Annotated in this window: 51 protein-coding genes and 2 pseudogenes (1 of these 53 running past the window's edge); 29 read left to right on the top strand and 24 right to left on the bottom strand. The window is 71.8% G+C overall.

Going from position 1 to position 57671, the window contains the following annotated elements; translation table 11 throughout:
- Window positions 1–868 (bottom strand): IS30 family transposase (locus AB0M56_RS12395; protein ID WP_364174241.1); only part of this gene is annotated, 868 nt, incomplete at its 3' end.
- A gap of 822 nt (window positions 869–1690) precedes the next feature.
- On the opposite strand from AB0M56_RS12395, the gene AB0M56_RS12400 reads away from it, so the two are divergent.
- Genes AB0M56_RS12400 through AB0M56_RS12410 form a run of 3 tightly spaced genes read left to right on the top strand, consistent with a single transcriptional unit; the run spans window position 1691 to window position 3739 of the window.
- On the top strand, window positions 1691–2626 hold the full coding sequence (locus AB0M56_RS12400; RefSeq protein WP_364174244.1) for a TIGR04222 domain-containing membrane protein: 936 nt from the start codon (window positions 1691–1693) through the stop codon (window positions 2624–2626).
- On the top strand, window positions 2619–3422 hold the full coding sequence (locus tag AB0M56_RS12405; RefSeq protein ID WP_364174247.1) for a DUF692 domain-containing protein: 804 nt from the start codon (window positions 2619–2621) through the stop codon (window positions 3420–3422). The genes AB0M56_RS12400 and AB0M56_RS12405 overlap by 8 nt, the downstream gene beginning before the upstream one ends.
- Window positions 3419–3739, top strand: coding sequence for a hypothetical protein (locus AB0M56_RS12410; RefSeq protein WP_364174250.1), 321 nt, complete (start codon window positions 3419–3421; stop codon window positions 3737–3739). Before AB0M56_RS12405 ends, AB0M56_RS12410 begins: the two co-directional genes overlap by 4 nt.
- Here the strand turns inward: AB0M56_RS12410 and AB0M56_RS12415 are convergent.
- Genes AB0M56_RS12415 through hemE form a run of 4 tightly spaced genes read right to left on the bottom strand, consistent with a single transcriptional unit; the run spans window position 3729 to window position 8358 of the window.
- On the bottom strand, window positions 3729–5105 hold the full coding sequence (locus AB0M56_RS12415) for a CoA transferase (protein ID WP_364174253.1): 1377 nt from the start codon (window positions 5103–5105) through the stop codon (window positions 3729–3731). The genes AB0M56_RS12410 and AB0M56_RS12415 overlap by 11 nt on opposite strands.
- 5 nt (window positions 5106–5110) lie before the next feature.
- Window positions 5111–5803, bottom strand: a complete 693-nt coding sequence (hemQ, locus tag AB0M56_RS12420) for a hydrogen peroxide-dependent heme synthase (RefSeq protein ID WP_220238375.1) — start codon at window positions 5801–5803, stop codon at window positions 5111–5113.
- 51 nt (window positions 5804–5854) lie between these two features.
- Entirely contained in the window at window positions 5855–7264 is a 1410-nt protein-coding gene (hemG, locus tag AB0M56_RS12425; RefSeq protein WP_364174256.1) for a protoporphyrinogen oxidase, read from the bottom strand.
- The gene (gene hemE / locus AB0M56_RS12430) at window positions 7261–8358 is read right to left on the bottom strand and encodes a uroporphyrinogen decarboxylase (protein ID WP_364174259.1); all 1098 of its coding nucleotides are present in this window, start codon (window positions 8356–8358) and stop codon (window positions 7261–7263) included. The genes hemG and hemE overlap by 4 nt, the downstream gene beginning before the upstream one ends.
- 553 nt (window positions 8359–8911) lie before the next feature.
- Here hemE and AB0M56_RS12435 point away from each other — a divergent pair.
- The 4 genes from AB0M56_RS12435 (at window position 8912) to AB0M56_RS12450 (ending at window position 13462) form a co-directional block, all read left to right on the top strand.
- Complete coding sequence (locus AB0M56_RS12435; RefSeq protein WP_364174262.1) at window positions 8912–9475, top strand: DUF3000 domain-containing protein; 564 nt, start codon at window positions 8912–8914, stop codon at window positions 9473–9475.
- Between the two features lie 677 nt (window positions 9476–10152).
- On the top strand, window positions 10153–10869 hold the full coding sequence (locus AB0M56_RS12440; RefSeq protein WP_033261886.1) for a response regulator transcription factor: 717 nt from the start codon (window positions 10153–10155) through the stop codon (window positions 10867–10869).
- Between the two features lie 71 nt (window positions 10870–10940).
- Window positions 10941–12206, top strand: coding sequence for a ribonuclease D (locus AB0M56_RS12445; protein ID WP_364174265.1), 1266 nt, complete (start codon window positions 10941–10943; stop codon window positions 12204–12206).
- Window positions 12207–12250: 44 nt separating this feature from the next.
- Complete coding sequence (locus tag AB0M56_RS12450) at window positions 12251–13462, top strand: hypothetical protein (protein WP_364174268.1); 1212 nt, start codon at window positions 12251–12253, stop codon at window positions 13460–13462.
- 7 nt (window positions 13463–13469) lie between these two features.
- Here AB0M56_RS12450 and AB0M56_RS12455 read toward each other — a convergent pair whose 3' ends face one another.
- Together AB0M56_RS12455 and AB0M56_RS12460 are read right to left on the bottom strand one after the other, a co-directional pair.
- Entirely contained in the window at window positions 13470–14426 is a 957-nt protein-coding gene (locus AB0M56_RS12455) for a hypothetical protein (protein ID WP_364174271.1), read from the bottom strand.
- A 19-nt stretch (window positions 14427–14445) separates the two neighbouring features.
- A complete protein-coding gene (locus tag AB0M56_RS12460; protein ID WP_364174273.1) occupies window positions 14446–15111 on the bottom strand; it encodes a helix-turn-helix domain-containing protein in 666 nt (221 codons plus the stop codon).
- 159 nt (window positions 15112–15270) lie between these two features.
- Here AB0M56_RS12460 and AB0M56_RS12465 point away from each other — a divergent pair, with 159 nt between their 5' ends.
- The 7 genes from AB0M56_RS12465 (at window position 15271) to AB0M56_RS12495 (ending at window position 26853) form a co-directional block, all read left to right on the top strand.
- The gene (locus tag AB0M56_RS12465) at window positions 15271–16770 is read left to right on the top strand and encodes an amino acid permease (protein ID WP_364174276.1); all 1500 of its coding nucleotides are present in this window, start codon (window positions 15271–15273) and stop codon (window positions 16768–16770) included.
- A gap of 10 nt (window positions 16771–16780) precedes the next feature.
- The gene (locus AB0M56_RS12470; RefSeq protein ID WP_364174279.1) at window positions 16781–17611 is read left to right on the top strand and encodes an urea amidolyase associated protein UAAP1; all 831 of its coding nucleotides are present in this window, start codon (window positions 16781–16783) and stop codon (window positions 17609–17611) included.
- Window positions 17608–18228, top strand: a complete 621-nt coding sequence (locus AB0M56_RS12475) for an urea amidolyase associated protein UAAP2 (RefSeq protein ID WP_364174282.1) — start codon at window positions 17608–17610, stop codon at window positions 18226–18228. The genes AB0M56_RS12470 and AB0M56_RS12475 overlap by 4 nt, the downstream gene beginning before the upstream one ends.
- Complete coding sequence (gene uca / locus AB0M56_RS12480) at window positions 18225–21803, top strand: urea carboxylase (protein WP_364174285.1); 3579 nt, start codon at window positions 18225–18227, stop codon at window positions 21801–21803. Before AB0M56_RS12475 ends, uca begins: the two co-directional genes overlap by 4 nt.
- The gene (locus tag AB0M56_RS12485) at window positions 21800–23389 is read left to right on the top strand and encodes an allophanate hydrolase (protein WP_364174288.1); all 1590 of its coding nucleotides are present in this window, start codon (window positions 21800–21802) and stop codon (window positions 23387–23389) included. Before uca ends, AB0M56_RS12485 begins: the two co-directional genes overlap by 4 nt.
- Before the next feature lie 162 nt (window positions 23390–23551).
- Window positions 23552–24742 carry a thiolase family protein gene (locus AB0M56_RS12490; RefSeq protein ID WP_364174918.1) on the top strand — a complete coding sequence of 397 codons (1191 nt, stop codon included), beginning with the start codon at window positions 23552–23554 and terminating at the stop codon, window positions 24740–24742.
- A complete protein-coding gene (locus tag AB0M56_RS12495) occupies window positions 24742–26853 on the top strand; it encodes a 3-hydroxyacyl-CoA dehydrogenase NAD-binding domain-containing protein (protein ID WP_364174291.1) in 2112 nt (703 codons plus the stop codon). The genes AB0M56_RS12490 and AB0M56_RS12495 overlap by 1 nt, the downstream gene beginning before the upstream one ends.
- Window positions 26854–26901: 48 nt before the next feature.
- On the opposite strand, the gene AB0M56_RS12500 is transcribed toward AB0M56_RS12495, so the two are convergent.
- From AB0M56_RS12500 to AB0M56_RS12530, 7 genes are all read right to left on the bottom strand, one after another.
- Window positions 26902–27396: a hypothetical protein gene (locus tag AB0M56_RS12500; RefSeq protein WP_364174293.1), complete on the bottom strand. Its 495-nt coding sequence runs from the start codon at window positions 27394–27396 to the stop codon at window positions 26902–26904.
- A gap of 30 nt (window positions 27397–27426) precedes the next feature.
- Window positions 27427–27936 carry a hypothetical protein gene (locus AB0M56_RS12505; protein ID WP_364174296.1) on the bottom strand — a complete coding sequence of 170 codons (510 nt, stop codon included), beginning with the start codon at window positions 27934–27936 and terminating at the stop codon, window positions 27427–27429.
- A gap of 81 nt (window positions 27937–28017) precedes the next feature.
- Window positions 28018–28551: a permease-like cell division protein FtsX gene (locus AB0M56_RS12510; RefSeq protein ID WP_364174299.1), complete on the bottom strand. Its 534-nt coding sequence runs from the start codon at window positions 28549–28551 to the stop codon at window positions 28018–28020.
- Window positions 28552–28586: 35 nt separating this feature from the next.
- A complete protein-coding gene (locus tag AB0M56_RS12515) occupies window positions 28587–29099 on the bottom strand; it encodes a hypothetical protein (protein WP_364174302.1) in 513 nt (170 codons plus the stop codon).
- 30 nt (window positions 29100–29129) lie between these two features.
- Window positions 29130–30275: a HAMP domain-containing sensor histidine kinase gene (locus AB0M56_RS12520; protein ID WP_220238357.1), complete on the bottom strand. Its 1146-nt coding sequence runs from the start codon at window positions 30273–30275 to the stop codon at window positions 29130–29132.
- Window positions 30275–30949 carry a response regulator transcription factor gene (locus tag AB0M56_RS12525; protein ID WP_364174304.1) on the bottom strand — a complete coding sequence of 225 codons (675 nt, stop codon included), beginning with the start codon at window positions 30947–30949 and terminating at the stop codon, window positions 30275–30277. The genes AB0M56_RS12520 and AB0M56_RS12525 overlap by 1 nt, the downstream gene beginning before the upstream one ends.
- Window positions 30950–31047: 98 nt before the next feature.
- Entirely contained in the window at window positions 31048–32529 is a 1482-nt protein-coding gene (locus AB0M56_RS12530) for a helix-turn-helix domain-containing protein (protein ID WP_364174306.1), read from the bottom strand.
- 107 nt (window positions 32530–32636) lie between these two features.
- Between AB0M56_RS12530 and AB0M56_RS12535 the strand changes: the two genes are divergently transcribed.
- Genes AB0M56_RS12535 through AB0M56_RS12550 form a run of 4 tightly spaced genes read left to right on the top strand, consistent with a single transcriptional unit; the run spans window position 32637 to window position 36892 of the window.
- Window positions 32637–34088 carry a sodium:solute symporter gene (locus AB0M56_RS12535; protein WP_364174309.1) on the top strand — a complete coding sequence of 484 codons (1452 nt, stop codon included), beginning with the start codon at window positions 32637–32639 and terminating at the stop codon, window positions 34086–34088.
- Window positions 34089–34125: 37 nt separating this feature from the next.
- Window positions 34126–35070: an agmatinase gene (gene speB / locus AB0M56_RS12540; RefSeq protein WP_364174921.1), complete on the top strand. Its 945-nt coding sequence runs from the start codon at window positions 34126–34128 to the stop codon at window positions 35068–35070.
- Window positions 35067–36704 carry a thiamine pyrophosphate-binding protein gene (locus tag AB0M56_RS12545; RefSeq protein ID WP_364174311.1) on the top strand — a complete coding sequence of 546 codons (1638 nt, stop codon included), beginning with the start codon at window positions 35067–35069 and terminating at the stop codon, window positions 36702–36704. Before speB ends, AB0M56_RS12545 begins: the two co-directional genes overlap by 4 nt.
- The gene (locus AB0M56_RS12550; protein WP_364174314.1) at window positions 36701–36892 is read left to right on the top strand and encodes a hypothetical protein; all 192 of its coding nucleotides are present in this window, start codon (window positions 36701–36703) and stop codon (window positions 36890–36892) included. The genes AB0M56_RS12545 and AB0M56_RS12550 overlap by 4 nt, the downstream gene beginning before the upstream one ends.
- Window positions 36893–36999: 107 nt before the next feature.
- Here AB0M56_RS12550 and dxs read toward each other — a convergent pair whose 3' ends face one another.
- The gene (dxs, locus tag AB0M56_RS12555) at window positions 37000–38919 is read right to left on the bottom strand and encodes a 1-deoxy-D-xylulose-5-phosphate synthase (protein WP_364174317.1); all 1920 of its coding nucleotides are present in this window, start codon (window positions 38917–38919) and stop codon (window positions 37000–37002) included.
- A gap of 209 nt (window positions 38920–39128) precedes the next feature.
- On the opposite strand from dxs, the gene AB0M56_RS12560 reads away from it, so the two are divergent.
- The 5 genes and pseudogenes from AB0M56_RS12560 to AB0M56_RS12580 all read left to right on the top strand — a co-directional run.
- The gene (locus AB0M56_RS12560; protein ID WP_364174319.1) at window positions 39129–40598 is read left to right on the top strand and encodes an aldehyde dehydrogenase family protein; all 1470 of its coding nucleotides are present in this window, start codon (window positions 39129–39131) and stop codon (window positions 40596–40598) included.
- Window positions 40599–40666: 68 nt separating this feature from the next.
- On the top strand, window positions 40667–42229 hold the full coding sequence (locus tag AB0M56_RS12565) for an amino acid permease (protein WP_364174322.1): 1563 nt from the start codon (window positions 40667–40669) through the stop codon (window positions 42227–42229).
- A complete protein-coding gene (locus AB0M56_RS12570; RefSeq protein ID WP_364174325.1) occupies window positions 42226–43776 on the top strand; it encodes a GMC oxidoreductase in 1551 nt (516 codons plus the stop codon). The genes AB0M56_RS12565 and AB0M56_RS12570 overlap by 4 nt, the downstream gene beginning before the upstream one ends.
- Before the next feature lie 226 nt (window positions 43777–44002).
- Entirely contained in the window at window positions 44003–44428 is a 426-nt protein-coding gene (locus tag AB0M56_RS12575) for a hypothetical protein (RefSeq protein ID WP_364174328.1), read from the top strand.
- Window positions 44429–44757: 329 nt separating this feature from the next.
- Window positions 44758–45168 (top strand): annotated as a pseudogene (locus AB0M56_RS12580) (ABC transporter substrate-binding protein); the annotation flags it as partial.
- A 53-nt stretch (window positions 45169–45221) separates the two neighbouring features.
- On the opposite strand, the gene AB0M56_RS12585 reads toward AB0M56_RS12580, so the two are convergent.
- The 3 genes from AB0M56_RS12585 to AB0M56_RS12595 form a co-directional block, all read right to left on the bottom strand.
- Complete coding sequence (locus AB0M56_RS12585; protein WP_364174924.1) at window positions 45222–45800, bottom strand: TIGR03086 family metal-binding protein; 579 nt, start codon at window positions 45798–45800, stop codon at window positions 45222–45224.
- Between the two features lie 194 nt (window positions 45801–45994).
- Window positions 45995–47185 (bottom strand): class I SAM-dependent RNA methyltransferase, encoded by a 1191-nt coding sequence (locus AB0M56_RS12590; protein WP_364174331.1) that lies wholly within the window; start codon window positions 47183–47185, stop codon window positions 45995–45997.
- Window positions 47182–49233, bottom strand: a complete 2052-nt coding sequence (locus tag AB0M56_RS12595; protein WP_354873428.1) for an APC family permease — start codon at window positions 49231–49233, stop codon at window positions 47182–47184. The genes AB0M56_RS12590 and AB0M56_RS12595 overlap by 4 nt, the downstream gene beginning before the upstream one ends.
- Before the next feature lie 141 nt (window positions 49234–49374).
- On the opposite strand from AB0M56_RS12595, the pseudogene AB0M56_RS12600 reads away from it, so the two are divergent.
- Both AB0M56_RS12600 and AB0M56_RS12605 read left to right on the top strand, forming a co-directional pair.
- Window positions 49375–50049: pseudogene (locus AB0M56_RS12600) on the top strand (TrkA family potassium uptake protein); the annotation flags it as partial.
- Window positions 50049–50705: a TrkA family potassium uptake protein gene (locus tag AB0M56_RS12605; protein ID WP_364174334.1), complete on the top strand. Its 657-nt coding sequence runs from the start codon at window positions 50049–50051 to the stop codon at window positions 50703–50705. The pseudogene AB0M56_RS12600 and the gene AB0M56_RS12605, both read left to right, overlap by 1 nt.
- 62 nt (window positions 50706–50767) lie before the next feature.
- On the opposite strand, the gene AB0M56_RS12610 is transcribed toward AB0M56_RS12605, so the two are convergent.
- Both AB0M56_RS12610 and AB0M56_RS12615 read right to left on the bottom strand, forming a co-directional pair.
- A complete protein-coding gene (locus AB0M56_RS12610; RefSeq protein WP_364174927.1) occupies window positions 50768–51427 on the bottom strand; it encodes a DUF3159 domain-containing protein in 660 nt (219 codons plus the stop codon).
- A 117-nt stretch (window positions 51428–51544) separates the two neighbouring features.
- Window positions 51545–51925: an OB-fold nucleic acid binding domain-containing protein gene (locus AB0M56_RS12615; RefSeq protein WP_220238342.1), complete on the bottom strand. Its 381-nt coding sequence runs from the start codon at window positions 51923–51925 to the stop codon at window positions 51545–51547.
- A 102-nt stretch (window positions 51926–52027) separates the two neighbouring features.
- Between AB0M56_RS12615 and AB0M56_RS12620 the strand changes: the two genes are divergently transcribed.
- Window positions 52028–52759, top strand: coding sequence for an alpha/beta hydrolase (locus tag AB0M56_RS12620; protein ID WP_364174336.1), 732 nt, complete (start codon window positions 52028–52030; stop codon window positions 52757–52759).
- A 73-nt stretch (window positions 52760–52832) separates the two neighbouring features.
- Here AB0M56_RS12620 and AB0M56_RS12625 read toward each other — a convergent pair whose 3' ends face one another.
- On the bottom strand, window positions 52833–53495 hold the full coding sequence (locus tag AB0M56_RS12625) for a DUF3710 domain-containing protein (protein WP_364174339.1): 663 nt from the start codon (window positions 53493–53495) through the stop codon (window positions 52833–52835).
- A complete protein-coding gene (gene dut, locus AB0M56_RS12630) occupies window positions 53495–54001 on the bottom strand; it encodes a dUTP diphosphatase (protein WP_364174342.1) in 507 nt (168 codons plus the stop codon). Before dut ends, AB0M56_RS12625 begins: the two co-directional genes overlap by 1 nt.
- A gap of 24 nt (window positions 54002–54025) precedes the next feature.
- On the opposite strand from dut, the gene AB0M56_RS12635 reads away from it, so the two are divergent.
- A complete protein-coding gene (locus AB0M56_RS12635; protein ID WP_364174345.1) occupies window positions 54026–54511 on the top strand; it encodes a DUF3093 domain-containing protein in 486 nt (161 codons plus the stop codon).
- 186 nt (window positions 54512–54697) lie between these two features.
- Here AB0M56_RS12635 and AB0M56_RS12640 read toward each other — a convergent pair whose 3' ends face one another.
- On the bottom strand, window positions 54698–55006 hold the full coding sequence (locus AB0M56_RS12640; RefSeq protein ID WP_204090248.1) for a DUF4193 domain-containing protein: 309 nt from the start codon (window positions 55004–55006) through the stop codon (window positions 54698–54700).
- Between the two features lie 592 nt (window positions 55007–55598).
- On the opposite strand from AB0M56_RS12640, the gene cei reads away from it, so the two are divergent.
- Window positions 55599–56282, top strand: coding sequence for an envelope integrity protein Cei (gene cei / locus AB0M56_RS12645; protein ID WP_364174348.1), 684 nt, complete (start codon window positions 55599–55601; stop codon window positions 56280–56282).
- A 34-nt stretch (window positions 56283–56316) separates the two neighbouring features.
- Here cei and AB0M56_RS12650 read toward each other — a convergent pair whose 3' ends face one another.
- Window positions 56317–57138 (bottom strand): inositol monophosphatase family protein, encoded by an 822-nt coding sequence (locus AB0M56_RS12650; protein ID WP_364174351.1) that lies wholly within the window; start codon window positions 57136–57138, stop codon window positions 56317–56319.
- Between the two features lie 64 nt (window positions 57139–57202).
- Here AB0M56_RS12650 and ppgK point away from each other — a divergent pair, with 64 nt between their 5' ends.
- Window positions 57203–57671, top strand: the 5' portion of a protein-coding gene (gene ppgK, locus AB0M56_RS12655; protein WP_364174354.1) for a polyphosphate--glucose phosphotransferase. It continues 293 nt past the right edge of the window; 469 of the gene's 762 nt are visible here — the first part of the coding sequence; it begins with the start codon at window positions 57203–57205; the stop codon falls past the right edge of the window.

Raw genomic sequence — 57671 nt, forward strand, 5'->3', positions numbered from 1 at the left:
AGCGCTGCAACTGCGCGGGCAGAGTCGCGATCTTCGCGATCAGGGCGTCGCGCAGCAGGCTGGGTGCGTAGCCCTCGGGCAGGTGCAGCAGCATCACGTAGCGGGTGGCGCGTTCGACCAGGGTGCCGATCGCGGAGCGGTTGAATGCACCCAGGATCAGGTCCCCTTCCCCATGTCCGGGCACCGCCCGGTCGGCGGCTTCGGGTGGTCGTTCGCTGATCATGAGCATCTCCGTGGCCATCCGCGGGCGCCGCTGATCAGCCCGGACATGCGGCCGACGCTGAATGCGCCCAGTCCGCAACCAGGTCGCGACCTCGCCCCGCAACCCACCACGGGCTTGGACGTAGAGGGCTTGGTAGATCGTTTCGCACGTCACATGCCATCCTGGCCGGTCGGGATGATCACGGCGCAGTCGGCGGGTGATCTGCTGCGGGCTGAACCGCCTCTCGAGCCCATCTTGAACGATCGCCCGCAGCCTTGGATCCGCGGCCAGTTTCGAGACTTTGGGCCGGGCCCGACGATCTGCGGCCATCTCATGGGCGGCGTGCGGGTGATAACCGCCGTCGGGTTGCTGGTTGCGGTGCAGTTCGCGGGTGATCGTGGAGACCGGCCGGCCTAGTTCGGCCGCGATCACCCGCAGCGACACCCCGGGCTGGCGGATCCGATCAGCGATCAGGATCCGCTCGGCCAGGCTCAGAAACCGGGCAGACACCACCGGCACCACAGTCGGCTCGCCAGCCTGGGCGGCTGCCTCGGCCTCGGCCCGCCACCGCTTCGCCGTCCGATAATTGATCCCCACCCGCCGAGCCGCTTCCCGACTCCCCAACCCTGCATCCACCAGCGCAAAGTAAGCGACCCGCTCCACCACCAGACGCCTGCCACACTCAGACGAAGCCCGAACCCTCACCGGCCCGGCTCGATCCCGAAACCCTGAAGCCATGAACAACCCCTGATCACTCAGGTGTTGCAACGACCCCTAGAAACCGCCTCCCCAAGGGGGGCGTCCCCGTTCCATTCTATCTGCCACCCCCGACAAGATCCGACGAAAGACGGCCAGGTTCGGCATCTGTCCACAACCCGACCGAGTGGGGACAATGCCGGCTGCGGCGGCCAGGCAGGCCAACCGGTCGGTTGACCCCGGATGTGCGGGGCCTCGCCGCTCACCACCGTCAGTCGCAGTTGGGGCGCGACCTTTGTCGCTCCAACCTCCCCGCGAACTCGTCCGTTGCGGTGGGCGTGGTCGTGGTTCTCGAGGCCGTGGTGCTCGCCCATTCGTGGCAACAAGCGCGGCAACAGGCGCGGCCCGCCGAAGCCAGTTGCGAAGCGATGCGCGCGGCGTGGGCGGACCGCAGCGTCGTGACGGGAGCCGCCGAGGCCAGCGCGGTCGGTGGACTGGGCGATCACATCGACCACCGGCTGCGGATCGCCTTGCGCCGCGGCCGAAACCCAAGCCCCTTCAGATCGGATGCCGGCCCACCCGTCTCGGCGGTGGCGAGCTACACCTCGGCTCACGCTGCGGCCGTGGGTGAAGCTGTGGTGGAGGCGGTTCGAGCTGCGGCGGCGGCTCAGGATGCGGCGGCGGCTCCACCAGCTGCTGACGGAACCGTGGCGCCGCCGACGGCGTCAGTTGTGCCGACCCACTCGGTGAACCTGGTCGGTACCGGCGACTACGAGAGTGACGAGGCAAGCCGTGGACGAAACCTGGGGGATTTCGGGACCGCAGTTCCTGGCGTGGTACGGAATCGCACTGGCCGTGGTGCTCTTGGTGCAGATGGTGGGGCCGCGCGTCGCACGCCCGCGAGCGGGCCAGCACACCGGTGAGCTGCCGGACGTCTACCACCTCGCGTACCTGGCCGGCGGGCCCGAGCGCGTGGCCGACACGGCGATCGCGGCGCTGGTGGATCGTGGTCTGCTGCGCGTGAACAGCGAAGGGCTCTTGACGGCGGCAGGCAAACACCCGTCGCACAAGATCGAACGCTCGGTGCACGAGGGCGCGAAGGGCGCCACCGGCGGTACCACGCGCAGTCTGCGGGCGAAGGCGGCGCGGTCGAAGGCGATGAGCGACCTCGAAGGCGATATGCAGCGCACCGGCCTGCTCACCTCCGGCAGCGAAGCACCTCCGTTCCACACCACAATCTTGCTGGCCTACCTGATCCTCGTGGCGATCGGCGCCGTGCGGTTCGTGACGGGTGCGGCGAACGACCGGCCCGTTGGCTGGCTGTTCCTGCTGCTCGTGGTGGTCCTCGTGCTGACGGTCGTCGCGAGCGTGGTGCGCAACCGCAACCGCAAGCGCGTGCGGATCACGGCGAAGGGCCAAGGGGCCCTGACGCGCGCCCGGGGGTCGAGCCGCACGCAGGGCGCGGCGCAGCCGGCCTTGCTGCTCGCCGGAGCGGCCGGCGCCGTGGCGCTGGGCGGGCTCGTGATGTACCCGGACGACGAGCTGAGCGCGGCGCTGATCCCGCCGGTCCAGCCGTTCGCCGGGTCCGGCGGTGGTTCGTCGAGCGGTGGTTCGTCCTGCAGCAGCTCGTCGAGCAGCAGTGGGTCTTCGTGCAGCAGTGGGTCTTCGTGCAGCAGCGGCGGCTCCTCCTGCGGTTCTTCGTGCGGCGGCGGGGGTTGTGGTGGTTGACCGGCTGGGTGTCGGCATCGGCTGGCGGGCCGAGCTGGACCTGTCGATCGCGCGGCTGCCGGGCGTCGACTGGGTGGAGGTCGTCGCCGAGAACCTCCACGCGCCACACCTGCCCGAGAGCCTGCTGGCATTGCGGCAGCGCGGCCTACCCGTGCTGCCGCACGCCGTGTCGCTCTCGCTCGGCGGGGCGGAGCCGCTGGACACGAAGCGCGTCGAGCACCTCGCCGAGCTGGCCCGGGCGCTCGACGCGCCGCTCGCGAGCGACCACGTGTGCTTCGTCCGCGCGGGCGGGCTCGACTCCGGGCACCTCATGCCGCTGCCGCGCACGCGCGAAGCGCTCGACGTGCTCGTGGCCAACGTCCGACTCGCCCAGTCCATTGTGGACGTCCCTTTGGCACTGGAGAACATCGCGGCCGTACTGGAGTGGCCCGAGAACACGTTGTCGGAGGAGCAGTTCCTCACCGAGCTGACCGAGCGCACGGGGTGCCTGCTGATCATCGACGTGGCGAACCTGTATGCCAACGCGCGCAACGTCGGAACCGACCCGGTGGCGTTTCTCGACGGGATTCCCTGGGAGCGCCTGGCCTACGTGCACATGGCAGGCGGGGTCGAGCGCGACGGCGTCTACCACGACACGCACGCGCACCCGGTGCTGCCCGAGGTGCTCGACCTGCTCGCCGAGCTGCGCCGCCGCACCGACCCGCCGGGCGTGCTGCTGGAACGCGACGACGACTACCCCACCGACACCGAGCTGGCCGCGGAGCTCGCCGCCCTGCGCACGACGGTGACGGCGTGAGCCGCGAGGAGCTCGCCGCCCGGCAGGCCGCGCTGCTCGACGCGTTGCTCACCGGCGCCCCACCCCCGCCGGGTTTCGCGCCTGACCGGCTGTGCGTCGAAGCCGACGTCCTGCTCACCAAACGCCGCCGGCTCATGGCGTATCTGCACCCCGACCTGGCCGAAAGCCTGGGCGAGCGCTTCGGCCCGCTCTTCGCCGCCTACGCCGCCGCGCACCCGAAAACCGACACGATCCGGGCGCGCGAGTACGCCGACGCGTTCGCCGCCTGGGTCGCCGCCCGAGAACCCGCGAAGCGGCGGCGCTGGTTCAGGAGCTGACCGGGTGCCACACCGCGCTGTCGGCTCCGGGCAGGTGCGACGGGTGATCCCAGTGCGGCTGGGCGCCCGGCAGGTCGCCGGCCATCTTCACGCGGGTGAGCTTGCCGAAGTCGCTGTCGACTTCTTCGACGAGGTCGCCGTAATCCACTGAGTCCACACTGGACACCGAAGGTTCCTTGCGCCCCAAGGAATCCAGCCATCGACCCGTTCCCGCGAGAGACAACCGCACGTTCCAGCTGCCACCCTCGATGACCGTGCGGCGCACCGCCGTCATGATCGCCGCGGCCGCGAGCCAGCCCGTGGTGTGGTCGAGCGCCTGCGCGGGCAGCGGCGTCGGCCGGTCGGTGCCCGCGACGCGAGCGCCTTCCTCGGCGATGCCCGAGGCCATCTGCACCAGGCTGTCGAACCCGCGGCGGCGGGCCCACGGGCCGGCCCAGCCGTAGGCCGACAGGTCGGCCGTGACAAGACCCGGCCGCAGCTCGGCCAACACCTCCGGACCGAATCCGATTCGCTCCAGCGCGCCGGGACGGAACGACTGCAGCACCACATCGGCGCGCGCGATGAGCTTCTTCAGCCGCGCGCGGCCGCCCTCGGTGTCGAGCGCGACGAACCCCGAACGCTTGCCGTGGCCGGTGTCCATCGTCAGCGCGGGGATGCGCGGCAGGTGCGCGGCGCCGACGTGCAGCACGTTCGCGCCGTGGGCCGCGAGCACGCGGCCGGCGACGGGCCCGGCGAGCACGTGCGTCAGCTCCAGCACCCGGACCCCGCCCATTGGCCGGTCGGAGTCGAAAAGCGTGTTCTTCGGCGCGTCGCCGATCTGCCGGATCTCGGCGAGCGGCAGGCCGGCGACGGCCTGGCCCTGCGGGTGCGCGAGCCACTCGTCGCGCGAACGCATGAGCGCGGCCGCGCCACCCGCCGTCACCACGGCGGACTCGACCTCGGCGGCGGTCTTGGCGGCCACGGTCTTCGCGACGGCGTCGCGCTGCGCGGGCACGCCGAGCGACCAGCACACGGCGGCCTCGTGGCGGGGATAGTTCGCGTGGAGCTTCACCCAGCCGTCGGAAGCGAGGTAGTCGCCGGCGATCGGACCCCACGGGCTCGCAGGCGGCTCGCCGTCCACGCGCACGAAAGCTTCGCTGCGCACGGCGGCGGCGGCGTGGCGCGTGTCCGCACCCACCGTGCCGGGTTCGATGCCGCGAAGGCGCAGCAGCTCACCGGCCGCGAGCGTGGCGGCCGCGATGCCCGCCGTCGCGGCGGCCTCGACCCGGAAAGTGCCGGGCAGCAAGGATTCGTCGCCGGTCAAGGACACGGCCGGGAGGGATTCGCCGGTGAGCGTCTGCCACACCCCGGCCAGCACGTCCTGCACGGCGGTTACGGCAGTGCCGCGACGAGCTCGGCGGGCGCCACGCGCGTGCCGGTGTAGAACGGGATCTCCTCGCGCACGTGGCGGCGGGCCTCCGTCGCACGCAGGTGGCGCATCAGGTCGACGATGCGGTGCAGCTCGTCGGCCTCGAACGCGAGGATCCACTCGTAGTCGCCGAGCGCGAACGACGCCACGGTGTTGGCGCGCACGTCCGGGTAGTCACGGGCTTCCTTGCCGTGGTCGGCGAGCATCTTGCGCCGCTCCTCGTCCGGGAGCAGGTACCACTCGTAGGAGCGGACGAACGGGTACACGCAGATGTACTTGCGCGCTTCCTCACCAGCGAGGAACGCCGGGATGTGGCTCTTGTTGAACTCCGCCGGGCGGTGCAGTGCGACCTGGCTCCACACCGGGGTCGACGCGCGGCCCAGCGGCGTGCGCCGGAAGCCGTTGTAGGCGGCCTGGACCTGCTCGATCTCCTCGGCGTGCCACCACACCATGTAGTCGGCGTCGGCCCGGAGCACGGACAGGTCGTAGACGCCGCGCACCACCACGCCCTTGTCGGCGAGCCCGTCGAGGAACTCCGCCGTCTCCTGCCCCGCGGTCCCGCGGTCCTCGCCGAGGCGGCCGGGCTCGACCCGGAAGACCGACCAGGCGGTGTAACGGATGCTGTCGTTGAGCTCGTTGTAGTTCAGCCGCGCCATGGCTCCATCCTCGCACCGCACGGCTTCCGGGCGCCAAGCGCCTCCGTCACGTCACACTGTGAAGCTCGCCGCGATCCGCTTCGCGGCGGCGTCGGCGGTGGCGACGCACGCCGGGAGCCCGACGCCGTGCAGCGTCGCGCCCGCGACGGCCAGGCCGGGCAGCTCGTTGACGGCGGTTTCGATGCGCGTCACGCGCTCGAGGTGCCCGGCGCCGTACTGCGGCAGGCCGCCGCCCCAGCGGGTGACCAGCGTGTCGAGCGGCTGTGCGGTGACACCGGTGAGGCGGGCGAGGTCGTCGCGGACGGCGTGCACCAGGGCTTCGTCGTCGCCGTTCAGCGCGCCCTGCTCGCGGAAGCGGCCGACGGAGCCGCGGACGAGCACCGGGCCGGCGGCGCCGTAGTGGGCCCACTTGTTGGCGGAGAAGGTGAAGGCCTTCGACGCGTACGGCACCCCCTCGGCGTCCTTCTCGCCGGCGCCGATGAGGATGCCCGACGCGTCGGGCAGTTCGGTGCCGGGCGGCAGCGCGAGGGCGACCACGGCCATCGAGGCCAGCTCGACCTCGCCGAACGCCTGGGACGCGGCCGGGACGAGGTCGGCGAGCAGCTTGCGCGCGGCGGGGGCGGGCACGGCGAGCACAACGGCGTCGACGTTCACCGGGGTGTCCTCGGGAGCGTGGGCCGGGGCGGCGGCGCCCACGTCGAGGCGCCAGCCGTTCGCGGTGCGGGTCAGGGCGCGGACGGTGGCGGAGGTGCGCACGGTGGCTCGGGACAGCTCGCGCAGGCGGTCCAGCAGTGTGGTCAGGCCGCCGGTCAACGTGCCGAACACGGGCGCGGTGCCGGGGGTCTTCGGCAGCAGGGCGGCCGCGGCGTCGGTGAGCGACCCGGCGCCCTCGGCGACGGCCTTGGCCAGGCCGGGCATGGTCGCGCGCAGCCCGAGGCCGTCGGCGCCGCCCGCGTAGACACCGCCGAGCAGCGGGTCGACGAGCCGATCGACGAGCTCGTCGCCGAAGCGGGTGCGCAGCAGCGGACCGAGAGCCACGTCGGCGGCGGTGAGCTCGACGGGGCCGAGGGAACGTTCCTTTTCGACGGCGAGGCGGCCGTCTTCCGAGAGCACGCCGGCCACGGCGTCGGCGGAGGCGGGCACGCCCATGACCGTGCCGGGCGGCAGGCCCGTGACGGTGCCGCCGGCGTGGATCTTGGCGCGCGCCTTCGTGGGGTGCACCAGGTGCTCGCCCAGCCCGACCTCGGCGACCAGCGCCGTGACCTCGGGCCGGCGGGCGAGGAAGGCTTCGGCGCCGACGTCGTAGGGCACGCCTCCGACCTCGGCCGTGCGCAGCTTGCCGCCGACGGCGGGGGTGGCTTCGAAGACGGTGATCGCGACGCCGTCGCCGAGCAGCGTCCGCAGGCGGTAGGCCGCGGTCAGGCCGGAGATGCCGCCGCCGACGACGGCGACGTGCTTCACAGCGAGTGCACCAGCTCGGCGACGCGGGTGAGGACCTCGGGCTCGACGCTCGGCAGCACGCCGTGGCCGAGGTTGAAGATGTGCCCGTCGGCCGCGCGGCCCTCGTCGACGATCCGGCGGACCTCGGCCTCGATCACCGGCCAGCCCGCGTAGAGCAGCGCCGGGTCGAGGTTGCCCTGCACCACGGCCTTGCCGCCGAGCCGGCGCACGGCCTCGTCGAGCGGCACGCGCCAGTCGACCCCGACGACGTCGGCGCCCGCTTCGCGCATCGCCACGAGCAGCTCGCCCGTGCCGACGCCGAAGTGGATCCGCGGCACGCCGTAGCCCGCGACGCCGGCCAGCACCTTCGCCGAGTGCGGCTGGACGAACTCGCGGTAGTCGCGCTCGGACAGCGCGCCGGCCCACGAGTCGAACAGCTGGACGGCGTCGGCGCCAGCGTCGAGCTGCGCACGAAGGAAGGTGAGCGCGATGTCGGCGAGGCGGCCGGCGAGCTCGTGCCAGAGCTCGGGTTCGGCGTGCATGAGCGCCTTGGTGTGCTCGTGGTTGCGGCTCGGACCGCCCTCGATGAGGTAGCTGGCCAGCGTGAACGGCGCGCCGGCGAAGCCGATCAACGGCGTGTCGCCCAGGCGTTCCACCAGCAGGCCCACGCCCTCGGCCACGCGCTCGACCTGCTCGGTCTCCAGCAGCGGAATCGCCCGCACGGCTTTGCGGTCGCGCACCGGCTCGGCCACCACCGGCCCCGTGCCGGGCACGATGTCGATGTCCAGGCCCGCGGCCTTCAGCGGCACCACGATGTCGCTGAACAGGACCGCCGCGTCCACACCGTGCCGGCGCACCGGCTGCAGCGTGATCTCGGCGAGCATCTCGGGGTCGAAGCACGCGTCGAGCATCGCGACGCCCTCGCGCAGCTTCCGGTACTCCGGCAGCGACCGCCCGGCCTGGCGCATGAACCACACGGGCGTGCGCACGGGCTTCTCCCCGCGCGCCGCGGCCAGGAACGGCGACTCCGCCAGCACACGCCGCGCCGCGACAGCCGGGGCGGTCTCGGACGCAAAGGACTCAGACACAGACGAAAGCTCAGCCACGAAGCCCATCGTCCCACGCCTGGTGCTCCCGCCTGGGCGGGGCGGCCCCGGCGCCGGATTCGGCCGCGTTCGTCCTCCGTCGCTCGCGGGCGGCGAGCAGCCGGCGGGCCGCTCGGAGGCCTCCGGGGCCGGGTTATCGGACCGGCCGCACAACCCCCACCGGCGCTCCGGCCGCAAGCGGCCGCCGACCTCCGGTCAAGCCACGCCTGCCCACACCCACGGTCCTCGCGCTCCGCCGGCCCGCCCCGCGAAGTCCGACCAGCCTTCCGGCCGGTTCAAGCCGCCGCGCCCGAATCACCCGGCCCGGACAAGCGGCCGGGGACGACGCAGTCCGGGCGCATCGGATCCGATCGCCGAAGTTCGGTCAGCACGCAGTCGCGGCTCCCCCACCCCGGCCCGACCGCCGAAGCCGCGACCAGAACTCCCACCACGACCGGCCTGATCAAGCCTCCGCGCCCGATTCGTCCGCCCCGGCGACGCGCCGGCGGACCACTGGGCCGGTCGGGTCGTCCCTCGGCGCGCCTGCGTCCGCAACGGGGCGTCGCCGCCCTACAGTCGTTGCGTGACCGCGATGACGCCAGTGCCCGAACTCTTCCGCGAAGCCGTCGCGGCGCTGAAGTCCGTGCGGCCGCGTCCCGAGGTGCGACTGGAGACCATGCGGGCGCCGCAGCGGCTGGCGCCGTGGTCGTTCGCCGTGAGCTGTGAGGTGGAGGGCCCGGCGGACGTGCTGGCGTCGGGGCGGCTCGTACTGCTGCACGACCCCGACGGCCAAGAAGGCTGGGACGGCGTCCTGCGGCTGGTCATGTACGTACGGGCGGAGCTCGACCGTGAGCTGGCCACCGATCCCTTCCTGCCGGCCGTCGGCTGGTCGTGGCTGACCGATGCGCTGGAAGCGTCTGGCGCCTCGATGAAGGCGCTGGGCGGCACCGTCACCGAGACCTCGTCGGCGCGGTTCGGCGACATCTCCGGGCCCTCGCGCACCGACGACCTCGAGCTGCGGGCCTCCTGGACGCCCACCGACGCCGCGCTGCGGGCCCACGGCTACGCGTTCTGCCAGGTCATGGCGAGCGTCGTGGGGCTGCCGCCGGTCGGCGTCACGCTGTTCGAACAGCGCCAGAGCTCCTGATCCACCGAAGTTCACCCGGACGGGCCGCCCGTCCGGGACCTTCGCGCGCCCTCAGAACGGCCAGGAGCGCCTGTCGTGGTCTGGACAACCGACGGCACCGGTGGCGGACCGAACGCGATTCTGAGAGCCGTTCACGTCCGTCCACCTGGGACCGCACGCGCTAGCACGCACGGATGCCCACGTTCGTGAAGACCCAATGATCACGGGCTGTCATGCCCTGGTCACGCCCACAAAGCCACTCAGTACCCGCGGAGCCCCCGACACGGCCCCGCCCGGAGCCGCTCGAAGACCCTCTGTGCAAACGTGAAGAAAGTTGATCTTGCCCCGGCGGAGGGCGATTTCCGACGTCTGGTGGACTGCTCACGAGACGTCCGGGCGGAAGCACCCGCAGGTGCACGGCCCACCTGCACGGGCGTTTCGGGTTCGGTAACTCTGTTGCATCGCCTCCGGAAGCCGTTCCGTTAGCAACGGGCTCAGCACTAGCCCGATCGTGTGACGGTGAACGCCCTGAGTGACGAGTCGTTTCAGATAGATACCCATTCGATCCCCCCGTAACGGCCTCCGGGCGGCTACAGTGCCTTCGACGACACCACTTTCGGTCTAAAGCTGGCGCGGCTGAACGGCCGAAGGTCCCGGTGCCGGTCGGGGGGCACGACCGACTCCAGGGAGGTAGTGACGTGGCTACCGTCGGCATTTCTCAGGCCGTTCGATCCACGCCAGCCGGTGCATTGCCGGCGAGCATGGTTCCGCACCCGCGGGAAGAGCTTTTTTCCGTGTTGGTGGTCGATGACCACCCGCTGTTGAGGGAGGCAATCGCAGCACGACTCGCACAGATGGGTGCGGGCACGGTCCACGAAGCCGCCACGGTGGCCGAGGCGAGGGCGCGAGCACAGGCCACCGGCCCGTGCGACCTGGCGATCCTCGATCTCGGACTGCCGGACGGCAGCGGCATCGAGCTGGTTACGGAACTCCGTAGCCACGGATGGCCGCGCGTGGTGGTGCTCGCATCGTCCGACGACCCGTACGCGGTTCGGTCGGCGTTCCAGGCCGGTGCCCAGGCGTACCTGCTGAAGTCCGCGTCGCCGGTGGTTGTCACCGACGGCGTGCGCAGGGTCCTGGAAGGCGGCGTGTACGCCGACCCGAGCGTGGCCCCGGTTTTGGCGACCGGCACGCGGGTCGCGGGTACCGACAACACCCCGCGTGAGCTCTCCGCCCGTGAGGTCGAGGTGCTCCAGCTCGTCGCCGACGGGCAGTCGAACAAGGAGATCGGGGAGGAACTTTCCCTCTCCGCGCTCACCGTGAAGTCGCACCTCTCCCGCATCGGGCGCAAGCTCGGCACGGGTGACCGGGCACAGATGGTCGCATTGGCAATGCGCGCCGGTGTGATCCGCTGACGAAGGCAGACAGAGGCCCTGCGGGGCGGGCGGACCAGGCGCGGTACGCCCGTCCCGTAGGGTCGTCAGCTATGGGAAGTGCACAGGCGGACGGCGCCCGGACCGGAGAGACCACCACCGAGGACGCCGGATCGCCCGTGCTGCTACGCGAGCCCGCCGAAGGCACACCCCCCGTGGTGACCGATCCGGCGGCGCTCGCTGAAGCGTGCGCGCGGCTCGCCGCCGGAACCGGTGCCGTGGCCGTGGACACCGAACGGGCGTCCGGCTACCGCTACTTCCCCAAGGCCTACCTCGTGCAGCTGCGCCGCGAAGGCTCCGGCACGGTGCTGCTCGACCCGATCGCGCTGGCCGACGACCTCGCGCCCCTGCGCGAAGTCCTCAACGACACCGAGTGGGTGCTCCACGCCGCCAGCCAGGACCTGCCGTGCCTGGCCGAGCTGGACCTGCGCCCCAAGAGCCTCTTCGACACCGAGCTGGCCGGTCGGCTGGCGGGCTATGAGCGCGTGGCGCTGGGCACGCTCGTCGAGCTGCTGCTCGGCTACACGCTCGAGAAGGGCCACAGCGCCGCCGACTGGTCGAAGCGGCCGCTGCCCGTCGACTGGCTCAACTACGCCGCCCTCGACGTCGAGCTCCTCAACGAGCTGCGCGAACGTCTCGAGGTCGAGCTGGAGTCCCAGGGCAAGCTCGAGTGGGCACGGCAGGAGTTCGAAGCCGTGCGCACCGCGCCGCCGCCCGCCCCGCGCGCCGAGCCGTGGCGCCGCACGTCGGGTGTGCACAAGATCCGCAGCCCGCGCGGCCTCGCCGCCGTGCGCGAGCTGTGGCAGGCCCGCGACGAGCTGGCCCGCAAACGCGACCGCGCGCCCAGCCGCATCCTGCCCGACAGCGCCATCGTCAACGCCGTGACTGCCGACCCGAAGACCGTTGAGGAGCTGCAGGCCCTGCCGGTGTTCAGCGGCCGCGTGCAGCGCAAGTACACAGCCAGCTGGCTGCGGCACCTGCAGGCGGCCAAGACGCTGCCCGCGAGCGAGCTCCCCAGCCCCACCCAGCCGTCCGACGGCCCACCCCCGGTCAACCGCTGGGCCGACAAGGACCCCGACGCCGCCGCCCGCCTCTCCGCGGCACGCGCGGCGCTGGCCGCCATCGCCGAGGACCGCCGGCTGCCGGTGGAGAACCTCATGCTGCCCGACCTCGTGCGGCGCACGTGCTGGCGGCCGCCGGCCGACCTGTCGGAAGACGGGGTGGCGGCGGTGCTGCAGGCAGGTGGGGCGCGGCCGTGGCAGGTGGAGCTGACGGTAGGGGCGTTGAGCAAGGCGTTGCACACGACGGCGACGGCCTGAAATTCACGTGCGCCTGCGGCTCGTGAGCTGTCAGGCTCACGGCTGTGAACGTGCTTTCCTGCGGGCACCCGGGTCCGGCTTCGGCCACCCGCCGGTGCCCGCACCTGGGTTTTCCTGATTCCCCGCGCCATAGTCTGGTCTTCACTGGAGTCGCCAGTGAACTCGACCTGCTCTGTGAGTCCTGCGCCGACGGGCCTGCCGCCGAGCTCCGAACCATCTGCCCGCGCTGTGTCGCGGCCACGCACCACCCCATCCACGTCGAACGCCTCGTCGGCACCCCGCAGCCGATCCATCGCGATTCACCTCTCGGCGGCACCTGGTGCACCCGCCCGTGCGCGGTCGTGCCGTGGGGCGACGAGTGCCTCGCGCCCCTGCCCGATGGCTGGCTCGCGCTGACCGCCGAGGGCCTCGTGGCTCTGCCGGACGACGGCGATCCCGAACGACTGACCGGTCCGATCCAGTTGCCCGCCGAGAAGCACAAGGCGCTGCGGATGCGCGAACCGCGTCCAGCGTTGTCCACGTCGGCCGACGGCGAACGCACCGCGGTGGTGACCGACTACGGCAGCCACGGAGTGGTTCTCGCGACGCGCACCGGCGAGGTAATCCGGTGGCTCGACATCGGGGACTACAACAGCGAGCAGGTGCCCTTCCCGTTCACCTTTCTCCCGGGGTATTTCGTCGCCGCGAGCGCGTGGAACCGGCTCGACCTGTACGACGCCGCCACCGGAGACCGGCTGCCGCTGGACGACGAAGACCCGGACTACTTCCACGGCCGTCTCACCGCGAGTCCGTCGGGCCGCTGGCTCGTGGACGACGGTTGGGTATGGGCCCCGGCCGGCGTCCCGGCCGTGATCGACGTTTCGGCCTGGCTCGGCGGCGATGCACGGGCACCCCGCGACCTGCCCGTGCTCACCGACCGTGGATACGTGCGGGACACGCCGATGGCCTGGATCTCCGACGACCTGCTCGCCCTGCAGAAACCCGGCCCGGACGAGGGCGAGACGATCGACGGAGTCGAGCTGTTCGACCCGGTCACACGCGAAAGCCGCGGGCTGTTCGCGGGGCCGAACGGTCCGATGTGGGCGGTCGAGAACCTGCTCTACGTGACCGCCGCCGAGGGGTTCGAGGTCTGGGACCCCGCCGACGGTGCCCCGACCGCCTTCGTGCCCGGCTTCCGGCCCACCGCGGCCGACCCGCGCACCGGCCGGTTCGCCGAACTGCGCGACGGATCGCTTCGCGTATGGACACCCACCTGACGAGTGCTCAGCCCAGGCGGTCCAGGACCTCTTGCGCCGCAATCACTTCCGGATGGCCCACCGGCCACGCCACCGCCGCGAGGACCTCGCGGGCGTGGAACGCCGCCACCTCCGGGTCCGGGTGGATTTGGGCCAGGGTCCCGCGGTTGCGCAGCGTCTGGCGCCAGCCGCTCCAGAACTCGGCGACCAGCGACGTGAGCAGGGAGGCCGCTTCAGCGTGGTCGTCGGTCAGAACCAGCACGTCGGCGAGGCACTGGCGGAAGAAGCCGTGGCGCGCGTGCCGGGCGGCGAGTTCGCGCAATGGCGGCACCGCAAGAGCAGGGTCGCCCAGCTCGGCGGTGATCTCCAGGCGCGCGGCTTCCGCCCAGTCGAGGTCGAACGGCTTCTTCAAGTGCGGCACGATCTTCTCGGCCAGTTCGCGCAGGGCCTCGTCCTGGCGGTCGGCATCGCACAGTGCGATCAGGTCGCCGAAGCGAACTTCGCGGGTCAGCGGGTCGGCGTCGCCGAGTTCGGAGGCGCAGTAGCGGACCACCGACGCCGACGCGGCGACACGCTCGTCGATGCGGTTGGCCACCCCCAGGGCCTCGACGAGCATGCGGCGGCACCAGATCGTGGCGGCTTCGGGGCCCCAGGTCTGCTCGTAGACGTCCTCCGTCTCGGCCAGCAGGGGTACGGCCTCGTCGGGGCGGCCCTGGCCGGACCACGACATCGCGAGTTGCACCCAGAGGCCCAGCGTTTCCTTGCTGCGCGGACCGAATTCGCGGGTCATGGGCGGCACGAGCTCACGGAACACCGGCTCGGCGTCGCGCCATTCGCCCAGTTCGCCCAGCCGGACGGCGACCCCGAAGCGCTCCAGCAGGTCACGCGCGCCTTCCCGGCCGCGCGACCACGCGACCGATCCGCGCAGCGCGGACGCCTCGTCCACCGGCCGCGAGCGGAAGAACTTCACGAGCACCACCCCCACGACGTGTCCACAATGCGCATTATGTCCGACCAACCGGGTTGAGCAGCGCGCGGGCCGCCGCTCGCAGCGTGTCGTCCGGTTCGCCGAGGCCGGCCAGCCGGACGACGGCGTCGGCCGTTTCGCGGGCGTGGGCCTCCACGTCGAGCGCCGGGTCGTCGCGGCGCGTGATCGCAGTGCTCTCCACGAGGCCGAACACCAGGTCCGTGCGGATCGCGGGCGCACCGGCGATCCGCACGAGCGTGCCGTACGCGGCCTTCAGCTCGGCCCGCTCCGCGCGGAACCCGGCGAGGTTCGGCGACGACACCTCGGGCAGCAGGTACAGCGCGCCGATGTTGTGCCGCGCCCCGCCGAGCAGCCGCACGTCCGCATAGGCCAGCGCCCACAACCGCACGCTCGCCGGCTCGGGCGAGGGCGAGGAGACCAGCCCGACCGCGACCGCCAGGGAAGGCCGGACCGTGGCCGCCAGCAGTTCGGCGAGGATGTCCTCCTTGGCCGGGAAGTGGTAGTACAGCGACGCCTGCCGCAGGCCCGCCCGCTCGGCGATCGCGCGAGTGGTGGTCGCCGCGTACCCGGCGCCGGTGAACAACTCCCCCGCCGCGTCGAGCACCGCCTCGCGCGCGTCCTGGCGGCTCGCCGCCGCGCCACTCGCGCGAGGCCGCCCCACTCCCGTCGCCTTCCCGTCCACCCCGCCGATCCTGCCAGGCGCCCCGCCGTGTTACGCGCGACAGCCCCTTCCGGAAACACCCGTTAACACTCGCCTTACGCGAGCGAGACGGCAGCGACCCACCGGCGGCTTAATTTCGGTCAACCGATCGAAATACCCGCCAGCAGACGGGAGCCCCGCATGCCCGCGCCCTCGGTCCCCTCCGACGACCTCACGCAGTTCGGCTATCGCCAGGAGCTCCGCCGCAGCTTGGGCGGGTTTTCCGCCTTCGCTGCCGGCTTCTCCTTCGTCTCGATCCTCACCACCGTCTTCCAGCTCTTCGGCTTCGGCTACACCTTCGGCGGCCCGCTGTTCTTCTGGTCGTGGCCGTTCGTGCTCGCCGGGCAGGTCCTCGTCGCGCTCGTCTTCGCGGAGCTGGCCGCCCGCTACCCGCTCGCCGGATCCGTCTACCAGTGGGCCAAGCAGCTCGCGCGCGGCTTCGCCGGCTGGCTCGCGGGCTGGATGATGCTGCTCGGCTGCGTCGTCGCGCTCGCCGCCGCGGCGATCGCGCTGCAGATCGTGCTCCCCTCGGTGTGGAGCGGGTTCCAGCTCGTCGGCGGCGACCCGTCGGTGACCTCGCCGACCGGTGCCACGAACGCCGTGCTGCTCGGCACGCTGCTGATCGTCTTCACCACGGTGGTCAACGCCGCCGGGGTCCGTGTGATGGCCCGGATCAACGACGTCGGGGTCGCCGCGGAGCTGATCGGCGTCGTCGTGCTCATCGGCGGCCTGGCGCTGTTCGCCGTGCGCGGGCCGCAGGTCGTGGTGCACAGCGTCCCGGTGAGCGACGGCGCCTCCGCGGCCGGGATCGGCGGCGTACTCGCTTCGGCGCTGATGGCCGCGTACGTGCTGTACGGGTTCGACACCGCGGCCTCGGTCGCGGAGGAGACGCGCGACGCCCGCCGGGCCGCACCGCGAGCCGTTCTGCGCGCGGTGCTGGTGTCCGGGCTCGGCGGCCTCGCCGTGGTGCTCACCGCGCTGATGGCAGCCCCGAGCCTCACCGACGGCGAACTCGCCGGCCACGGCCTGCCGTACGTCATCACGGCCGTTTTCGGCGACACCTTCGGCCGGATCTTCCTCGCCGACGTCGCGATCGCCGTGATCGTCTGCACCCTCACCATCCAGACCGGCACGATCCGGCTGATCTACGCGATGGCCCGCGACAACGCGTTGCCGTTCTCCGCACGCCTCTCGGGCGTCAACCCGCGCACCGGCACCCCGCTGTGGCCCGCCGTCATCTCCGGCGCGCTGGCGATCGCGCTGCTCGGGGTGAACGTCGGCAACCCGACGCTGTTCAGCACGATCACCGGCACCTCGGTGGTCGTGGTCTACCTCGCCTACCTGCTGGTCACCGGCCCGCTGCTGGTGCGCCGGCTGCGCGGGCGGTTCCCCGCCGAGCCCGGTCTGTTCTCGCTGGGGCGCTGGGCGGTCCCGGTGAACGTCGCCGCGGTCGCCTACGGCGTGGTGATGATCGTCAACATCGCCTGGCCCCGCGCGGAGATCTACGACCTCGCCGGCTCGGGTTCGCCCTGGCTGCTGCTGTTCCCCGTCGAATTCGTCGGCGCCGCCCTGCTGATCGGCTGGTTCTGCTGGCTGCGGCTGCGCCGGACCACCGCCCCCGCCCTCGAACCCGCGGTCTGAGAGGACGTCCATGAGCACCACGGCAACCACATACGGCGCGCGCGACCACGCCCGCGCCCAGGCCGGCACGGTCGTCGACACGATGCCGAGGATCCCGGCGACCGGGTGGCCCGCGCCGCCCGGAGTCGAGCCCGCCGCCCTGACCTGGGCCGAGACCGTGGCCGGCGGCGGCTACACGCACAAGGTCCTCGCCCGCGGCACCCGGCTGCGGCTCACCGACCTTCAGGGCGACGCCTGCGCGCACCTCCTGCTGTTCAACGCCGACGGGCCCTGGGAACGGCTCAACGTCGCCGACACCGTGAAGGTGCAGTGGAACGCCTACCTTGGGGAATCCGTCGCACTGCTCTCGGACCAGGCCCGGGTGCTTGCGACCGTCGTGGCCGACACCAGTGGCCGGCACGACGCGTTGTGCGGAACATCCACTGTGGACGGCAACACCGCGCGCTACGGCGACGGCGTACCCGAAGGCCCCTCGCCGGCCGGGATGCCGCTGTTCACCTTGGCGGCGGCGAAAAACGGCCTGGGGCCCCGGGATCTGCCGCCCAGCCTGTCGTTCTTCCAGGGCGTGCGGGTCAACGCGGAGGGTGGGCTCGAGTTCACCGGCTCTGCGGGTGCCGGGGCTTCGGTCGACCTGCGCATCGAACTGCCGGTGGTCGTCCTCCTGGCCAACACCGCGCACCCGCTCGACCCCCGCGAGGACTACACCGTGACCCCGTTGCGCGTCCTCGCCTGGCGCGACCGGCCCACCGGCCCGGTCAGTCCGGAGTGGACCCACAGCCCGGAAGCGCAGCGCGCGTTCGAGAACACCGCCGACTACCTCACCGCCCGGGGGCTCGCATGACCACGACCGTTCTCGACGTCGAAGTCCCCGCGCGGGCGCCGTTCTCCACCGTGCTGCGCGGCGGCCAGGAGCTCTCGATCATCGACCTCGGCGGCAACCAGGCCGTCGACTTCCTCTGCTACGACGCGGCGGACACCGCGAAGCGCTACAGCGCCGCTGCGACGATCGCCGCGCAGCGCAACATCTTCCTCACCACCGGCAGCGTGCTGCGCACCGGCGAGGGCGCGCCGCTCGTCACCGTCGTCGCCGACACCTGCGGCCGCCACGACACGCTCGGCGGCGCGTGCAGCAAGGAGTCCAACAGCCTGCGCTACGGCCAGCACACCCGGTTCCAGCACGCCTGCGCCGACAACTTCCTCATCGAGGGCAGCAAGTGGGGCCTCGGCAAACGCGACCTGGTGAGCAACGTCAACTGGTACATGAACGTGCCCGTCGAGGCCGACGGCACGCTCGGCATCGTCGACGGCATCTCCGCGCCGGGCCTGGAAGTCCGGCTGCGCGCCGAAACCGACGTCCTCGTGCTCGTGTCCAACTGCCCGCAGATCAACAACCCCTGCAACGGGTTCGACCCGACGCCGGTGCGGATGGTCGTGACCGAACCGGAGCGTGCGGCGTGAAACTGCTGGTCGCCAACCGCGGCGAGATCGCCGTGCGCCTGCTGCGCGGAGCCCACGAGCTGGGTATCCCCACCGTCGCCGTGTACTCCGACGCCGACCGCACCGCACCCCACGTCCGCCTGGCCGACGAGGCCGTGCGGCTCGGCCCGGCGCCCGCGGCCGAGAGCTACCTGCGGGCCGACGCGATCATCCGGGCCGCGCTCGACACCGGGGCGGACGCGATCCACCCGGGGTACGGCTTCCTGAGTGAGGACACCGCGTTCGCCCGTGCCTGCGAGAGCGCCGGGATCGCGTTCGTCGGGCCGGCGCCGGAGCACCTGGAGGTGTTCGGCAGCAAGCACACCGCGCGCGAGGCCGCGATCGCGGCCGGGGTGCCGCTGCTGCCCGGCACCGGGCTGCTCGGCGACCTCGACGAAGCCCTGGCGGAAGCGGCCGGGATCGGCTATCCGGTGATGCTCAAGGCGACCGGGGGCGGCGGCGGGATCGGGATGCGCGCGTGTGCGTCGGCCGAAGAGCTGTCCGCCGCGTGGGAGACCGTGCGCAGCGTGGCGGCCAAGAGCTTCGCCAGCTCCGGTGTGTTCCTGGAGCGGCTGGTGACGAGCGCCCGGCACGTCGAGGTGCAGGTCTTCGGCGACGGCGCCGGCGCGATCCTCGCGCTGGGCACGCGCGACTGCTCGTTGCAGCGGCGCAACCAGAAGGTCGTGGAGGAGTGCCCGGCACCCGGCCTGCCCGACGCGGTGCGCCGACAGCTCGCCGACGCGGCCGTGGCACTGTGCTCGTCGGTGCGCTACCGCTCGGCCGGCACGGTCGAGTTCGTGTACGACCCCGTGCGCGAGGAGGCCGCGTTCCTCGAGGTCAACACGCGGCTGCAGGTCGAGCACCCGGTGACCGAGGCGGTGTACGGCATCGACCTGGTCGGCTGGATGCTGCGGCTCGCCCAGGGCGACCGAGGGATGTTCGCCACCGCACCCGGAACCACCGCGCCGGGAACCACCGCACCCGAGCCGCGCGGGCACGCGTTCGAGGCCCGCGTCTACGCCGAGGACCCGAGCGCGAACCACCGGCCGAGCGCCGGCCTGGTCACCGGCGTCTCGCTGCCGCCGGGCGTCCGCGTGGACACGTGGATCGAGGCCGGCACCATCGTCACCACGCACTACGATCCCCTGCTGGCCAAGGTGATCTGCACCGGAACCGACCGCGCGGACGCGCTGGCGAACCTGCGTGCCGCCCTCGCGACCACCGCTGTCGGCGGGCTGCGCACCAACCTCGGCCAGCTCCGCGCCGCGGCCGTCGATCCAGCGTTCACGAGCGCCACTCACGACACCGCGACGCTCGACGGCGTCACCGACGACGAGCCGCGGATCGACGTCGTGCGCGGCGGCACGATGACCACCGTGCAGGAGTGGCCGGGCCGCACCGGGTTCTGGCACGTCGGGGTGCCGCCGTCCGGCCCGATGGACGACCTGTCTCTGCGGCTCGGCAACCTCGCACTCGGCAACCCCGAGGGCGCGGCCGGCCTGGAGTGCACGGTGGACGGTGTCACGCTGCGGTTCTCCGCCGACACCACCGTCTGCGTCACCGGCGCCACGGCACCCGTGCTGCTCGACGGCGCTCCGGCTCCCTCGTGGACGCCGATCGTGGTCCCGGCCGGCGGCACGCTCGACGTGGGCGCGGGCACGGCCGGGCTGCGCAGCTACGTGCTCGTGCGGGGCGGGCTCGCCGTGCCCGGGTTCCTCGGCAGCGCGGCGACGTTCACGCTCGGCCGGTTCGGCGGCCACGGCGGCCGGGCGCTCGCGGCGGGCGACGTGCTCACGCCCGGCGCCGAGCCCGCGGACCCGGTCGCCGGCGCCGTCCCCGCCGGCGATCGGCCGCGGCTGGGTACACAGTGGACGATCGGCGCGCTGGAAGGACCGCACGCCGCGCCGGAGTTCTTCACGCCGGCCGACATCGAGACCTTCTACCGCACCGACTGGCAGGTGCACTTCAACTCCGCGCGCACCGGCGTCCGGCTCGTCGGGCCGCGCCCGCAGTGGGCGCGGGAGGATGGTGGTGAAGCCGGGCTGCACCCGTCCAACATCCACGACACGCCCTACGCGATCGGCGCCGTCGACTACACCGGCGACCTGCCGATCCTGCTCGGCCCGGACGGGCCGAGCCTCGGCGGTTTCGTCTGCCCGGCCACGGTCGCGACCGGTGAGCGCTGGAAACTCGGCCAGCTGCGCCCGGGCGACACCGTGCGCTTCGTCCCGATCGACACCGACCACGCCGCGGCCCTGCGCCGCCGTCCTGCGGTGCCGCTGCTCGCCAGCCGAGACGCCCTCGACGACGGCGGCGTGCTCGCCCGGCGCACCGCGCACGACGGCGAGCCGTCGGTGACCTACCGGCGCAGCGGCGACGACAACCTGCTCGTCGAATACGGCGACATGACCCTCGACCTCGCGCTGCGGATGCGCGTCCACGCGCTGGCCGAGCGGCTGGCCGCCGAAGGCGTGCCGGGGATCGTCGACCTCACGCCGGGCATCCGGTCGCTGCAGGTGCACGTCGACCCGGACGCGCTGCCGGTCGGCAAGGCCCTCGGCCTGGTGCGCGAGCTGGAGGGCGACCTGCCGGGCACCGCGGACCTGGTGGTGCCCAGCCGCGGGGTGCGGCTGCCGCTGTCGTGGGACGACCCGGCGACGCGCGAGGCGATCGAGCGGTACATGACGGGCGTGCGCGACGACGCCCCGTGGTGCCCGTGGAACATCGAGTTCATCCGCCGCGTCAATGGTCTGTCTACTGTGGACGATGTCTACCGCACGGTGTTCGACGCCGAGTACCTCGTGCTCGGCCTCGGCGACGTCTACCTCGGCGCACCCGTCGCCACCCCACTGGACCCGCGGCATCGGCTGGTGACCACGAAGTACAACCCGGCCAGGACGTGGACGGCCGAGAACTCGGTCGGCATCGGCGGCGCCTACCTGTGCATCTACGGAATGGAAGGGCCGGGCGGGTACCAGTTCGTGGGGCGCACCGTGCAGGTGTGGAGCGGCTGGCACCAGCGCGGCGCGTTCGAGCCGGGGTCGCCGTGGCTGCTGCGGTTCTTCGACCGGATCTCGTGGTACCCGGTGTCGGCCGACGAGCTGCTGGACCTGCGGGCGCGCGGCTCCGCTGGGCAGCTGGAGCTCGACATCACCGACGGGGAGTTCCGCCTCGCCGACTACCAGCGATTCCTGGCCGACAACGCCGAGAGCATCGCCGGGTTCCGCGCCACGCAGTCGGCGGCGTTCGAGGCGGAACGCCGCGCGTGGGCCGCCGCGGGCGAGTTCGACCCGAAGCCCGAACCCGTCACGAGGCCGCCGGCCCGCGTGCAGGCACCGCCGGGCGGCCACGTCGTCGAGGCCCCGTTCGCCGCCACCGTCTGGCGGGTGGACGTCGAGGCCGGCACGCGGGTGGACCACAGGCAGTCGCTGGTCACGCTGGAAGCCATGAAAACCGAGGCGCGCATCCCCGCGCCCGCCGACGGAAAGGTGCTCGAGGTGCTCGTGTCCCCCGGCGACCAGGTCGCGCCCGGCACCCCGCTGGTGGTGCTCGGATGATCCGCGAACGCGTGCACGCCGCCTACCGGCGGATCGAGCAGGTCGACCGGCCCGAGATCTGGGTCGACCTGCGCCCGGAGGCCGAGCTGCTGGCCGAAGCCGAAGCACTCGAGGATCGGTACACCGCCGGGGAACCGCTCCCGCTCTACGGGCGGCTCGCCGCGGTCAAGGGCAACATCGACGTCGCCGGGTTGCCGACCACCGCCGGGTGCCCGGCGTTTGCCTACGAGCCCCGAGCGGACGCACCCGTCGTCGCCCGGCTGAAGGCGGCGGGTGCGCTGGTGCTCGGCACGACGAACCTCGACCAGTTCGCAACCGGGCTGGTCGGCACGCGCAGCCCGTATGGCGCGGTGCGCAACGCGATCGATCCGGCGTACGTGTCGGGCGGGTCGAGTTCGGGGTCCGCGGTCGCCGTCGCGCTGGGGATCGCGGACCTCGCGCTCGGCACGGACACGGCGGGCTCGGGCCGCGTCCCGGCGGCGTTCAACGGGATCGTCGGGCTGAAGCCGACGCCGGGGCTGCTGCCGACGGACGGCGTCGTGCCGGCGTGCGCGAGCATCGACTGCGTGTCGATCTTCGCGCGCACGGTGGGCGAGGCGGAGCTCGCGCTGCGGTGCCTGTCGGAAGCGGGCACGTTCCGGATCGGCGTTCCGGCTTCCCTGGGCCCCCTGCAGGACGGCTGGGCCGAGGCCTACGCCGCCGCGGTGGCGCGCTACGCCGCGGCCGGCGCGGTGGTGACCACTGTGGATTTATCGCCTTTTCTCGCCGCGGCGCGGCTGCTGTACGAGGGTTCGTTCGTCGCCGAGCGCTACACCGCCGTCGGCGAGTTCGTCGAGAAGCACCACGACGAGGTCGACCCGACCGTCGCGGCCATCATCACCGCGGCCCGCGACCTCCCCGCGCACCGGGTGTTCGCCGACCGGGCCACGCTCGCCGGGCTCAAGCGCGAGGCCGACGCCGTGCTTTCCACTGTGGACGCCCTGTTGCTGCCGACCACCATCGGGCACCCGACGCTCGCCGAGGTGGCCGCGGACCCGGTCGGCGCGAACGCCGCCCTCGGCCGCTTCACGAACTTCGCCAACCTGCTCGGCCTGTCCGCGCTCGCCGTGCCCGCCGGGACAGTCGGCGGGCGGCCGTTCGGGGTGATGCTCGTCGGCCCGGCCGAGGCGGACGCGAAGCTGGCCGCGCTGGCCCACGGCGTCGAGGACCGCGTGCGCCTGGCCGTCGTCGGGGCCCACCTGCGGGGGCAGCCGCTCAACCACGAGCTGACCTCACGCGGCGGCCGCTTCGTCGCCGAAACCGAGACCGCGCCCGAGTACCGGCTGCACGCGCTGGCCACGACCCCGCCGAAACCGGGGCTCGTGCGCGTGGCCGAAGACGGCGTCGCGATCGCGGCCGAGGTGTGGGATCTCCCGGTGGCCGGCTTCGGCGCGTTCGTGGCGGCGGTCCCCGCGCCGCTGGCGATCGGGCGGGTGCGCCTGCAAGACGGTTCGGAGGTCTCGGGGTTCCTGTGCGAACCGGCGGCGCTCGTCGCCGCGGAGGACATCTCGGCGAAGGGTGGCTGGCTCGCCCACCTGCGTTCCTGAGGTCCGGGGCCGCCCGGGAGTGTGCCGTCGCCCACTCGTCCGGGCCACTCCCCTGGTTACCCGTGGGTAACAAGGGCTATCGTGCGGACAGGATTTCTGTCTACTTCAGGAGCATTCGTGGCCGCACCAGCAACGCCGCCCCTTGCGCCGACCGCGCGTGGGGTGCGCAACGTCGTGTTCGTCGAAGGGGTACGCACCCCCTTCGGCAAGGCGGGTGACAAGGGCATCTACGCCGGGACCCGCGCGGACGACCTGGTCGTCAACGCCATCCGTGAGCTGCTGCGGCGGCACCCCGAGCTGCCGCCCGAGCGGGTGGACGACGTCGCCATCGCCGCGACGACCCAGATCGGCGACCAGGGCCTGACCATCGGGCGCACGGCCGCCCTGCTGGCCGGCCTGCCGAAGTCCGTGCCGGGTTTCGCGATCGACCGCATGTGCGCCGGCGCGATGACGGCCGTGACCACGGTCGCGAGCGGCATCGGCTTCGGCGCCTACGACATCGCCATCGCCGGCGGCGTCGAGCACATGGGCCGCCACCCGATGGGCGAGGGCGTGGACCCCAACCCGCGCATCATCGCCGACAAGCTCGTGGACCCGACGGCGCTCGTCATGGGCCAGACCGCGGAGAACCTGCACGACCGGTTCCCCGAGATCACCAAGGAGCGCACCGACGCCTACGCCGCGCGCAGCCAGGAGCGCTACGCCGAGGCTGTGAAGACCGGCAAGATCGGCCCTGAGCTGGTGCCGGTGGCCATCCGGTCCAAGGAACTCGGCTGGGGACTGGCCACTGAGGACGAACCGCCCCGGCCGGGCACGACCATCGAGCAGCTGGCGAAGCTGAAGACGCCGTTCCGCCCCCACGGCCGCATCACCGCGGGCAACGCGGCGGGCCTCAACGACGGCGCCACGGCGTCGCTCCTCGCCGACGAGGAAACTGCCCGCGAGCTGGGTCTGCCCGTCGCGATGCGGCTGGTCGGCTACTCGTTCGCGGGAGTCGAGCCCGAGGTCATGGGCATCGGCCCGATCCCGGCCACGGAGAAGCTGTTCAAGCGCACCGGCCTGTCGATCGACGACATCGGCCTGTTCGAGATCAACGAGGCGTTCGCCGTGCAGGTGCTCGCCTTCCTCGACCACTTCGGCATCGACCAGGACGACCCGCGAGTGAACCAGTGGGGCGGCGCGATCGCGTGCGGCCACCCGCTGGCCTCGTCCGGCGTGCGGCTGATGACGCAGCTGGCGCGCCAGTTCGCCGAGCGCCCCGACGTGCGCTACGGCATGACCACCATGTGCATCGGCATCGGCATGGGCGGCACCGTGATCTGGGAGAACCCGGCGTTCGAGGGGGCGAAGTAATGACTTTCACCGCTGAAGAGGCCAAGGCCGCGTTCCCCGACGAGGTCGTGACCACCGCCGTCACGCGTCTGGTGAAGGTGCCCGGGCTCGCGAAGCCGGTCGCGCTGATCACGCTCGACAACGGCCACGACCACACCCGGCCGAGCACGTTCGGCCCGCAGGGCCTCGTGTCGCTCAACGCCGCGCTGGACGTGGCGTTCGAGGCCGAACCCGCGGCGATCGCGGTCACCGGCAAGCCGTTCATCTTCGCCGTCGGCGCGGATCTGTCCGGTGTGGAGGCCGTATCGGACCCGGCGCTGGCCCGAAAGATCGCGCAAACCGGCCACGACGTGTTCCGCCGGCTCACCGAGTCGAAGATCCCGACGTTCGGCTTCGTCAACGGCGCGGTGATGGGCGGCGGGCTCGAGCTGGCCCTGTCGTGCCACTACCGCACGCTCTCGGAGAACACCGCCGCGATCGCGTTCCCCGAGGTGTTCCTCGGCCTGTTCCCGGGCTGGGGCGGCACGCAGCTGCTGCCGAACCTCATCGGAGCCGACGCCGCCGTGACCGTGATCATCGAGAACGCGCTGGCGCAGAACAAGATGCTCAACGTGAAGCAGGCGGCCCAGCTCGGCATCGTCGACGAGGTGTTCGGCTCGGCCGACTACCTCGAGCAGTCGCTGCTGTGGCTTGCCAAGGTCGTGAACGGCGAGGTCATCCCCGCGCGACGCGAGATCGACCGCGGCGCCGGCTGGGATGCGGCCATCGCCCGCGCGAAGTCCATCGTCGACGGTCGCACGCACGGCGCTTCGCCGGGTGCGACGAAGGCCGTGGAGCTGCTGGAACTGGCGCGGGACAACGATCTCGACCGGGGCTACGCCGCCGAGACGGACGGCTTGGCCGAGCTGCTGATGTCCGACGAGCTGCGCGCCGGGCTGTACTCGTTCAACCTCGTGAACAAGCGCGCGAAACGGCCGGCCGGGGCGCCGGACAAGTCGCTGGCGCGCAAGGTGAACAAGGTCGGCATCGTGGGCGCGGGCCTGATGGCCAGTCAGCTCGCGCTGCTGTTCGTGCGCCGCCTCAAGGTGCCGGTGGTGCTCACCGACGTCGACCAGGAGCGCGTGGACAAGGGCGTGGGTTACGTCCACGACGAGATCGACAAGCTGCTGGCGCGCAAGCGCGTGTCGCCGGACGCCGCCAACCGCCTCAAGGCGCTGGTGACCGGGTCACTCGACAAGGCCGCGTTCGCCGACGCCGACTTCGTGATCGAGGCCGTGTTCGAAGAGCTGGGCGTGAAGCAGGCGGTGTTCGCGGAGCTGGAGCAGCACGTCTCGCCCGAGGCGATCCTGGCGACGAACACGTCTTCGCTGTCGATCAGCGCGATGGCGTCGAAGCTGCAGCACCCCGAGCGCGTGGTCGGTTTCCACTTCTTCAACCCGGTGGCCGTGCTGCCGCTACTGGAGATCGTGCGCGGCGAGAAGACCGACGACGCCACGCTCGCCACGGCGTTCTCGGTCGGCAAGCAGCTGAAGAAGTCGAGCGTGCTGGTGAAGGACGCCACCGCGTTCGTCGTGAACCGGCTGCTGCTGCGCTTCCTCGGCGAGGTGCTGGTGTCCGTGGACGAGGGCACGCCGTTCGAGGTCGCGGACTCGGCACTGGAGCCGCTGGGCCTGCCGATGTCGCCGCTGAACCTGATGCAGCTCGTGGGCCCGGCCATCGCGCTGCACGTGGGCGAGACGCTGCACGGCTCGTTCCCGGACCGCTTCACGGTGAGCGAGAACCTCGCCAAGTTCGTGCAGGCGGGCAAGAAGGGCGTGTGGACCTGGGACTCCTCGGGCACCGCGTCCGTCGACCCGGAGGTCGACGCCCTGTGGACGCGTGGCGGGTCGCCCTCCACGGCCGAGCAGGTGCGCGACCGCGCGCTGAACGCCATCGCCGAGGAGATCCGCATCATGCTCGACGAGGGTGTGGTCGCGGAGGCGCAGGACATCGACCTGTGCCTGCTGCTGGGCGCGGGCTGGCCGTTCTGGAACGGCGGCATCACGCCGTACCTGGACCGGGCCGGGGTTTCGGAGCGGGTGAACGGGAAGCCGTTCCTGGCTCCGGGTGTGGCTTCGGTGCCGGTGGCTTGATGTTCGCGGGGCGGCTGTCCTGTGTGGACGGCCGCCCCGGTTCCGCGGTTACGCGCAGACGTCGCCCTGCGCCTCCGGGGCGTACTTCTCCTGCGCGGCCTCGAGGTCGAACGTCTTTGTCTTCTGCGCGTCCGGGAACCGCTGCCTCAACTCTGCGGCGTAAGCGTTGAGGTCGGTGCCCGGCACCGGAAGCACGGCCACCGTCGCCGGCATGGCGCTCTCACTCGTCGCGGCGATTTTCGCCGGATCCTGCTGGTAGATCTTCTTGAACTCCATCCAGGTCAGGGCCTGGGTGTCGAGGTAGACCCGGCGGGCCTTCGGGTCGTTCCGGAGCACGGCGGCGGCGCGCCTCATGGCATCGTCGTCGCGGAAGTAGACCTGCACGGCCAGACAAGGCTGAGGTCCGGTTGTCGGCGGCGATGTCCGGTTCACCGCCAACACCATGGGCCGCACGGCCCCGACGACCAGGAACGCGGCGCCGGCGCCCAGACCGAGCGCGACCACGAGAAGCGGCGCGAGCCAGCGCCACCGACGAATCCCCACGGTCTGTTCCTCTCGCCCCGGAAGCCCTGGTCAGTATTCACCCGAACGTGGGCACTTCGGCGCCTGGCCCGACTTGCCCATCGCCGCGACCATGGCGTCGACGTCCACCGCTTTGACGTTCTGCGCGTCCGGGTGGCGCGTCTTGAGCTGCGACGCGTACGTGGTCAGATCGGTGCCAGGCACCGGCACCACTTCGACCACCGCGGGAGCGTCGGCGGCGTCGATACCCTGCTGCGCCTCCGGGTGATCCTTGAAGATCTTCTTCAGCTTCTCCCACGATTCCCGTTTGGTCTGCACGAAGACCAGCCGAGCCTGGACGTCGTCGCGGAACGAGGCCGCCGCGCGGGTCATGCCGGGGTCCGTGCCGAAGTACAACTCGATGTCGGCGCACGGCCGGTGGCCCGCCAGCGGCACCGGCGTGCGATCCACCGGCAGCGGATCCGGCCGCACCCCGGCGGCGACGGCGAACGCCAGCCCGGCCCCGACCCCGAGCGCGATCACCAGAACCGGCGCCAGCCGGCGCCACCAACGAATCCCCACGCCCGATCATCATCCGGCGGGGCGGGAACGTTACCGGCCGGCGGCCTCATTGTCTTCTGTGGAGACTCACCCCGGGTGCGATCAGAACTCTCCGGCCCGCGGGCAGGCCGGACCACGCTTGCTCGGCTCCACCTTGTCCCGGACGGCGTTCACGTCGTAGGGCTGGGCGTTCTTCGCGGCCGGGAACCGCTTGCCGAGCTCCGTCGCGTAGGCGGTGAGGTCGGTGCCCGGCACGGGGATCACGGTCACCGTGGCCGGCATGTTCTCCGGGCCTGCCTCGGCCAGCAGATCCGGGCGGTCCTTGAACAGCTCCTGGAAGCGCACCCACGCCTCGGCCTGGGTCTCGGTGTACACGCGCCGCGCCTTCGGGTCGTCGGCGAGCGCGGCGGCCGCCCTCCGCATCTCCTGGTCGAGATCCCGCCCGGGCACCCCGGCCTCGAAGAACACCTGAACCGCCGCGCACGGCCGATGCCCCGCCAGCGGCACCGGCGTGCGGTCCACCGGCAGCGGATCCGGCCGCACGGCCGCCCCGACGACGAACGCGAGCCCGACGCCCGCGCCCAGTGCGAGCACCAGCACCGGGGCGAGCCAGTGCCAGATACGCGTCCTCATCATCCGATCATCACACACCCGGCCGGGACCGGTCCCGGTCAGTACTCCCCCGCACGCGGGCACGTCGGGGCGTCGCGGGGTTTGCCGAACTTGTCGTTGTAGGCGTTGACGTCGATGGAGTAGACGTCCTGCGCCTCGGGGAAGCGGGTCTTGAGACTGGCCACGTAGGCGACGAGGTCGGTGGTGGGCATCGGCACGACGGTGACCACCGCGGGCGAGGACTCCTCACCGCCCAAGCCCTTCAGCATCTCCGGGTGGTCCTTGAAGCCATCGCGCAGGGACAGGAAGGACTCGTGCTTGGTCTCGACGAACACCAGCCGCGCTTCGGGGTCGTCGTGGAGTGCGGCGGCGGCGTGGCGCATCTGCTCGTCGGTGCGGAAGTACACGTCGGCGTCGCGGCACGGCTGGTGGCCGGCCAGGGGCACCGGGGTGCGGTCGACGGGCAGCGGAGGCGGCCGGAGCCATGCCCCGGTCACGAAGGCCAAGCCGACACCAGCGCCGAGCGCGACCACGAGAACAGGCGCCAACCAGCGCCACGAGCGAATCCCCACGCACGATCATCAGCGAGGAGCGCGGGAACGTTACCGGGCGGGGACCCCTTGCGGACCCGCCGGCAGGTGCACCGTCACCGTCAACCCGCCGCCCACCACGGGTTCCGCGGAGATCGCGCCGCCGTGGGCCTGGACGGCGGCGCGGACGATCGAGAGGCCCAGGCCCGCGCCGGAGCGGGCGGTGCGGGCGACGCCGGCGCGGCGGAAGGGTTCGAACAGCTCCGGCACGGCCGCAGGGTCCAGCAGGCCGCCCGACGAGCGCACGCGCAGCGTGGACCACTGGGGGCCCGGTGTCGTGGTGACCTCGAGCCAGCCGTTGTCGACGTTGTGGCGCACGGCGTTCTCGACGAGGTTGCCGGCGATGCGTTCGAGCAGCGCGGGGTCGCCGAACGCGGGCGCGGCGACGGTGGCGAACTCGGCCCGCAGGCCACGCGCCGAAGCTTCCGCGCGCACGGCTGCCCACGCGCGCCCGACGAGCACCGCCAAGTCCACCGGCTCCCGCAGAACCAGGCCGGCGCCGTCGGTGCGGGCCAGGAGCAACAGGGAGTTCACGAGCTGGCCCGCGCGTTCCGTGGCATCGCGGACCACGCCGCCCATCCGACGGAGTTCTGCCTCGTCGGCTTCCTCGTCCGACAGCGTGACGTCGAGCTCGGTGCGGATGACCGAAAGCGGCGTGCGCAGCTCGTGGCTCGCGTTGGCGACGAAGTGGCGCTGCGCGTCGAACGCGGCCTGCAGGCGGTCGAGCATGTCGTCGAAGGTCTGGGCCAGCTCCGCCAGCTCGTCGCGCGACCGGATCTCGCCGATACGCTCGCCCATCGACTCCACCGACAGCCGCCGCGCGGTGCCGGTGATCTCGCGCAGCGGCAGCAGCACGCGCGAGGTGAACGTCCACGCGAGGATCGCCGCCGCGGCCACGACGAAGCAGAACGCCAGCGAGCCGAAGATCAGCACCCGGTTCACGGCGTGCGTACGCAGGTGCTGCGCGAGCGTGGACGCGTCGACGTCGACCCCGTCCACGCGCACGATCGTGCCGGGCGGCATGTGCGGCACGGCGTCCACCGCGTCGCCCACGAGCGACCACGCCAGCCACAGCAGGAGCAGCCCGGCCGCGGCCACCAGCACGGTCGCGAGGATCGTGACCCGGGCCCGCAGGCTGCGTGTGCCGGGCAGGTTCACTACGCGCCGGCCTCCGCGACCGGCACGCGGTAGCCCGAGCCCACCACGGTCTCGATGATCCCCGGCTCACCCAGCTTCTTGCGCAAGGTCATCACCGTCACCCGCACCGTCGTGGTGAACGGGTCGGCGTTCTCGTCCCACACCCGCTCCAGCAGCTCCTCGCTGCTGACCACCGAACCCGAGGCCGACAGCAGGACCTCGAGCACGCCGAACTCCTTGCGCGTCAGGTCGATCAGCCCGCTCGCGCGGCGCACGATGCGCTTCGCCGGGTCCAGCTCCACGTCGCCCGCCGTGAGCAGCGGTGGCGCGGCCGGCGTCGCGCGGCGCCCGAGCGCGCGCACGCGGGCGACCAGCTCGGGGAACGCGAAGGGCTTGGCGAGGTAGTCGTCCGCACCGAGGGACAGCCCGTCGACCCGGTCGGAGACGGAACTGCTCGCGGTGAGCATCAGCACCCGCGTGAGCTCGCCCGACGCGACGATCTCGCGGCACAGCTCGTCGCCCGACATCCCGGGCAGGTCGCGGTCGAGCAGCACCACGTCGTACCGGGTGACGGACGACTTCTCATGCCCGTCGTCACCGGTCAACGCGATGTCCACCGCCATGCCCTCACGGCGCAGGCCGCGGGCGATCGCGTCGGCCAAGGGCTCTTCGTCTTCGACTACCAGAACACGCACCAGACCACAATCCCACAGTTTCCTGAGAGCACCTGAGAGACCTGAATGGACACTCGGGGCCACCTCACGCGCAGCTCACGGCGAACTTCGAGCCGGCGTCACGACCAGCGCAACGCGAACCACAGCCGCATCCTCGTCTCCGGGTCCGAAAGGTCCACGCCGAGCGCTCGTTCGGCCTGCCCGATCCGATGCCGGACGCTGTTGCGGTGCACCCCGAGCTCGGCGGCCGTGCGGTCCCAGCCGCCGTGGTGTGCGAGCCAGGTGCGCAGCGTCGGCACCAGCTCCCGGTCGTGCGCGCGGTCCAGCTCCCGCAACGGCGCGAGCACCCGCTCGGCGAACCCCGCCGCAGCACCGGGCGCGACGAGCGCGTCGAAACCCAGCGGATCCGCGGCCACCACCGGGCGCCCGAGCGCCTGCGCCCGGGCCAGGAGCAGCTCCGCCTCCGCGAGCGCGCCCGGCAGCCCGTCCGCGGTCACAGGCGAGCCTGCCACGGCGAGCCAGCCGTGCTCGCGCAAGCCGTCGAGCTCCGGCGTCTCACCCACCACCGCCAGGAACCGCGGCCCCGGCAGCACCCGCACGAGCGGGGTGTCGAGCCGCGCGCGCAGCCAGTCGTGGCGCACGGCGACCTCGTCGGGGCCCCGGCGGTGCGCGATCCCGGCCACGAGCCGGCACTCCCCCGTGCCCAGCAGCGTCGTCAGCACGTCCGCGCCGCCCTGCCCCAGCAACAACCCGGTGGCCGCCGCGCCGAGTTGCGCGGTGTCGGACCCGCGGCGGCCGACGAGCCCGAGCAAAGCCGCGCCGACGGCGAGGATCGCGCGGTCACCACCGTCGAACCGGCGGCGCCGCCCGAGCACGAGCAGGTGCGCCGCCGTCGCCTGCGAGTACACCGGCTGCGCCACCACATACGTGCTGTCGGGCAGCTCGGTGGTCGCGCTGCGGATGCCGGTGCCCGCGCGCAACGTCGTGAGCAGGTCCGCGACTTCGCGCGGCAACGGCTGCGGCGCGTCGTGCCCCGCCACGAGCGCGTCCGCGGGCCCGACGAGCGCCACCCAGCCCCGCAGCCGCTCGGCCAGCGCCGTCACGAGCGCCCCCATGCCGTCGCCCGCGGCGCGCGTGAGTGCCTCGCGCGCGACGGCCGTCCGGCGCTGTTCGCGTTGCCCCGCCTCGGCGAGCGCGACGGCCACGGCCCGGCTGATCGCGAGGAATGGCGTGCGCGGCGGCACGACGACCAGCGGCAGGCCGTGGCGCACGCACGCGTCGCGCAGCGGCTCCGGCAGGGTCTCCGACACGGTCGGCGTGAGGCCGAAACCCAGCGCGGTCACGCCGGCGTTGCGCAGGCGGCAGACGTAGTGCCCGGGCTCGCGCGGCAGGTTCACCCCGGCGGTGAGCACCAGCTCGGCGCCGAGCAGGTAGGGCGCGGGATCGTCGAGCTCGCTCACGTGGGCCCAGCGCACGGGCGCGTCGAGCGCACCCGGCCGCAGCGTCTCCCGCACGACGTCGAGCGCGAGCTCCGGGTTGCCGACAACCGTCCGTAACGGAACATTCACTTCCGCGGACTCGTGCTCGAGGTTCTGGGCCATTTCATCCCGGCTTTCGACGGTTCCTGGACGGATCGTCCCATGCCGGAGCGGTGGCGCACGAACCTACGGTGGCCCGAACAACCCCGCAGAGAACCGAGGAGGACCCCGTGGGCGGCGGCTACGCGGTGATCGCGCTGTACATCGCGGGCATGATCGGAGTGGGCTGGATCGCCCTGCGCCTGGCGAAGACGAAGTCCGACTACCTCGTGGCGGGCCGGCGGCTGGGCTGGTTCATGTACTCCGGCACGATGTCGGCCGTCGTGCTCGGCGGCGCGTCCACGGTCGGCGGCGTGAAGCTCGGCTACACCTACGGCGTCTCGGGCGCGTGGCTCGTGGTCACCATCGGCGTCGGCATCCTCGTGCTCCACGCGGTGTTCGCGCGGCGGTTGGTGAAGCTGCGCGTGTACACCGTCGGCGAGATGCTCGACCTGCGCTACGGCGGCCGCACCAGCGCCGTGTCCGGGGTCGTCATGTGGGGCTACACGCTCATGCTGACCGTGACCTCGACGCTGGCGTTCGCGTCGATCTTCAAGGTCCTGTTCTCCATCCCGAGCTGGGCCGGCATCGCGATCGGCGGCTCGATCGTGGTGCTCTACTCGGTGCTGGGCGGCATGTGGTCGATCACGCTCACCGACATCGCGCAGTTCGTGATCAAGACGATCGGCATCCTGTTCGTGCTGCTGCCGATCGCCCTCGTCTCCGCCGGCGGCTTCGGCGGGATGGCCGAGAAGCTCGACGCCACCTACTTCGAGTTCACCTCGATCGGCGGCGAAACCATCCTCACGTACTTCCTGATCTACACCTTCGGCCTGCTCATCGGGCAGGACATCTGGCAGCGGGTGTTCACCGCCCGCACCCCGCGCATCGCGACCGGCGGCGGCATCATCTCCGGCGTCTACTGCCTCGTCTACGGCGTGGCCGGCGCGCTCATCGGCACCGCCGCGAAGGTGCTCTACCCCGACCTCGGCAGCGCGCAGGACGCGTTCGCCACCATCGCCGAGCGCCTGCTGCCCACCGGCGTGCGCGGGCTGGTGCTGGCCGCCGCGCTGTCGGCGCTCATGTCGACCTCCAGCGGCGCGCTGATCGCGTGCGCCACCACGACGACGTCGGACCTGCTGCGCAAGATCGGCCTCAAGGGCGGCGAGGTGCTGCGCAACCGCGTCACCACGCTGGTCCTGGGCATCGTCGCCATCGGCATCGCGATGGTCGTGGACGACGTCGTCAACGCGCTGACCATCGCCTACGACATCCTCGTCGGCGGCCTGCTGGTCACGATCCTCGGCGCGTTGTTCTGGAAGCGCGGCACGCGGCAGGGCGCGTACGCGTCGATGGTGGCCGGCACCGGGTTCGTGGTCGCGTTCATGATCATCGACGGGGTCGAGGCCAACAGCCCGATCTACTGGGGCCTCAGCGCGAGCCTGATCGTGTACGTCGCGGTGAGCCTCGCGACGCCGCGCACCCCCGAAAGCATCCTGTCGGTCTGGACGCGGCGCCTGAACGGTTCCGCGGCAGATGAAGAGAAAGCGGCGCAGGAAACCCCCGCCGCCGCGAAGGCCTGAACACCCCACCCACGAGGAGCACACCGCAGTGAGTGACCTGCCCCCGATCGGCCCGCTCGACTCGTCGCGCGTCCCGCGCTTCGCCGGCTTCGCGACCTTCGCGCGGCTGCCGCGGATCGACGAGGTGGAGCGCGCCGACGTCGCCGTGGTCGGCGTCCCGTTCGACTCCGGCGTGTCCTACCGGCCGGGCGCGCGCTTCGGTCCCGCCGCCGTGCGCGAGGCGAGCCGGCTGCTGCGGCCGTACCACCCGGCGCTGGACGTGTCGCCGTTCGCCGAACGGCAGGTCGTGGACGCCGGTGACATCGCGGCGAACCCGTTCCACATCGGCGAAGCGATCGAGAAGGTGCAGCAGGACGCCGAGGCGCTGATGGCCGGCGGCACGCGGCTCGTGACGGTCGGCGGCGACCACACCATCGCGTTGCCGCTGCTGCGGGCGACGGCGAAGAAGCACGGTCCCGTGGCGCTGCTGCACTTCGACGCGCACCTCGACACGTGGGACACCTACTTCGGCGAGCCCTACACGCACGGCACGCCGTTCCGCCGCGCCGTCGAGGAAGGAATCCTCGACACGGCAGCGCTTTCGCACGTCGGCACGCGTGGCCCGCTGTACGGCAAGCGCGACCTCGAGGAGGACCGCCGGCTCGGCTTCGGCATCGTCACCTCCGGCGACGTGCTGCGCCGCGGCATCGACGAGACCGTCGACGCGCTGCGGCAGCGGATCGGCGACCGGCCTCTGTACGTCTCGGTGGACATCGACGTGCTCGACCCCGCGCACGCCCCCGGTACCGGCACGCCCGAGGCGGGCGGGATGACGAGCCGCGAACTGCTGGAGATCCTGCGCGGGCTGCGCGACCTGCGCCTGGTGGGCGCCGACGTCGTCGAGCTGGCCCCGGCCTACGACCACGCCGAGATCACTGCCATCGCGGCCTCGCACGTGGCCTACGACCTCGTGAGCCTGCTGGCGCTGGGGAAGAGCAAATGACGCGCATTGGGGGCGACCTCGTCGTCGAGACGCTGCGGGCGCTCGGCGCGGACACGGTGTTCGGGCTGCCGGGCCAGCACGCGCTGGGGCTGTTCGAGGCGCTGCGGCGCGCGGACGGCGTGCGCGTGGTGAGCTCGCGGGTCGAGAACAACCTCGCGTTCGCCGCCGACGGGTTCGCCCGCGCACGGCTGGCGGCTTCTGCGGGCGGTCCGGTGCCGGTCACGCCGATGATCGTGTCGACAGGCCCGGGTGCCTTGCTGACGTTGGCTTCCCTGCAGGAGTCGCGGGCCGCGTCCGTGCCCGTGCTCGGGATCTCCAGCCAGATCCCCGTCGCCGGGCTCGGCGGCGGGCGGCACGGGTACCTGCACGAGCTGCCCGACCAGCAGGCGAGCTTTCGCGACGTCGTGAAGTCGGTGCACGTGGTCCGGACGGCCAGCCAGATCCCGACGGCGCTGCGCGAAGCGTGGACGGCGGCGGCAACCGCGCCGTACGGGCCGGTGTGGGTGGAGATCCCGCAGGACGTGCTGCTGGCGCCGGCTGCTTTGCCGCCCCTGCACGAGGTGGCCGCGACGCCAGTGCCGCTGGAACCGTTGCCGGAGCTGGTGAACGAGGCGGGGCGGCTGCTGGCCGCGGCCGAGAAGCCGGTGATTCTCGCTGGCGGTGGCGCCCTGCGGTCCGGTGCGCATGCGGAATTGCTCGGCTTGGCTCAGGCGCTGCGGGCGCCGGTGGTGTCGACGTTCGGCGGCAAGGGCGTGTTCCCGTGGGACCACGAGCTGTCTGCGCGCTCGTGGCTGGAGGACTGGCACACCACGGAATTCCTGGCCGACGCGGACCTGTTGCTGGTGCTCGGGTCCGGGCTCGGCGAGCTGTCGAGCAACTACCGCGAGTTCGCGCCGCGCGGGCGGGTGATCCAGGTGGAGGCCGACCTCGGGAAGCTGGAGTCGAACTACCCCGCGCTGGGCATCCACGCCGACGTGCGGCTGTTCCTGGAGGCTTTGAAAGTTCCCGCGAGGGCTGCGGACGGGCGAGCCGAGGCCGCCGTCGCGGATCTGCTGGCTCGCGTCGAGTCGCGATTGGACGGTCAAGACCTGGCGGCGGAACGCAAGCTCGTCGACGACTTGCGGGCAGCTCTGCCGGAGGGCACGCAGACGTTCTGGGACATGACGATCGCCGCCTACTGGGCGTGGTCGGCGTGGCAGCCGGACGGCGCGCCGATCCACACCGCGCAGGGGGCGGGCGGCCTCGGCTACGGCCTTCCCGGCGCGCTCGGCGCCGCCGCCACCGGCATCCGCACACTGGCCGTCTCCGGCGACGGCGGAGCGATGTACGGCCTGGCCGAGCTGGCCACCGCCAAGCAACATGGCCTCGACGTCACCTGGCTCGTGATCGACGACGGCGGCTACGGCATCCTGCGCGAGTACCTCACCGGCGCGTTCGGCGAGACGACCGCGACCGAGCTGGCGCGGCCCGACTTCGTGGCGCTGGCGAAGTCGTTCGGGGTTCCGGCTGTGCTGTCCACGCTCGACGCGGTGGGCGCGGACGTGGCGACGGCTCTGCGCACGCCGGGACCGTCGGTGGTCGTGCTGCCCGCCGTGCTGAAGATGTTCGCTCCGACCCATCTGGAGAAGCGGTGACCCAGGTCCTGAACTTCGTCGACGGCGCCCGCACCGACCCATCCGCTGGGGAGGTGGTCAGCGCCCGCACCGACCCATCCGCTGGGGAGGTGGTCAGCGCGAGCGTCCACTCCGGACAGTCCGACGTCGACAAGCGCTGGAGCACGCGGACGTCCACGACGAATTCGACGTCACGTCCTTACCGGTAGACGTCAGGACACCACGTGCATACCCGCGTTCAAGGCTACTGATTTCCTGACCGAACAAAACGGCGAGCCCCTTCACGAAGGGACCCGCCGTTTTCACGAGCGAAAACTCAGCCCCGCGGATTCTCCGCCGGTACATCCTGCACCACACCCAACCGACCCGACGCCCACTCCGTGATCCGACGCGCCACGTCCTGAGCGGTCAACCCCACGCGGTCCAGCACCTCATCGCGCGAGCCGTGCTCGTGGAAGCCCTGCGGCACGGCCAGGTCTCGCAGCGGGACGTCGCAGTCGGCGTCGCGGAGGACGGCGGCCAGGGCGGAGCCGAAGCCGCCGTGGCGGCCGCTGTCCTCGACCGTCACCACGAGCTTGTGCTGTTCCGCGAGGGCGACCAGTTCGGCCGGCACCGGGACGACCCAGCGCGGGTCGACCACCGTGACGCCGATGCCCTGGTCGGCGAGGCGGTCGGCGGCCGCGAGGCCCAGCTTGCCGAACGAGCCGACGGCGACGAGCAGCACATCCGGGGTGCAGGACTCGCGCGGGCGGCGCAGCACGTCGACCGTGCCGAGGCGTTCCACGGCGGGCAGGTCGGCGCCGACGGTGCCCTTCGAGAAGCGCAGCGCGGTCGGGCCGTCCTGTACGGCCACGGCCTCGCGCAGCTCCTCGCGCAGCGTGCCCGGGTCGCGCGGCGCGGCCACGCGCATGCCGGGCACCATGCCGAGCAGAGACAGGTCCCACATGCCGTGGTGGCTGGGGCCGTCGGGGCCGGTGATGCCGGCGCGGTCGAGCACGAACGTCACCGGCTGGCGGTGCAGCGCCACGTCCATCAGGACCTGGTCGAACGCGCGGTTGAGGAACGTGGAGTAGACCGCCACCACCGGGTGGTAGCCACCCATCGCGAGGCCCGCCGCCGACGTCACGGCGTGCTGCTCGGCGATGCCGACGTCGAACCAGCGGTCCGGGAACTTCTCGGAGAACTTCTCCAGGCCGGTGGAGCGCAGCATCGCGGCGGTGATCGCCACCACGTCCTCACGCTCGGCGCCGATCTTCGCCAGCTCGTCGCCGAACACGCCGGTCCAGCTCGGGCCCTTCACCGGCGGCAGGCCGGTCTCGGGGTCGATCGGGTCGGTCTGGTGCATCTGGTCGGCCTGGTGGTTCACCGCGGGCGCGTAACCGTGGCCCTTCTCGGTGACCACGTGCACGATCACGGCGCCGCCGAACGCGCGGGCGCTCTGCAACGCCTTCTCCAGCGCCACCAGGTCGTGGCCGTCGACCGGGCCGAGGTACTTCAGGCCCAGGTCGGAGAACATCACCTGCGGGCTCAGCGCGTCCTTGATGCCGGCCTTCGCGGCGTGCAGCGCGGCGTAGATCGGCTTGCCCACCACGGGGGTGTTGCGGAGGATCTCGCGCCCGCCGTCGAGCAGGCGCTCGTAACCGGGCTGCAGCCGCAGCGCCGCGAGGTGGTCGGCGAGCCCGCCGATGGTCGGCGAGTAGGACCGGCCGTTGTCGTTGATCACGATCACGACCGGGCGGTCCCGGTTCGCGGCGATGTTGTTGAGCGCTTCCCAGCACATGCCGCCGGTCAGCGCGCCATCGCCGACGACCGCCACGGCGTGGCGCGGGGCACCGCCGGACAGCTCGAACGCCTTCGCCAGGCCGTCCACATAGGACAGCGCGGTGGACGCGTGGCTGTTCTCCACCAGGTCGTGCTCGCTCTCGGCGCGCGACGGGTACCCGGTCGGGCCGCCGAGCTGGCGCAGCTTGTCGAACTCGGTGTGCCGGCCCGTCACGATCTTGTGCACGTACGCCTGGTGACCGACGTCCCACACGATCGCGTCGCGTGGCGAGTCGAACACCCGGTGCAGCGCGAGCGTGAGCTCCACGACACCCAGGTTCGGGCCCAGGTGCCCCCCGGACCGCCGCACCTTCTCGACGAGGAAATCCCTGATCTCGGCGGCCAGCTCGTCGAGGTCCTCGACGCTCATGCGCTTCAGGTCCGCCGGTCCGTGCACGGAGTCCAGCATCGTCACAGCTCCACCTCGCCTGGTTCCCTTCGCTCCCGCCAGTTCGGGCCAGTCTACGGATCCGCGCCACCACCGCCGCGCCGCCCGCGTTCCGGATCACACGCCGAGGCCCCGCGCAACTCCACGGTCGGGTGTGAACATGGAGTCTTCGGCCAAGTCGCGGCTACCGCGAGTGGCCCCGATAATCCGAAACGGACCAAGATCGAGAGGACCTCATGGCGGACTTGTACATCGGCGGCGAATGGGTGGACGCGAAGGCGGGTGGCCGGCGCGAAATCCGGTGCCCGGCCGACGGGTCGCCGGTCGCCGAGGTGGCCGAGGCCACGCGCGAGGACACCGAGGCCGCGATCGCCGCCGCCCGGCGCGCGTTCGACACCGGCCCGTGGCCCTCGACGCCCGCCGCGCAGCGCGGTGACCTGCTGCTGCGCACGGCCGACCTGCTCGACCGCGACTCCGAGACCTTCGCCCGCGCCGAATCGCTAGACACCGGCAAACGCCTGGTGGAGAGCCGCTTCGACATGGCCGACATCGCCGCCTGCCTGCGGTATTTCGGCAAGCTCGCGGCCAACGACGCGGGCCGCGTGGTCGACACCGGCAGCGCTGAGGCGTTCAGCCGGATCGTGCACGAACCGGTGGGTGTGTGCGGGCTCATCACGCCGTGGAACTACCCGCTGCTCCAGACCATCTGGAAGGTCGCGCCCGCGCTGGCCGCGGGCAACACGTTCGTGCTCAAGCCCAGCGAGCTGACGCCGCACACGTCGATCCTGCTCATGAAGCTGCTCACCGAGGCCGGCCTGCCCGGCGGCGTCGCCAACCTGGTGCTCGGCGCGGGCCCGGAAGCCGGCGCGCCGCTTTCGGAGCACCCGGACGTGGACCTGGTCTCGTTCACCGGTGGCCTGGCCACCGGCCGTGTGATCGCCGCCAACGCCGCCGCGACGGTGAAAAAGGTGGCCCTGGAGCTCGGCGGCAAGAACCCCAACGTGGTGTTCGCCGACGCCGACTTCGAGACCGCCGTGGACTACGCCCTCACCGCCGTGTTCCTGCACTCCGGCCAGGTCTGCTCCGCCGGCGCGCGCCTGATCGTGCAGCGCGAGTGGCACGACGAGTTCGTCGACGAGCTGGTGCGCCGCGCCGAGCGGATCCGCCTCGGCGGGCCGTTCGACGAGCACGCCGAGACCGGACCGCTGATCTCGGCCGCCCACCGTGAAAAGGTCGAGCGCTACGTCGCCACGGCCCTGGCAGAGGGCGCGGTGCTGCGGACCGGCGGCAAGCGGCCCGACGACCCCGAGCTGCGGAACGGTTTCTACTACCTGCCGACGATCCTCGACAACGTCGCACAGGGCAGCCACGCCGTGGTCGAGGAGTCGTTCGGACCGGTGCTCACGGTCGAGACCTTCACCGACGAGGACGACGCCGTGCGCATCGCCAACGACACCCACTACGGGCTGGCCGGCGGCGTGTTCACCAACGACGCCGCGAAAGCACAGCGCGTGGCCAACCGCTTGCGCCACGGCACGGTCTGGATCAACGACTACCACCCGTACCTGCCGCAGGCGGAGTGGGGCGGGTACAAGCAGTCCGGCTTCGGCCGCGAGCTGGGCCCGACGGGCCTGGCCGAGTACACGGAGGCCAAGCACATCTATCAGAACCTGCGTCCCGGTCCGCAGAAGTGGTTCGCGGGCTGACACCCGCGCGCTGAAGAAGCGCCTTCAAGCCCTAGTCCGATCGAGAACCACCGAAAGGACCAGTGCCCGTGAGCACCGACACCGGCGGCCGTGGCAACGCGGACACCAGCGATCAGGAACTCGGCGAGTTCGGCTACACCAACCAGCTCAAGAGAACGCTGGGCAGCTTCCACACCTTCGCCGCGGGCATCAGCTACATCTCGGTGCTCACGGGCGTCTTCCAGCTCTCCTACCTGGGGATCTCGCAGGGCGGCCCGGCGTACTGTTGGTCGTGGCCGATGGTCTTCGCCGGCCAGCTCATGGTGGCGCTGGGCTTCGCGGAGCTGGCCGCGCAGTATCCGGTGGCCGGGTCGGTCTACAACTGGGCGAAGAAGCTCGGCAACGGGCACGTGGCGTGGCTGGCGGGCTGGATGATGCTGCTGGCCTCGATCGTGTCCATCTCCGCCACGGCGCTGGCCTACCAGCGCACGCTGCCGCAGATCACCTCGTTCTTCCAGTTCATCGGCGACGGGTCGGGCTCCAGCGACGCGGCCAACGGCGTGCTGCTGGCCACCGTCCTGATCGTGTTCACCACGCTGGTCAACGCGTTCGGCGTGAAGCTGATGGCGCGGATCAACAGCGCCGGCGTGTTCATCGAGCTGCTGTTCGCGGTGCTGCTGGTCGTGTTCCTGGCGTTCCACTTCGTGCGCGGCCCCGGCGTGGTCACGGAGACGAACGGCACCGGCGCCGGGCACGCGGGCGGCTACCTCGGCGCGTTCCTCATCGCGGCCATCGCGTCGTCCTACGTGATGTACGGGTTCGACACGGCTGCCTCGCTCGGCGAGGAGTCGGTGGACCCGCACCGCAACGCGCCGAAGGCGATCATGCGGGCGCTCGTGGCGTCGTTCCTGCTCGGCGGGCTGATCATCCTCTTCGCGCTCATGGCCGTCGGCAACATCCACGCGCCGGAGCTCGGCACGGTCGGCCTGCAGTTCGTGCTCACCGACGCGCTCGGGCCGGCGATCGGGCGGATCTTCCTGTTCGTGGTGTTCATCGCGATCACCGTGTGCGTGCTGGCCGTGCACACGGCGGCGATCCGCATCGCGTTCGCGATGGCACGCGACAACGCGCTGCCGGGCGGCTCGCGGCTCGCGCGCGTGAGCAAGAAGACCGGCACGCCGGTGCTGCCCGCGATCGTGATCGGCGTGATCGCGATCGCGCTGCTGCTGGTGAACATCAACTCGTCACAGATCTTCTCAGCGGTCACGAGCCTCGCGATCATCCTGATCTACCTGGCCTACCTGCTGGTGACGGTCCCGATGCTGATCAAACGCCTGCGCGGCGGCTGGCCGCGCAAGGACTGCCCGCCCGGGCGCTTCTCGCTCGGGCGCTGGGGCCTGCCGGTGAACGTGCTCGCGGTGCTGTGGGGCATCGGGATGACCGTGAACCTCGCCTGGCCGCGCACGGAGATCTACAACGCGTCCCCGCCGTTCCACTGGTACCTGCGCTGGAGCTCGGTGCTCTTCGTCGGCGTGTTCGCGGCCGGCGGGTTCGCCTACTACTGGTTCGTGCAGCGCCACCGCATCGGGGTTCTGGCCGGCCACGCCTCGGTGCCGTCGTCGGAGCCGTCCGCAAAGGAGGAGTCCAGGTGAACGAGTTCGACTACGTGGTGGTCGGCGGCGGCACGGCCGGTTCGGTGGTGGCGGCGAGACTTTCGGAGGACCCGGGCGTCACCGTCTGCCTGCTGGAAGCCGGACCGTCCGATGTGGACGACGCCGCCGTGCTCGAACTCACGAACTGGATGGCACTGCTGGAATCCGGCTACGACTGGGACTACCCGGTGGAGCCGCAGGAAGCCGGCAACTCCTACCTCCGCCAGGCCCGCGCCCGGGTGCTCGGCGGGTGCTCTTCGCACAACTCGTGCATCGCGTTCTGGGCGCCGGCCGAAGACCTCGACGAGTGGGCGTCGCTCGGCCTCCCGGGCTGGTCGGCGGCGGACATTTTCCCGCTGTACCAACGACTCGAGACCAACGACGGTCCCGGCGAGCACCACGGCCGCTCCGGACCCGTCACGATCCGGTCCGTGCCGCCGCGCGACCCGGCGGGTGTCGCGATGCTCGCCGCGTGCGCGCAGGCGGGCATCCCGACCACGGAGTTCAACTCCGGCAAGACGGTGACCCACGGCGCGAACTGGTTCCAGATCAACGCGCGCGAAGACGGCGTGCGGTCTTCGGCTTCGGTGTCGTACCTGCACCCGATCCTGGACACCCGCGAGAACCTCGAGGTGCGCACCGGCGCGCGGGCCAAGCGGCTGCTGTTCGACGGCCGCCGCTGCACCGGCGTCGAGCTGCAGCACCCCGACCTGATCCACCACACGACCGTGACGGCGCGGCGCGAGGTGATCGTGAGCTCCGGCGCGATCGACACGCCGAAGCTGCTGATGCTCTCGGGCATCGGACCCGCCGGGCACCTGCGCGAGGTGGGCGTGGACGTGCTGGTGGACTCCCCCGGCGTCGGCTCGAACCTGGAGGACCACCCCGAGGGCCTGGTCCAGTGGGACGCGCTGCAGCCGATGGTCACCGAGTCCACGCAGTGGTGGGAGATCGGCATCTTCACGTGCACCGAGGAAGGTCTGGACCGGCCCGACCTGATGTTCCACTACGGCTCGGTGCCCTTCGACATGAACACTCTCCGCCACGGCTACCCGACCACGGAGAACGGCTTCTGCCTCACGCCGAACGTCACACGCAGCCGTTCGCGCGGCACCGTCCGCCTGCGCACGCGCGACTTCCGCGACAAGCCGCGCGTGGACCCGCGCTACTTCACCGACGAGCACGACCTGCGCGTGATGACCCACGGCGTGAAGCTGGCCCGTGAGATCGCCGCGCAGCCGGCGCTGGACGAGTGGGCCGGTACCGAGCTCTCACCGGGCCGCGACTGCGTGAGTGACGACGAGATCGCCGACTACCTGCGCAAGACCCACAACACCGTCTACCACCCCGCGTGCACCGCCCGGATGGGCCCGGACGGCGACCCGGAGGCGGTGCTCGACGCCCGCCTGCGCGTGCGTGGCGTCGACGGGTTGCGCGTGGCGGACGCGTCGGTGATGCCGTTCCTGGTGACCGTGAACCCGTGCATCACGACGATGGCCATCGGCGAGAAATGCGCGGACCTGATCAAGCAGGACCGCGCCTACTGACCGATCGTTACCAATCCGACCACAGTCACGGCCGAATGGCTTCGTGGCAACGGTTACGTGCCGCGTGGGGGTCGGCCTGCTTTTGGCCGGATCAGTAACGCGGCGGAGATCGCCACGCGAGCCGGGTTTCCGGTGAGCGGGCACCGTCCACAAGCGCCCGTCCGGAGGCAGTGGAACCGGTCACGACGCCCGTACACTCGGGTCCCCCGGGCCTGGTGGAGGTGTCGTGAGCGGTGGGTCGCTGCGCAGCACGCGCGCGGTCGTCGTGGCCGCCGCGGCGGTGGCGGGCGGGGTGGCCCTCGTGCTGCCGACGGCCCACGCCCTGTCCGACCGGTTGACCGACGCCGCTCCCGGTCCGGAGCTCGGCGTGGCGCTGCGCCTCGTGTGCGCGGTGGCATTGGCCGCGGCGTTCACGCTGGCGTGGGTCTCGCTGCGGCGGCACAGCGACGAGCCGCTGGCGTTCGCGACGCTGCCGGGGCTCATCCTGTGCGGCATCGCCGTGCGGTACCTCGTGCGGACGCTGCCGGCGGCGGCCGACGTGTTCCCCACCGCCGAAATCCGGCCGGCGCTCGGCGCGTGGCTACTGCTCGGAGTGGGCGTGCTGCTGACCGTAACGGGGCTCGCATCGGGATTCGCGGTGAAGCGCCGCTGACACATTGCCAGAGTAGGCAATGCTTACCTAATATCCCGGCCATGACTTCTGGCCTGGTGGGGCGGCGTGGTGTGCTCAAAGCCGCGGTGGGGGTGTCCGCGGGGCTGGCTCTGGCGGCCTGTTCCAGCGCCGAGGAGACCCCGGCCGCGGGCGGTCCGGCCGCGCCGGGCTTCCCGGTCGACGTGCAGGGCGTCGAAGGCACCACGACGATCCCCCGGCCGCCGCAGCGCGTGGTGTCGGTGGGCCAGTACCGCGACTCCGACGCGGCCGTCGCGCTCGGCGCCGTGCCGCTCATCACCCCTGACCTGGGCAAGTTCCTGCCGGGCGGGATGTCGCCGTGGCTCAAGGCGAAGGCGGGCGCCCACCCGCCTGAGCTGTTCGCCGACACGCAGCTGCCCTTCGAGCGCATCGCCGCGCTCAAGCCCGACCTGATCCTCGGCACCGACCGGTCCACGCTGGCCCAGGACTACAAGACGCTCAGCGCGATCGCTCCGACGCTGTCGTCCGCCTCCGGGTACAACAAGGACACCTGGCAGGTCACCACACGCCGCGTCGCCACCACGCTGGGCCGGGCTGACGCGGCCGAGAAGCTCGTGGCCGACGTCGAAGCCCAGATCAAGGCAGCGAAGGACGCCAACCCGAGCTTCGCCGGCCGCACGTTCACCATCGGCCCGGTCACCGGCGACGGCACGATCACCACGATCAGCAGCGCCCAGGACGCGTCCGCCCTGTTCTTCGCGCAGCTGGGCCTGGTGCGGGCTGAAGGAGGTCGTGCCCAAGATCGCGGGCGCGATCAAGGCCTGAGCTCTCCCGCGCGCACCGGCGTCCTCCCGAGGAACGCCGCCAGCCGATCGGCCGCCGCCGCGTCCGGGGGCGCCGGCAGCTCGGGCGCGAACGGACCGCCCGGTGGCCGGGACTGGTCGCCGAACCGCGTCCGCCAGGACTCGAGCGCCTGCTCCGCGAGGTCGGGCACGAAGTCCGTGGGCTGGCCCGTGGCGTCGGCGACGTCCCAGCCGTGCGCGAGGTACTCGTTGAGCCGCATGTGGACCAGCAGCGAGCCCGGCACGTCGCCGAGCGGCGTCGTCACCAGGCGCGTGGCCAGGCCGGGCTCGGCGAGCACCTCGCGCGCCCGCGCCACGGACGCCGTGAACGCGCCGGGTGGGTCGGCGCCGAGGTAGTCGCCGGGTGGCGCGGCCGGGCCCGCGCCAGCCCATTCCGCCACGCGCGCGTTGCCGTGCGCGAGGTGGTTGACCACCGCGCGCACGTCCCACTCCGCGCACGCCGTGGGCAGCGACCACTGGTCGTCGCGCACCGAACACACCACAGCCTGCACCACCGCCGCGGCGCGGTCGAAATCGTCGAGCATCACCATGCCGACCAGTGTGACGCTCACCACCGACAATTTTCCGACCGACACTGCAATTTGGCCCCGCCTCCGGCGGGGCGTGCGAGATCGCCTTTGAGCCGGGTTCCGGATGGGGGCGGTCGGATCGGCCGGGGGCCGATCGCGCCGCCCCCCATCCGGAAACCGGCGCGATCTCGCGTTGTGGTGAGGCAGGGGCCAAATTACTGCAGCAGCGCCACGCACTCCACGTGGTGGGTCATCGGGAACGCGTCGAACGCCCGCAGGTCTGTGAGCGAATACCCGTGGTCGGCGAAGGTCGCCAGGTCCCGGGCGAACGCCGCGGGATCGCAGGCGACGTACACGATCCGGTCGGGTGAACCCGCCGCGATCGCGTCCACGACCGCGCGCCCCGCACCCTTGCGCGGCGGGTCGAGCACGACCACGTCGACGGGCTTCGGCGCGTCCGCCAGGGCGTGTTCGACCCGGCCCGCGCGCCACGACACCTGCGGCAGGTCCGCGAGGTTGCGCTCGCCGTCCGTCACCGCCTGGCGGCCGGACTCCACGGCGAGCACGCGGCCGTCCTCCCCGACCTGCTCGGCCAGCACCGAGGCGAACAAGCCGACGCCGGCGTAGAGATCCCACGCGACCCCGCCGCGCGGGGCCTCGGCCCACTCTCGCACGAGCTGTGCGAAGGTGTCCGCCGCGAAGGGGTGCACCTGCCAGAAGCCGTGGGCGTCGAGGCGCCAGTCGCGGTCCGCGGCGTACTGCACGGCGAGACCGCCGGACAGCTGGCGCGACTTCGTGCGGCCGTGGACGGTGGAGAGCTCACGCAGGTGCGTGTGCCCGTCGCCGTCGGTGGTCGTCTCGAGCTCGGTGCCCGGGCGCCAGCGCTTGGCCAGCGCCACGTCGAGCGTGCCCGGCACCGCGATCGGGCAGTCATCTAGCGCGACGACGCGGTGGCTGTGGTGCGCGCGCAGCCCGGCGCGGCCGTCGCGCCCGGCCACGAGCCGCACGCGGCTGCGCCAGCCGAGCGGGCCGCCGTCGAGCGGCTCGACCACGACGTCGCGCGTGATGCCCGCCAGGCGTTCCAGCTGCTCGGCGACCACGGCCGCCTTCAGGGAACGCTGGTACTCCGGGTCGGCGTGCTGCCAGTCGCAGCCACCACAGCCCCCTGGCGCGGCCAGCGGGCACGGCGGCGTGACGCGGTGCTCCGAAGCGCCGAGCACCTCCACCGCGTCCGCCCGGCAGAACGAGCCGCCTTTGTCCTCGGTCACCTCGGCGCGCACGCGCTCGCCCGGCAACCCGTGGCGCACGAACACCACCCGTCCGTCCACACGCGACACGCAGTGGCCGCCGTGGGCGACCGGGCCGATCTCGAGCTCGACCACGCGGCCGAGCCAGTTCTCCGTCATTCAGCAGGTTCCTTGGCTTGTTTCGGGGTTTCCACAGGCTTCGCGGCCGCTGCCCCGCCGCTCGCCGCGAACCCACGCCGCACGTCACCGGCCGCGGGACGGGCCCGGCGACCGCGCTCCGCCGCCTTCGCCGACGACTCCAGCTGCCACGGCACGCTCGCGACGATGACACCCGGCTGGAACAGCAGCCTTCCCTTGAGCCGCAACGCGCTCTGGTTGTGCAGCACCTGCTCCCACCAGTGACCCACCACGTACTCCGGGATGAACACGGTGACCACGTTGCGCGGGTTGTCGCCGCGCACCCGCTTCACGTAGTCCAGCACCGGCTTCGTGATTTCGCGGTAGGGCGACTCGACGACCTTCAGCGGCACCTTGAACTTGTGCGCCTCCCACTCGGCGGTGAGGCGGCGGGTGTCAGCGTCGTCGACGTTCACGGTCACGGCCTCGAGCACGTCGGGCCGCATCGCCTTGGCGTAGGCGAGCGCACGCAGGGTCGGGCGGTGCAATTTGGACACCAGCACGATCGCGTGGTTGCGCGAAGGCAGCACAGTCGGGGTGTCGCCGAGCTCCTTCAGCTCCTCGGAAACACGGTCGTAGTGCTTCCGGATCGCCGTCATCAACGCGTAGATCGCCACCATCGCGGCGATCGCGATCCACGCGCCGAGCAGGAACTTGGTGATCAGCACGATGATCAGCACGGTGCCGGTCATCGTGAGACCGATCGCGTTGACCGTCTGCGAGCGCCGCATCCGCCGCCGCACCGCGCCGTCGGTTTCCTTGGCCAGCAAACGGTTCCAGTGCCGAACCATGCCGGTCTGGCTGATCGTGAACGACACGAACACACCCACGATGTAAAGCTGGATGAGCCGGGTGACCTCCGCGTCGAACGCGATGATCAGCACCAGCGCGAAGACCGCGAGGAACAGGATGCCGTTGGAGAACGCCAGCCGGTCGCCGCGCGTGTGCAGCTGCCGCGGCAGGTAGCGGTCCTGCGCCAGGATCGAGCCGAGCACCGGGAAACCGTTGAACGCCGTGTTGGCCGCCAGCAGCAGGATGATGCCGGTGGCGAAGGAGATGTAGTAGAACGCCGGCGGGAAGCCGGCGAACACGGCCTGGGCGATCTGCGTCACGATCGTCTTCTGCTGGTACCCCTGCGGCGCGCCCTGCAGCTGCTCGGCCGGATTGTCGGCGAAGTTCACCTTGGTGATCACGGCGAGCGTGATGATGCCGATGAGCATCGTCACCGCGAGCACGCCCATGAGCAGCAGCGTGGTGGCCGCGTTCTTCGACTTCGGCTTCCTGAACGCCGGCACGCCGTTGCTGATCGCCTCGACCCCGGTCAGCGCCGCCGCGCCCGAGGAGAACGACCGCAGGATCAGGAAGACGAACGCGAACCCGGTCCACGTGCCCTCGGAGTGCAGCGTGAACCCGGCGCTCTCCGCCCGCATCGTCGTGCCCGTCGCGGCCTCGATCAGCCCCCACACGACCATGACCAGGATGCCGATGATGAACCCGTAGACGGGGATTGCGAAGGCTTTGCCCGATTCGCGCACTCCGCGCAGGTTCAGCGCGGTCAGCACCGCGACGATCACCACGGCGGTGATCACCTTGTGCTCGGCGACCCACGGGATCGCCGAGCCGATGTTGGCGACACCGGACGAAGTGGACACCGCGACGGTCATCACGTAGTCCACGAGCAGGGCGCTCGCCACCGTGAGGCCGAACTTGCTCCCCAGGTTGGTGCCGGCGACCTCGTAGTCACCGCCACCGCTCGGGTAGGCGTGCACGTTCTGCCGGTACGACGCCACGACCGTCAGCATGACCAGCGCCACGGCCACCCCGATCCACGGCGCGAACGCGTACGCCGACAGCCCGGCGAAGCTCAGCGTCAGGAAGATCTCTTCCGGCGCGTACGCGACGCTGGAAAGCGCGTCCGAGGCGAAGATCGGCAGCGCGATGCGCTTGGGCAGGAGCGTGTGGCCGAGCCGGTCACTGCGGAACGGACGTCCGAGAACCAGGCGCTTCAACACGGTCGGGAACTTCGACACCCTGGTGAATCTACAGCGCAGCGGAGCTGCTCCGTTGAGGGCGGTGGAGGGGAGGACGGTGGAACCAACCGGGGCCCGGCAGGGTAGGTTCGCCCGTGGTGCGCGAGGGTACCCACGAACGGGTTTACCCCACCTACGAGGAGGCAAGGCGTGCACGTGGTGATCATGGGGTGCGGCCGGGTCGGCGCATCCCTGGCCGCGGCGCTGGAGCGTCTCGGCCACGAGGTGGCCGTCATCGACAAGAACCCCCAGGCGTTCCGCCGGCTGGGCCACGACTTCCACGGCCAGCAGATCGTCGGCGTCGGTTTCGACCGGCAGGTGCTGATCGAGGCCGGCATCGAAGAGGCCGGCGCGTTCGCGGCCGTGTCGAGCGGGGACAACTCCAACATCATCTCCGCGCGGGTCGCGCGCGAGAACTTCGGCATCGAGCACGTGGTCGCGCGGATCTACGACCACAAGCGCGCCGCCGTGTACGAGCGGCTGGGCATCCCCACCGTCGCGACGGTGCCGTGGACCACCGACCGCTTCCTGCGGACCCTGCTGCCGGACGGCGTCGCGTCGGTGTGGCGCGATCCGTCGGGCAACGTCGCGCTGCTGCAGTTGCCGCTGAACGAGGGCTGGGTCGGGCGCAGCGTGCGCGACCTCCAGGACGCCACGGGCGCGCGCGTCGCGTTCATCATGCGGTTCGGAAACGGCGTGCTGCCGGACAACAAGACCATGGTGCAGGCCGACGACGTCGTGTACGTCGCGGCCCGCTCCGGCACCGTCAGCGACGTGACGAGCGTGGCCGCTCGCGCTCCGGAGGAGGAGAACTGATGCGGGTCGCGATCGCGGGTGCCGGCGCCGTCGGGCGCTCCATCGCCGTCGAGCTGATCGACGGGCGGCACCAGGTGATGCTGATCGAGCGGGAGGCGGACCAGTTCGAGCCCGAGAGCGTGCCGCAGGCCGACTGGGTGCTCGGTGACGCGTGCGAGCTCTCGAACCTCGAGGAGTCCGGCATCGAGCGCTGCGACGTGGTGATCGCCGCGACCGGCGACGACAAGTCCAACCTCGTGGTGTCGCTGCTCGCGAAGACGGAGTTCGCCGTGCGCCGGGTGGTGGCCCGCGTGAACAACCCCGCCAACGAATGGCTGTTCACCGACGCCTGGGGCGTCGACGTGGCCGTGTCGACCCCGCGCATGCTCGCCGCGATGGTCGAGGAGGCCGTGAGCGTCGGCGACCTCGTGCGGCTGATGACCTTCCGCCAGAGCCAGGCGAACCTCGTGGAGCTCACGCTGCCCGAGGAGACCCCGTTGGCCGGCAAGCCCGTGAGCGACATCGCGCTGCCCCGCGACGCCGCGCTCGTCACGATCCTGCGCGGCGACCGCGTGATCGTGCCGCAGCCGGAGGACCCGCTGGAAGCCGGTGACGAGCTGCTGTTCGTGGCGACGTCGGACGTCGAGCCGGAGATCCGCACGGCCCTGGGATACTGAGAAACACAGGAAAGGCCCCTCATGAGCGTGTGAGGGCCTTTCCTGTGTCTCGGGGAAGGCCGTTAAACCTCCGGAGTCGGCGTCTGCGCGTACTTCTCGCGAAGCCGGGCCTCGACCTCCGCGTCGGTCTCCGGCTTCGGCTCAGTCTCGGCCAGCGCCTTCAGCCGCTTGTCCGAGCGGCGGACCGCCCAGACGACAACGAGCAGGCCCAGCGCGTAGAGCGGGTAACCCATGGCGATCTTCGCGAACGCGAGCCAGCCGGTGTAGTCGCTGTTGTAGAGCCAGCGCTGCACCACGAACCGCGCGGCGAAGATCACGGCCAGCGCGAGCGTGGCGACGTCGTAGCCGTAGCGCGAGGGCTTGTCCTTGCGCCAGGCCTGGCCGGCGCCGTTGAGTGCGCTCCACACCACGCCGGCGATCGGCCAGCGCACGAGGATCGACAGCACGAACACGCCGCAGTAGGCGAGGCTCGCCCAGATGCCGAAGAGGAAGAACCCCTTGGCCGAACCCGTGCGGAACGCGATGAACGCCGCGATCGCGACCCCGAAGAAGCCCGAGATCGCCGGCTGCAGCGGTTCCTTGCGCACGACCCGCAGCACCGTGATCGCCACGGCGCTGCCGACCGAGCCCCAGATGGCCGCGGTGAGCCCGAAGAAAGCGTTCACCAGCACGAACACGATCACCGGCACCGACGAGTAGAACAGGCCCGACACGCCGCCCATCTGCTCCAGCAACGTGGGTTCGGGCTTCTCGGTGTCGTTGTCCGTGTCGTGCTTTTCGTCCCCGCCGCCGGGCACGTTCGTCTCGTCGCGGGGAGCGGGTTCAGTCACGGGAGTCGATCAACCTACCGGGCTCTGGAGTTCGTAGTACGGGTTGTACAGCACCTTCTGGCCGTCACGCTCTGCCATCCGGCCGCGGACCTTGATGGTCCGACCCGGCTCGATACCGGGGATCCGGCGTCGGCCCAGCCAGATTAGCGTCACGCCCTGTGTCCCGTCGAACAGCTCGGCCTGGAGCGTCGGAGTTCCCTCGCTCGGGCACAGCTCGACGCTGCGCAGCCTGCCGAGCACTGTCGCCTCTTCGCCGGACCGGCAGTCACAGGCGCGGCGAGCACCTTCGGCCCCTGACCTCTCGGACATCTCGTCGGCGTCGAGGTCCTCGACGTCGCTGGTCAGCTTGCGAACCAACCGGCTGAAGTAGCCGCCGTCCTTGGCGGACATGGTGTGCTCCTGTGCTCCGGGGCCCCCGACTTCGCGGCCCGTGCGTAATCCAGCGTAGCTGTGGTTCACATCAGCGAAACGGGTTTGCGCCAAGATCGCAACGTGACGTCCGCAATCCGGAACCTCCCCGTGGTCCTGCTGCCCGGTACGGGGTCCGACGAGGTGTTCGTTCAGTCGGTGTTCACCGGCCCGTTGGCGTTGGTGGGCGCCCGGCTGATCGCGCCGCCCCCGCCGCCCGGCGCCGCGCTCGCCGACGGGTACCTCGAAGAGCTCGACCGGCTCGCGCGCGTCCACGGATCGCTGGTCGTCGGCGGCATCTCGTTCGGCGCACACCTGGCCACGGAGTGGGCGGTGGCGAACCCGGGCCGTTGCGAGGGGCTGGTGTGCGCGCTCCCGGCCTGGAACGGCGAACCCGGGTCAGCGGCCGCGGCCGTCGCCGCGCGGGCCTCAGCGGATCTGGTGGCCTCTCAGGGCGTCGACGGCGCGTTGGCCGCCGTCGCCGCCGGGAGCCCGGGGTGGCTCGTCGACGAGCTGTCGCGGGCCTGGCGACGGCACGGCGACGAGCTGGTGGCGGGCCTGCGGGTCGCCGCGGGACGGCGGGCGCCGTCGTTGGCGGAGCTGGCGACGGTCGCCGTGCCGGCCGGGATCGGCGGGTGCGCCGGGGACCTGGTGCACCCCGTGGCGGTGGCGCGCGAGTGGGCCGGGGCGCTGCCGAGGGGCGAGCTGGGCGTGGTCGAGCTGGCCGGCTTCGGACGGGACCGCGAGGTGCTGGGGCGCGCGAGCCTCGTCGGGTTCCTGAAGGGCTGGTTCGGGTCCGCCGTGGGCCCGCGATGAAAACCAGGTGGTGAAAAGAAATGAAAGAAGGCCCCGGCACAGGTGAGTGCCGGGGCCTTCCTTCGCTTGACTGTCAGCCTTCTTGCTGCTCGGCGATGTGCTGCGCGACGGCTTCCGGGAGCGTGATCGGGAGCGGCGTGCGCACCGGCATCGGGGAGTCGCCACGGTCGACGATGGTGTGGCGCACGATCATGCGCAGCACGTCGGGAGCCTGCGCGGACTGCGACTGCGGGCCGGCGATCACGCCGCGCAGCATCCAGCGCGGGCCGTCCACGCCGACGAAGCGCAGCGCGACGTCGCCGACGATGGCCGACAGCTCCAGGCCCCACTCGCCGCGACCCACCGTCACCTTCGCGCCGTCGGCCCGCAGCTGGTCGGCCAGCTCGGTGCCGACCTCGCGCCACAGACCGCCCGAACGCGGCGCCGCGTAGGCGCTGACGGTGATCTGGCCCTGCTCGGTCACGACGTGGACCGCGCGGACACCGCCGGCCTCCGGGTCCATCTCGACCTGCACCTGCGAGCCGTCCGGGACCGGGACCCGCACCGAACCGAGGTCGATGCGCGGGATGCCGTCCTCTTCGGCGTCGGCGACGTCGAAGGGCCCCTGCTCGGTCTCCGACAGCTGGTTCTCGGGTTCGACCGCGTCGTCGGCGTCCGCCCCGGTGTCGCCCGCGGCGCCGCCGCCGGGCTCGGTCCGCCCGTCGTCGGACTTGCGCTTGCGTCCGAAGATCCCCACTACTTCTCCGTTCCTTCCCCAGTGCCCGCGTCCGTGCCGGGCACGTGCGGGACCAGTGTGGCGTGCCCGCCCGTCGAGCCGTAACCACCGGCGCCACGTTCGGTGTCACCGAGCTCGGCGACCTCGACGAACTCGGCGCGCTCGACCCGCTGGATCACGAGCTGCGCGATCCGGTCGCCGCGCGCGAGCACCACCGGCTCGTGAAGATCATGGTTGATGAGGCAGATCCGGATTTCACCGCGGTACCCCGCGTCGATCGTGCCGGGGGTGTTCACCACCGACAGCCCCACGCGTGCCGCGAGCCCCGAACGCGGGTGCACGAACCCCGCGTGGCCGGGCGGCAGCGCGATCGCGACGCCGGTGCCCACCACCCCGCGTTCGCCGGGCCCGAGGACGATATCCGAGGTGGTGACGAGGTCGGCGCCGGCGTCGCCCGGCCGCGCATACGCGGGCAACGGGACACCGAGGTCGAGCCGGGTGAGGAGTACCTGAACGCTGGAGGACACGGGCGGCGAGACTACCCTTGTCGCGTGGCTGACACCGTGAACACCGCCGTGAAGCGCGGACTGGCGCACTCCGAACGGCTGTACGTGCCGTGGTGGGGCTGGCCGCTGCCGATGCTCGGCGCGATCCTGCTCGGCGTGGAGATCCACCTCGGGTACCCCTCGATCCCGGTGTGGATCCCGCTGCCCATCGCCGTCGTGGTCATGGGCGCGCTCGTGCTGTCGCTCGGCCGCTCGCGCGTGCGGGTGACGGGCGGTGACGAGCCGGAGCTGTGGGTCGGCGACGCGCACCTGCCGCTGCGCTTCGCCGGTGTGGTCGAGATCCTCGAGAAGGACGACAAGCGTCGCGCGCTCGGGCGCGACGGCGACCCGGCCGCGTTCGTCCTGCACCGCGGCTGGGTGGGCCCGGCGGTCCGCGTGCAGCTCACGGATCCGGCCGACCCCACGCCGTACTGGCTGTTCAGCACGCGCAAGCCGAAGCGCGTCGCCGAACTGCTGCGCGCCCGTTCCTGAGCGAACGCGCCTGAGTTCCGCGGAACCGGTCCCGCGGACGCGGAAGGGGGCCGGCCTGGTAAGCCGACCCCCTTACCCAGCTCGCGAGCGAGCTTCCCCGGACCGCCGCGACTGTGTTTCCCCTGAAAAACCTGTTCCCTGAAGTCCTGTACGAGATCCCCGTACGCCGTCAGGCGCAGGCTGTGCTCAGGCGCAGTCGCGACAGATCAGCCGGCCGCCGTTGTCTTCGGCGAGCCTGCTGCGGTGGTGCACCAGGAAGCAGACCGAGCAGGTGAACTCGTCAGCCTGTTTCGGCACGACCTTCACGGTCATGTCCTCACCGGAAAGCCCGGAAAGGTCGGCACCAGGAAGCTCGAAGTTCTCGGCGTTCGCGTCCTCGTCGACGTCGACGACGCCGGACTGGTTCTCGTTCCGCCGGGCCTTCAGCTCCTCCAACGAGTCTTCGGCCAGCTCGTCGGCTTCGCTGCGGCGCGGAGCGTCGTAGTCGGTAGCCATGTGTCCCTCACCCCTGCGAATCAGCTTGTCTTGTTCTTCCGGTCCCCCGGGCGTGCCCGTGAGCCGGTCGTGCCGCTGGTCAACGTTCCAGGGCCCCTGTTTGTGCCCGGCGCCCGCAGTGACCGAGGTCTCAGCCAGGTGCCCCTCTTCCTGCGGCCGGAGCCCGGGAAGGGTAGCTCACCGTTCGCCGAGCTCCGCACCGAGTCGCGCATTGCTTGAATTTCGTCACCCGACAGGGGGAATCCGCAGGTGAGACGGGTGACGTCCGTTGAGGTTGCCCACGGGTCGCGAAGATCACCCGGCAGCGTTGTCCGCTTGCTCCCGCGGAGGTCTCCGTGGTGCGATCAGCGGACCGGGGATTCGCGGCCCGGCCTCGGCGGGGACGGGGCGGGCGCAGGGTGACCCGCGCCACCGGGCGCGGCGCGGAACGCCTAGGCTGGGCGGCTACGGCGGCCCTCACAGTGTCGCCTGGTACACCGGGGACGACACCGGGGGACGACATCGACTGGGGCGCGCGGCGCCACGGGGTTGTGGGGTCCTGCGGGGCGGGGTCCGCGGACGGGGTTTCCGCGTTCGGGAAGGGACGGGGCAGGTGGCGTCGGGGAACGTCTCGGGGGACCGTGGTGCGCGGCCCTATCGCAAGCACCGGCCGCTGCCCGCGCTCATCGTGATCGGGGTGCTCGCCCTCGGCGCGGTGTTCGTGTGGGTGAACGCCGTGGTCGGCCGAGGGGACGTCGACGAGGCCGTGCTCTGCACGCCGGCCCCCGCTCCGCCTCCGGGCACCACTTACACGACCGTGGCCCACAACGGCCTCGACGACCGCTCCCCCGTGCCGCCCGACAAGGTGGCGCTGAAGGTCCTCAACGCCAGCACCACGCGCGGCCAGGGCGGCATCACGACCACGGCCCTGCGCGAGCTCGGCTTCACCGCCATCGGCGACCCGGCCAACGACCCGGCCTACCCCAAGGGCGACGCCAAGTGCCGCGGCCAGATCCGCTACGGCGAGAACGGCGCCGCGGCCGCCCGCACGGTGAGCCTCGTGGTGCCGTGCGCCGAGCTCGTGCGCGACAACCGCAAGGACGCCAGCGTCGACCTCGTCACCGGCACCCTCTTCGACGACGTCCGCCCGCGCCCGGAGGCGCGCCAGATCCTCCAGAAGCTCGCCGACTGGTCCAAGTCCCACCAGGGCGGGGGCGGCAACGAGCAGTCCTCGGGCCCCGGCGCGCCCGTGATCGACCAGACGCTGCTCGCCGCGGCCCGCGACGTCGCCTGCTGACCCTGGACCCCCGGGCGGGGGTCCAGGGCGGGCGTCAGACGCTCTTGGCGTCCAGCGAGGCCAGCACCTGCCGCAGCGGCTCCGCGATGCCGGGCGCCGCCGCGAAGGTCACGTCCTCGCCCAGGTCGGGTGCCGAGCCCGGCAGGAGGATCGTCGCGCCGGCTTCGGCCGCGACGAGCGCCCCGGCGGCCCAGTCCCAGCGGTGCAGGCCGTGCTCGAAGTACGCGTCGAGCCAGCCCGCGCCGACCGCGCACAGCTCCAGCGAGGCCGCTCCGCCGCGGCGGATGTCCCGCACGTGCCCGAGCAGCTCGCCCGCGAGTGCGCCTTGACGCACGCGACGGTCGCGCGCGTAGGCGAACCCGGTGCCCACCAGTGACAGGTCCAGGCGCGTCGGCGAGGACGCCGACAGGCGCCGGCCGTCGAGCCAGGCGCCCTGGCCCCGCGCGGCCGTCCAGCGACGGCCGCTGACGGGTTCCACGACCGCGCCGGCCACCGACACCCCGTCGACCTGCGCGGCCAGCGACACCGCGAACGCCGGCAGCCCGTAGAGGAAGTTCACGGTCCCGTCGATCGGGTCCACCACCCACGTCACGCCGGACCCTGCCGTGGCGCCGCCGCCCTCCTCCCCCAGCACCGGTTCGCCCGGGCGCAGCTCGGCCAGCCGCTCGCGCACCAGCTCCTCGGACTCCTTGTCGATCGCGGTGACCACGTCGGTGTCCGCCGACTTGGTGTCCACGCGGACCACGCCGCCCGCCTGCATGGCGGTCCAGGCCGCCCGCACCAGCCCGGCCGCCTCGACCGCCACCTGCTCCGCAACGCTTTTCAGCAACGACTCGTCAGCTCCCACGTCCGACATGTCACCACATCCGGTTAAAGTCTCCGAAGCAGACTTCTGAATCGTGCGAGAAGGGACCACGTCAGTGACGGCGACCCGAGGTTTCGGAATCGACATCGGCGGCAGCGGGATCAAGGGCGCGCTGGTCGATTTGGAAACGGGACAGCTCATCGGCGAGCGACACCGGATCGAGACGCCGCAGCCGTCGACGCCCGAAGCCGTCGCGGACGTGGTGGCCGAGATCGTGCGCATCGCGGAGTGGGACGGACCGGTCGGCGTGACGCTGCCGGCGGTGGTCAAGAAGGGGGTCGCGCACACCGCGGCCAACATCGACCACGCCTGGATCGGCACGGACGCCGACGCGCTGTTCGCCAAGCGGCTCGGCAAGAGCGTCGCGGACGTGGCGATGCTCAACGACGCCGACGCGGCCGGCGTGGCCGAGATCCGGTTCGGCGACGAGGCCGCGCGCACCGGCGTCACCGCGCTGCTGACCTTCGGCACCGGCATCGGCAGCGCCGTGTTCCACGACGGCAAGCTCGTGCCCAACACCGAGT

The sequence above is a fragment of the Amycolatopsis sp. NPDC051372 genome (assembly GCF_040682095.1).
Lineage (GTDB): Bacteria > Actinomycetota > Actinomycetes > Mycobacteriales > Pseudonocardiaceae > Amycolatopsis.

Bases quoted from the DNA above. Each gene is read 5' to 3' on its own strand.
- hemQ (WP_220238375.1), bottom strand. From the start codon at position 5,803: ATGGCGCGGCTGAACTACAACGAGCTCAACGACAGCATCCGTTACACC.
- hemE (WP_364174259.1), bottom strand. From the start codon at position 8,358: ATGGGCTTCGTGGCTGAGCTTTCGTCTGTGTCTGAGTCCTTTGCGTCC.
- AB0M56_RS12445 (WP_364174265.1), top strand. From the start codon at position 10,941: ATGGGAAGTGCACAGGCGGACGGCGCCCGGACCGGAGAGACCACCACC.
- AB0M56_RS12465 (WP_364174276.1), top strand. From the start codon at position 15,271: ATGCCCGCGCCCTCGGTCCCCTCCGACGACCTCACGCAGTTCGGCTAT.
- AB0M56_RS12470 (WP_364174279.1), top strand. From the start codon at position 16,781: ATGAGCACCACGGCAACCACATACGGCGCGCGCGACCACGCCCGCGCC.
- AB0M56_RS12475 (WP_364174282.1), top strand. From the start codon at position 17,608: ATGACCACGACCGTTCTCGACGTCGAAGTCCCCGCGCGGGCGCCGTTC.
- AB0M56_RS12485 (WP_364174288.1), top strand. From the start codon at position 21,800: ATGATCCGCGAACGCGTGCACGCCGCCTACCGGCGGATCGAGCAGGTC.
- AB0M56_RS12495 (WP_364174291.1), top strand. From the start codon at position 24,742: ATGACTTTCACCGCTGAAGAGGCCAAGGCCGCGTTCCCCGACGAGGTC.
- AB0M56_RS12510 (WP_364174299.1), bottom strand. From the start codon at position 28,551: ATGATGAGGACGCGTATCTGGCACTGGCTCGCCCCGGTGCTGGTGCTC.
- AB0M56_RS12530 (WP_364174306.1), bottom strand. From the start codon at position 32,529: ATGGCCCAGAACCTCGAGCACGAGTCCGCGGAAGTGAATGTTCCGTTA.
- AB0M56_RS12545 (WP_364174311.1), top strand. From the start codon at position 35,067: ATGACGCGCATTGGGGGCGACCTCGTCGTCGAGACGCTGCGGGCGCTC.
- AB0M56_RS12560 (WP_364174319.1), top strand. From the start codon at position 39,129: ATGGCGGACTTGTACATCGGCGGCGAATGGGTGGACGCGAAGGCGGGT.
- AB0M56_RS12585 (WP_364174924.1), bottom strand. From the start codon at position 45,800: ATGGTGATGCTCGACGATTTCGACCGCGCCGCGGCGGTGGTGCAGGCT.
- AB0M56_RS12590 (WP_364174331.1), bottom strand. From the start codon at position 47,185: ATGACGGAGAACTGGCTCGGCCGCGTGGTCGAGCTCGAGATCGGCCCG.
- AB0M56_RS12605 (WP_364174334.1), top strand. From the start codon at position 50,049: ATGCGGGTCGCGATCGCGGGTGCCGGCGCCGTCGGGCGCTCCATCGCC.
- AB0M56_RS12610 (WP_364174927.1), bottom strand. From the start codon at position 51,427: ATGGGCGGCGTGTCGGGCCTGTTCTACTCGTCGGTGCCGGTGATCGTG.
- AB0M56_RS12615 (WP_220238342.1), bottom strand. From the start codon at position 51,925: ATGTCCGCCAAGGACGGCGGCTACTTCAGCCGGTTGGTTCGCAAGCTG.
- AB0M56_RS12640 (WP_204090248.1), bottom strand. From the start codon at position 55,006: ATGGCTACCGACTACGACGCTCCGCGCCGCAGCGAAGCCGACGAGCTG.
- AB0M56_RS12650 (WP_364174351.1), bottom strand. From the start codon at position 57,138: ATGTCGGACGTGGGAGCTGACGAGTCGTTGCTGAAAAGCGTTGCGGAG.